Raw genomic sequence first — 57,274 nt, forward strand, 5'->3', positions numbered from 1 at the left:
GATCCTGCACCATGCGTACAGCGCGTTCGCGTACTTCGGGGGAAAAACGATTTGATTTCTTGCTCATGACTCCATCTTCTCAAAGGTTGGAGCCTCCTCAAAATCCGGGGCGATTCACAAAGGTCAGTTTATCAAACTAATAGTGCTATTGTGACAATAATGGTTATCGCAATAGATCTATTTTTACTACGTCTTTTTCCGAACGTTTCAGCGCACCCACGCTCTGCTAGTCAGGCACTGTCGCGGGCAGTGCCAGTTGCTAGTCACACAATATGGCAGCGTGTTGTGGCAGGATGCGCCCTTCCAGGGCGTCACGGTGTGGCGAGGCGTTGGCCGCGGCCGAGTAGTAGTAAACCTCAGACGCGACGTTCGTTCGGTGAAACTAAGTAATTCGATGAAGAATCTCTTCCGAAGCTGAAGGTAACCGTACCCTCAAGAACGCGGACGGTGCACATCAAAACAACTGCTTCGGCAATCCCCGCTTGAGGGCAACGGGACCTTAGTGGCGCAGCGATGACCTGCGAGTGAGCAGCAGAGAATACGATATGCCTGCATATGGCGCCTTCCGAAAGGGCCTTTTGATTGGTCTCTATGCTGAGCATTGAATCCAATAATCCCCCTGGGTACTCCATGAAATTCGGAATTGGTAAGCCATCTCTGAAGAAGATGATTTCCGCTCGCACCTCGCCGGCGCGTTTTGTCCAGAATAGCCTTGGAGTCAAAGCTCCTCGCGGGTGGGGGTGGCTCACCAACCCGAAGCGCGCCGCATACAACCGGGTGTATTCCCGGACCACGGTTAGCATTTGGTCATTGCTGCGGGCGATTTTTGGCGGCAAGCGCTAGCCAAGCGCCCGGTTAGGGTCGCTATACCGGGCAATTCCCTCGATGCAGGGGTCTGATACACTTTTTAACACTATCCAGGGGCACCCATGAGCGAACAAATTTCCTTTGACACCAACGATTTTGCGAGCAATCCAGAACCTCGTTGCCCATGCGTCCTCTTGTTGGACGTATCGGGTTCGATGAACGGCGCTCCGTTGAACGAGCTCAATGCAGGGTTGGCTGTGTTCAAAGATGAATTAGCCGCTGACTCTCTTGCAATGAAGCGCGTGGAAGTTGCCATCGTGACGTTTGGCCCCACAAAGATTGAAATGCCCTTCACAAGTGCATCGACTTTCTATCCGTCAACACTCGTTGCTCAAGGTGACACCCCCATGGGCAGCGCCATCACTCAGGCGTTGGAATTGGTCAAAGACCGCAAGAATGAATATCGGCGAACGGCATTTCCTACTACCGCCCTTGGGTTTTCTTAATCACCGACGGTGGCCCCACCGACTCGTGGCAGGCGGCAGCCGCTGCCGTGCGCGAAGGTGAGGCATCTAAGCAGTTTGCTTTTTTTGCCATTGGCGTGAAAGGTGCAAACATGGACGTTCTCAAGCAAATCAGCTCACGCGAACCGTTGTCGCTGGAAGGACTGCGTTTCAAAGAGCTGTTTAGCTGGCTTTCCAGCTCCCTGCGGTCTGTGTCGCGGTCGACGCCAGGCACGGAAGTCCCCTTGGAGTCGCCCAAAGGCTGGGCAGCCGTTTGAACTGGCGGGTTCTTGGTGCCTCTGAAGTAGGAACCTCACACGTTTCAGTTGGCCGTAACTGCGAAGACAGTTGTTGGGCTCAGGTGGGCTCCACTCCCGCAGGCATGCCCTTCCTGCAGCTGTTCGTAGCAGACGGGGCAGGAAGCGCGACGAATGGCGGGGAAGGTGCAGAACTGGCGATTCAGGCTGCTGCAGACTTCATTGGGGAAAAGCTGAAGTTGTCGGAATTTGGGCTGGGTGACGAATTGGCCACTGAATGCGTAATGGCCGTTCGGGACAAGATATACGCTCGGGCAGACGCGATGGGCCTCAAAGCCCGCGACTTTGCCTGCACGTTCTTGGGGGTTTTGTCTTGCAAACTGGGCACTTTGGTGCTTCAGATTGGAGATGGCGGGATTGTTTTAGATGTGGGGCAAGGGCTAGAGGTACCCGTTGTTCCAATGCTGGGGAGTACGCCAATATGACCCACTTCGTGACGGATGAGGACGCTATCAAAAAAATGGTGACTAAGTCCTACCCGGGTATCTCATTGCGCGTCGCGGTTTTCAGCGACGGGCTGCAGCGCCTGGCCCTGAACATGGCGGACAACACTGCACACGAGCCATTCTTTGCTAATTTTTTCAAGGTGCTAGGAACTTCCACATCTGAACAGGACGAGCAGCTTCATGCAGCGTTGATTCGATTTCTTCAAAGTCCAGCGGTAAATGACCGCACGGATGACGACAAGACTTTGGCATTAGCTGTTCTGTCCCGTTAGCCGCGATGCAAAGACGCTGGTCACCTCGAAGGGGACGCCAATACAGATAGGCCGTGAGCTAGGAAGGGCGGAGAGGGCTCTGTGTTTGAAGTCCAGTCTTTGTCGGACCAGGTAGCCAAGCTGTACCACCAGCTCCCTGACGCAAAGAAGCAGGCCAAGCTAACGTTTATGGCCAGCACAGCTGACCGGCAATTGTTGAGCTACGTGGCTTGGCCTCAGGAAACACTCCATTCGTCAAGAGGTGGGCCAGTCGTCGGGTTTTTGATGCCGAAGGTGGTGGGCAAGGCCCCTGTTCACATGGTTTACAGCCCTGCCCACCGGCGGCAGGACAATCCGAAAGCAGCGGCATTGCTCGATTAGTCGATTCTCAAAACAAAAACCCCAGCAGGGTGCTCTCGCAAGAATTCACCAAGAAGCGGTTTTCTTTGGCCTGTGCCGGCCGGTGTTTGGAAAGACGTAACACTTTTCTGAATTTTCGGTGTGAGGATTCAGAAAAGCGGCCCCCTGTTGGGGAGCCGCATCCAAATCTAAGCCAAAAGCCTAGAGTATTTTTGGGTACAACGAATCACTGTTGCAACCTTATGAGCGAAAGTTGTTGGCTCCACAGCCGCTTGCGCTGTAAAAAAGGCAGCTTATGCCGTCAAAAAGGCAGCTTATGCTGTCACCCACAGTCGGCTAAATTCTGTTCCGGTGCCGTCACCCACAGCTTCCCACATGCCCACATTGGGTACAGTAGTCGCAACCATCTTTGCGGATCACGGCATGGGCGCCGCATTCACCGCATTTTTTGCCCGCCATCACTGGCAGGGGTGCGGTTGCCAGTGCGCTTTCGTGCTGTGGCAGCAGCGCATCGGATTCGGGCTGCACATCGGTGGAACGGCGGTTGTAGTTGCTGGTCTTGGTCCGGTTGCGTTGCGATTGGATGTTCTGGATCGCAAAGGCCATGGCCGCCACTTCGGAGTCGTGCCACATCGGCACCTGGGTGCCATCTTCTTTCTGGTGCGTACCCAGTCGCACGGGGCCGCGGTCCCAGGCCACCTTGCGCATATCACTGAGTGCGCGCTCCAGGAAGCCGCCACGTGCGGCCAGCGACAGCAGGCGCATGCTGGACGTGATCCACTGCTGCGATTCGCCGCTCTGCCCCACGGGCATGAAGAATTCAATCGCGCGGTCTACCATGCCGCCGTTGGGCAGCGGCACGGGCAAAAAGGATACCAGTAGGTACAGCGTCTTGTGGCCCTCTTGCGTCCAGTAATCCACCTTTTCTGCGACGGCGGACAGCGCGCCCTTGGGGCGGCGTTCGATGACCGTACGCATGGGGTCAACCACAGGTGCGGGCGGTGTGGGGGCTACGGGAGCGGCTGCGGTCTCGGTTGGCGTCACGTGTAACACCGAGCCCAGAATCGCATTGGGCCGATACGTTGCCAAACCTTTCAGGCGCGCATTCCAGGCTTGCTGGTACAAATTCTTGAAGTCGTCGTAGGGGTAGTCGGCCGGCACGTTCACCGTCTTGGAGATGGCGGTGTCGACAAAGGGCTGCACCGCTTCCATCATTGCGATATGGTCGGTGGCCGACATCTCCAGTGCGGACACGAAGTAGTCCGGCAGCTGGTTTACATCACCACCCAGCTCGTGGTACAGGCGCCAGGCGTGGTCTTCTACAGAGTACTCGGTGTAGCTGCCATCGCCCTCGCGCTTCTTGCGCTTGTACATCCACGAGAAAGGCGGCTCAATGCCATTGGACGCGTTGTCGGCAAAGGCCAGGCTGACGGTGCCTGTGGGCGCGATCGACAGCAGGTGGCTGTTGCGGATGCCATGCTTGCGGATGGACTGCTGCAAGGCGGCCGGCAAGCGGCTGGCAAAGGTGCCCGCCTCCAAATAGCCGTCCGCGTCGAACTTGGGGAAGGCGCCCTTCTCTTGCGCCAGCGCCACCGAGGCGGTGTAGGCCGCATCGCGCATGCTGGTGGCAATACGGGTCGCCATTGCACGGCCCTCTGCCTTGTCGTAGCGCAGGCACAGCATGGCCAGCGCATTGCCCATGCCGGTAAAGCCCACGCCGATGCGGCGCTTGGCCGACGATTCGTCGCGCTGCTGTTGCAGCGGCCAGAAGGTCACGTCCAGCACGTTGTCCAAAGCGCGGACCTGGATCGCCACAGATTTCTCGAAGGCTTCGAAGTCAAACGCCGGCACACCGGCAAAGCCAAAGGGATGGCGGATGAAGCGCGTCAGGATGATGGGGCCCAGGTCGCAGCAACCATAGGATGGCAACGGCTGCTCGCCGCAGTTGTGAACATACAGGCCATTGGCGTCAAAGGCGTGCACATCCGCCACGGTGACGTCATACACGTCCTCGCTACCGTCTTCTGTCACGGATTCCACGGTGGCGGTAAAACGTTCGGCATTCAGCGCACGGCGGTAACTTGCCAACGACTGCTCCAGGCGCTCGGCCTTGTGCGTATCCGCAAAACCGATGCGGTCTGCATACACCTGCAAGCTGCTGCCGCTGATGAGCAATTCGTGCTGCGCATCGGTTTCATACACCTTCATGCCGCCTTTTCCATCGGGCATGGGCTTGGCTTGGGCCGGGCGGCGATTGGGATAGATGGTGGCCGCAACGCCCAAGCGCAGCAACATGCGCTGCACCGACTGCAGCAGGCCCAAATCGCTCTGCGCCAGGCGCACGCTGACACCCTTGTCCTGCGTGCCTTGCACAGAGCCGTCTGCGTCGAACAGACCGCGCAACAGCCCCGCCGAGAAGTCGGACGAGCTCGCTTCCATGGCCGGCGTAATGGTCTTGTGGCCCGGGCGCATGCCAAAGCCATGGGCCAAATGCCACACTGCGCCCGATACCATGCGTGCCTCGCCACGGCTCGCTATCGGCCGCTGAAAGCCACGAAAATCAGCGCGGTGCGACAGCGTCGACGCCGCTGCTTCTGCCGCGGCAACAATGCCTGCCGCACCCGTGCTGGCATAGGCCACCGTGCCGTTGGCAACCTGCTTAAGCTCTGGCGCCCAGACGGAGATAACAGCCTTGGCGCTCTTCAGCGTGCCATCGCCCACCAGCAGGCCCAGCAAATAACCCTGCTCCTGCGTGCCGACGCCATCCCAGCCGCCCAACGCGCGGTGGTCATGCAACACGATTTCATCACCCTGGCACAGTTGCGCGGCAGGCACCCACTCGGCTTCGAGCACGTAGCGGGTCTTGCGTGCCACGCGGCGCACGCGGTGGTCTGCGGTGAGCCGCAAGGTGTGGCCTTCGCGGGTGCGCAGCGCCAGCACCGGCTTGTGGCCGGTCTTGAAGAACCCTTCGCTCTCGACCTTGTAGGCCTTGCCATCCACTACGGCCGAGAAGTCTTTGCCAATCAGATCCGCCACTTGCGCGGGGCCATCGGTTGTCAACACCCAGGTGTCGGCTGTCACGCAAGGATTGGTCGCAGCAATGGTCTCGCAGTAGCGCAGGTTGTTGTCTTTGTTGATGTGGTCCAAGAACAAAATGCCGGGTTCAGCAAAGTCGTAGGTGGAACGCATCACCGTGTCCCACAACTCGCGCGCCTTCAGCGTCTGGTAGACCCATTTGCCATCCGCGCGCTGAAAAGCGCCCTTTTCCAGCAACGTGGAACCGGGCTTTGCCGGGTGCACAAGCTCCCACGGCTGGTCATTGGCCAATGCTTCCATGAAGGTATCGGTCATGCCCACCGACACATTGAAGTTGTTCCAGCGGCCCGGCGTGCGCTTGGCGGTGATGAACTCCATCACGTCCGGGTGGTCCACGCGCAGCACGCCCATTTGCGCACCGCGGCGCGCGCCCGCGCTCTCCACCGTGGAACACGACTGGTCGAACACATTGATATAGCTGCAAGGGCCCGACGCCATGGACGCTGTGCCCTTGACCGCCGCGCCGCGTGGGCGGATGCGCGAGAAGTCATACCCCACACCGCCTCCGCGGCGCATGGTCTCGGCAGCCTCGCGCAGGGCTTCGTAGATGCCCGGGTAACCATCTTCGTCCATGCCCTGGATGCAATCGCCCACCGGCTGCACAAAGCAGTTGATCAATGTGGCTTGGATATCGGTACCGGCAGCGCTCATGATGCGGCCCGCGCCAATGGCACCGGCGTACAAATTTTCCAGGAAGATGGCCTCGTACTTGGCGCGGTCCTCTTCCTTTTCTACTGACGCCAACGCACGGGCCACGCGGGCAAACAGGTCTTCGATACCGGTTTCGCCGGGTTTGAGGTACTTCTCGGCCAGCACGTCGTGGCTGATGGGTTGGATGACGATCTGGTTTTGGGTGGGGGCAATGGGGTCGCGTTTCATACCGTTATCTCCTGAGAATGGGTGCCGAACGGTGCAGCCCGAGATGGCTGGAACTCCGGTGGGTTCGGCGCTTTGCGCGCGCGAAAGGGGCTGATTCTGGCAGGTGTTTAGCACCGTTTGGGTAGCTTCAGCCGGCGCAGGACGCCCGAAATTTTTCACATCAAGAAAAAAACACACCAGCCCCCGGGGGTGTTGGTGCGGGCGCTATGTTTCCCATAGCTAGTATTTTTTCTTATTTTTTTGCCGGGCGATAGGGTGTCTGTTGCGCGGCGCACTGCTCTTTTTCGCTGCGCTATTGAAAATGGGGCCCGTGGACCCAAGCTACCGCCACAACGCCCTGCCCCATCTCATTTTTTGATCGGGGACATTGAACTTCTTTATTAGCACTCGCTCATAGAGAGTGCTAATATTGACCGCTAGATACAAGGAGTTCAGGTATGTCATACCCATTGGGACACGCAGCCACCGCCGTAACACTGGCCAATCCATGGTCGATGGTGCCGTCGCTGGGCAATTTGGACGCCTATATTTCGGCTGCCAACCGCCTGCCCATGCTGACGCTGGAGGAAGAGCAGGAGTTCTCCCGCAAATTCAAGGCCGACAATGACCTTGAAGCAGCTGGTAAGTTAGTGCTATCTCACTTGCGGCTGGTGGTGTCGGTATCACGCCAATACCTGGGCTATGGCCTGCCGCACGGCGACCTGATCCAGGAAGGCAATGTGGGGCTGATGAAGGCCGTCAAGCGGTTCGACCCCGACCAGGGCGTGCGCCTGGTCAGCTACGCGCTGCACTGGATCAAGGCGGAAATCCATGAATACATTTTGAAGAACTGGCGTATGGTCAAGGTGGCAACCACCAAGGCGCAACGCAAACTGTTTTTCAACCTGCGCTCGATGAAGCAGCGCTTCAAGAGCGAAGATGCAGCGGCCGACTTGGGCACACACCGCGACACGCTGAACCCCGAGCAGATCGACGCGATGGCGCGCGAACTGAAGGTCAAGCCCGAAGAAGTCATTGAGATGGAAACCCGCATGTCGGGTGGCGATGTGTTGTTGGATCCCTCTCCGTCAGATGATGGCGAAGAGGCCTATGGCCCGATCGCCTACCTGACCGATACCAAGCACGAGCCTATCGCCATGATCGAAGCGCATCAGCGCGACGTGCTGGCATCCGAAGGCATTGCCGCAGCGCTGGACGGCCTGGATGCGCGTAGCCGTCGCATCGTTGAAGAGCGTTGGCTCAAGGTCAACGACGACAACTCGGGTGGCATGACACTGCATGAGTTGGCTGCCGAATATGGCGTCAGCGCAGAACGCATTCGCCAGATCGAGGTGGCTGCAATGAAAAAGATGAAGACGGCGCTGGTCGAATACGCCTGATTTCGTACAAGGTGCCATACGACCCTTGCAGGCGCTGCTTGCAGGGGTCTTTTTTTTTCCGGATAAACAATGATCTGGAGCCCTGTAGCATCGTGTCTGTACGACCCAGCACAGAGTGCAAATTCACTTGTAAAACCGCACACTTAACACCACAAGCGTTTGCACAGTGGATACCATGGTCGAGCCATGCAACGCCTCAAAACCTATATTGTCGAAGACAGCCCGGTCATACGCGATAGCTTGATCGCTGCGCTGGAAGAGATGACACCGGTGGATGTGGTCGGCGTTGCGCAAGATGAAGCCAGCGCAGTGCATTGGCTGGCCGAACCTGGGCACTGTGCAGATTTGGTTATCGTCGACATATTCCTTAAACGCGGGTCGGGCTTGGGCGTACTACGCGCAGCTAACTGCACGATACCGTCTCGCAGTCTTGTGGTCCTGAGCAACCACGCAACCACAGAGATACGGCGCCGTTGTACCGAACTGGGCGCTGGCAAGGTGTTTGACAAGTCCAACGAATTGGACGCTTTGATGTTGTACTGCGAACGCCTGGCGGCGGGCGAGGCGGGCCAGACCGGAGCCGGAGAATTGACGTGAGGGGCTTACTGGATCAACCCGTTTTTAAGTGCGTAATAGGTTAAGTCGCTGTTGGATGCCAGATTCAACTTCTCCATGATCCGCGCCCGGTATGTACTGACTGTCTTGATGCTCAGCGACATGTGTTCTGCAATATTGCCAACCGCTTCCCCCGCAGCAAGCCGCAAGAAAACCTGCAGCTCGCGCTGCGACAATTTCTGATGGGGCGGCTTCTCCAGACTGCCGCCGCCCACCAGCGCATCGGCAAGTTGCTCTGCAACGGTGGCACTGATGTATTTGCGGCCACGCGCTACTGTACGGATGGCATCAACGATGTGCTCAGGATCACAATCCTTTCCCAAGTAGCCACTCGCGCCTTGTTGCAGCAGGGCGGTAGCGTAATGGGTCTCGGGCAGCGCGCTCAAGATCAGCACCGCCAGTTCGGGAGCGCGTGCCTTGATCGCGACCAGGGCTTCAACCCCACCCTGCTCACCCATCGAAAGGTCCATTACCATCACGTCAATGCCGCCGGCTCGCACCAGATCCAAGGCCTCGCGGCCATCGGAGGCTTCGGCAACGACCGTAAGATCTGCATGGTCCGAAAAAAACTGCCGCAGCCCCGCCCGCACGATGGCATGGTCGTCAACAATGGCAATTCGGATCATGGTGTTTCGCGCGCTCCCAACTTTGTTTAGCTTGTATTTTAGGCCAGCCCATGCAGACCCCTTTTCCCAATGTCGTGGCACGCAAGCCGGTGGCAATCTTGTTGTTCGTACTTGCGTCATTGGGCATGGTGTACATCACTGAGGATTCCAACCGGCGCGCCGCCATGCTGATCCAGAATCTTAGCGCCATTGCCGAAAACCGGCTGCATTTGTACGATCTGACCAAGGGCGTTCTGGACGCAGAATCCGGACAACGCGGATACCTGTTGACCGGCCAGCAGGAGTACTTGACACCCTACCATACCGCGCTCAAAGACATCAACAGCGCATTTACCCACCTGGACGCCGCCTACAGCCGTGACCCCCACTCGGCCGCACTGCTTAAGAAGTTGCGTGTATTGACGGAAACCAAACTCTCCGAACTAGCCCTCACGGTTGCCCTGCAGGACGAAGGTCGGCGCCAGACCGGTCGGGACATCACACTCAGCGGCATTGGACAAGAATACATGGAGGGCATTCGCGCCACCGGCGCAGAGCTGTTGGAGCTGGAGACCCGCCGCCTCCAAAGCAGCCAGGAGCGGGTGGCAGACATCCTGTTGTACAGCCGATTAGGGGTCGCGTTGCTAAGCGTTATCAGCCTGTTTCTGGTGCTGGTCAATATGCGGCATAACCAATCCTTCAAGGCCCAACAGGCCCAGCACCAGCGGGCTTTGCAGGCCGAGCAGGCGCTCCTGCAAAGTGAAGTGATACGCCGCACGCTGCAACTGGTTGAGCTGAACAACCACTTGCAGACGGCGCGCGAAGACGAACGCCACCGCATCGCACGGGATCTGCATGACGAGTTGGGAGCCCTGTTGACTGCGGCAAAGCTGGATGTGGCCCGTATCAAGTCTCGCCTGGGCACGACCGCACCCGAAGCGCAAGAACGCATCAAGCACTTGGTGGAGACACTGAACGCGGGTATTGCGTTGAAGCGGCGCATCATCGAAGACCTGTGGCCTTCCACGCTGGGAAATCTCGGGCTGGTGGCCACGCTGGAAATTTTGGGCCGGGAATTCTCAAAAAGTGCCGCCATACCGGTGCACTGTGCGCTGCAGCCAGTTCATATGACGGCGAATGCCGAGCTCGTCGTCTACCGCCTGGTACAGGAGGCCACCACCAACATCGCAAAGTACGCGCAGGCGCACAACGTATGGCTAAGCCTGGCATCGGTGGAAGGCCAGATTGAGGTGAGCGTGCGCGATGATGGCGTCGGCTTTGACGCCGAGCAGGCAAACAAAAAGGCCCATGGCCTGTTGGGAATGCGCTTTCGCGTAGAGGCCGAGGGTGGGGTCCTTGAAGTGGTAGCCAACCCCGGTGAGGGAACCTTGGTCCGGGCTCGGCTACCAGAATCTGCACCTACCACGGACGCAGCACACGGCTGACGTCCCGTGCGGCAGGCTTTGCAGTGTTACGCAGTGTTTTTGAGCAGCTGGCGTATGTCGTCTGCCAGCGGCTTGGGGCCGCTGCCATAGCGCGTGAACAGGCGCAGGCGGCCCTTGGTATCGTAGACATAGCTGCCAGCAGAATGGTCCATGCTGTAGCTGGTGGGCGTCTTGCCATCCACCTTTTTGAAGTAGATCTTGTAGTCTTTGGCCAGCGCGGCCAACTTGTCGGGCGTGGTGCGCAGCGCCACAAAGCTGGGATCAAAATTGGCCATGTAGGCCTTCAGCAGCTCAGGCGTATCGCGATCCGGGTCCACGGTAACGAACAGGGCTTGCAGCTTGTCGCCGTCTGATCCCAGGGACTTCTTGACCTCGGCCATCTCCGCCATCGTGGTCGGGCATACATCGGGGCACTGCGTGTAACCGAAGAACAGCACAACCACCTTGCCGGCATAGTCGCTAAGGTGGCGCACCTGGCCGTTGTGATCGGTCAATTCGAATCCCTTGGCGTAGTCGGCACCGGTCACGTCCACCGACGAGAACGCGGCCTGCTGCGGTGAGCATGCGGCAAAAAGAGCTGCAGCCCCCGCCAGGACAGCGTAAGCAGCTATAGATTTGATAGTGATATTTTTCATCGTAGGAGATAGTGGTCCAGCAGCAGCGCCGCAAAGAGCACGCTAAGGTGTATCAGCGAAAAGCGGAAGGTCTTGCGGGCCAGCGCGTCCGAGTAGTCGCGCCACAGCCACCAGGCATACAGGCAAAAGCCAAAGCCCAGCACCACGGCCGCCGCCAGGTAGAGCCAACTGCTCATGCCGTAGATGAAGGGCAGCAGGCAGGCGGCAAACAGCACGAAGGTGTACAGCAGGATCTGCAGCCGCGTGAATTCGCTGCCGTGGGTGACTGGCAGCATGGGAAGGCCGGACTTGCGGTAGTCCTCCACGCGGTACAGCGCCAAGGCCCAGAAATGCGGCGGCGTCCACAGGAAGATGATCAGAAACAGGATCATGGCCTCCGGTCCCACGTCGCCCGTCATCGCAGCCCAGCCCAGCACCGGCGGCATGGCGCCCGATGCACCGCCGATGACGATGTTCTGCGGCGTCAGCGGCTTCAGGATCACGGTGTAGACGACGGCGTAACCCACAAAGGTCGCAAAGGTCAGCCACATGGTGAGCGGGTTGACCCATACGTACAGCAACACCGAACCGGCTGCGCACAGGATGCCGGAGAACAACAGTGTCTGCGTATTGCTCAGTTCACCGCGCGCCGTGGGGCGCCAGGCGGTGCGCTTCATCTTGGCATCTATGCCCTGCTCCACGATGCAGTTGAAGGCGGCAGCGGCTGCAGCCACCAGCCAGATTCCCAGGCAGGCGATGGCGGCCAGGCCGAACTGCGGCCACGTCGGCGCGCCGGGCACGGCCAGTACCATGCCGATCAACGCACAAAACACGATCAGCTGGATGACCCGTGGCTTGGTCAGCGCGTAGAACTGGCGGAACACCGACGGCGGCGGCAAAGAGGTGGTGTCGGAGGTCATGCGCGCAGTCCGGAGGGGGTTGTGGCTGCACCGGCAGGCGAAGCAACGGAAAGTGGAGAAGAAGGAGGGGCTTGTACCACGACCAGCAGGCGCACCAGCACAACAGCCAGCGCGCCCGCGCCACCGGTATGCATCACGGCGGCCAGCAGCGGCCAGCCCAGTACCACATTGCTCAGGCCCGTTGCCAGTTGCAAGGCCAGCAGGCCGGCTAGCCAGCGGCCGTGCTGGCGCAGGGCCGCCACGGCACACAGGCGCCATGCCAGCAGCGACAGCAGGGCGAGCGTGACACATGCCAACAGGCGGTGGGCGAAGTGGATGGCCGTTAGCCCCTGGAAGCTGATGTGTGACCCGTCACGCTGGTAACCCAGCGGGCGCCAGATCTCGAAGCCATGCTCAAAGTCCATCTGTGGCCACCAGCTGCTTTGGCACTGCGGAAATTCGGTACAGGCCAGCACTGCATAGTTGGTGCTGACCCAGGCACCGGATACCGCTTGCACGGTTAGCAGTAGTAGGGCCAGCGCAACCCATATGCGCAAAGAGGTCCATTGCACGGGAATGAAGGGCGCAGGTGCGTTCTGTCGCGCCAGCAACGTTACCTGTACGGTCAGCAGGCCCAGCAAGATGTAGCCACCCAGCAGGTGCAGCGAGACGATGGCCGGAAACAGCTTCATCGTCACCGTCAGCGCGCCAAAACCGCCTTGAATGCAGACCCACACCATGGTTGCAGTGGCCCACCAAGGGCTGATGCCGGCACGCCCATCGCCGGGTTTGCGTTGCGGCCAGGCCAGCGCCGCCAGCGCCACGGTCAACAGGCCGACACCCATGGCCAGGTACCGGTGCACCATCTCTATCCAGGCCTTGCCCTGCGTCACCGGGCCGGTGGGCATGGCTTGCTGGGCGGTGTCAATGTGGTCGCTGGCACCTAGGGGGCTGGCACTGCCATAACAGCCAGGCCAGTCCGGACAGCCCAGGCCGCTGTCGGTCAGGCGTGTAAATGCGCCAAACAGCACCAGGTCAAACGTCAGGAACAGCGTAACCACGGCCAGCGCATGCACGCGCCCCAAGGGGCTGATGCGGCGGGTGCGCAGGTACACCATCAGCAAGGGGCCAGACCCCAGCAGCGCACCTATTACCAGCAGGCGCAGGACGGGCGAGAGATCGTAGAGGGCAGATGGCATGGAACGTATAACTTGCAGAAGGTGTTAGCGCCCGGCCTTGTCCCAGTGCACGGAGGCTCGCATCAGCCGGTCCAGGTCGCGCTTGACCTTGGTCGCGGCTTGGGTGTCCAGCTTGGCCGGGAAACGCATCATCCAGTTGCCCAGCGGGTCCACCAGGTAGAGGTGCTCTTCCAACGCATGGCCCGGCTCAGGCGCCAGCCACTCGGTCAGCCCGGCGGGCGGCACGCGGATGACGGTTGCCTCTTTCAACGCGGGCATCAATTCGGGTGCTACGGGTGCGGCGTCGTTGACCAGCCAGACCCAGTCCAGACGGTCCTTTTCCTTGCCCAGGCCTTCACGCAGCTGACGCTGCAGGTAAAGGTGGCGCGCGCACTGCTCACCGCACGCGGCGGGCGATACGCTGACCAGCAGCCACTGTCCTTTCAGGTCTTGCAGGTTGACGGCTTTGCCGTCCAGCGTGCTGCCCGCCAGGGCCGGTAGCGCGCGCAGAGGCTGGATCAGCTCGCCATAGTTGCGCCGGCCTTCAGGCCGGATCACGTAGAACGTCAGGTAAGACGCGACGACTGGCGCGGCGCAAACCAGCAGCACCGCCAGCATCTTCACGCGACCCATGCGGGTGCGGCTGGCGGAGCGTGCCTCCATGTCCACGGGTTCGGGCAGGGTGTGCACCGTCAGGCCCAGAGGCTGATCGTTGTGGGGGGGTGCGCTAGACATCGGGGCTAAGGTCCTTTGGGCGGCGAATAAAACGTCGAAAAATCTGAAACCACAGGTACAGCAGCGTGAACAGGGCAGCCATGCCAAACCATTGGGCGGCATAGCCATAGTTTTTTTCGACCCCCAGGTTCACGACGGGCCAATCACGCAGCAAGCCTTCAGGGCTGGGACCAGCCTGTTGCAGCGTCAGCGGTAGCAGCGGCAAACCGGTCTCGGCACTGAATTGTGGCAGGGCCAGATTTTGCCGGATTGTGCCGCCGGTTGGCGCCCCAAGGGCATACAGGTCGGACGGCGGCGGGGCCATACGGCCTTCGATTTCCTGCATGCCTAAGGGGGTGTCGATATGGGGCACCCGGGTGCGGTCGTCGAGGCCACGGGGTACCCAGCCACGCTGCACTGCCATCGCCCCCTGTCCGCCCTCCAGAACAAACGGCGTGATGACCACAAAGCCTACGCGGCCAGCCATCGGCCGGTTCTCCAGAAACACCGTAGCCTTGCCCGGCGCCCAGCTGCCGCGCAGCCGGGCACGCTGGTGCAGCAGCGCCATGGGGTCGGCGGCGGCCAGCAGGGCTGCGGTGGTCAACGGCGCCTTGGTGCCCTGCTGATCCATAGCGGCCTGCCGGGCCTGCTTTTGCGCGGCACGCGACAGTTGCCAAAAGCCCAGGCTGGACGTTACCCCCACTGCTATGAGCGTGGCTACTGTAATCAGCACAAACTTCAAACGGGCGTTCACCGGATAATCCTGCCCATGACATACCTTGTAATCATTGCCTTTGTCGCCATTCTTTCCAGCCTGGGTGCCGCCCTGTTCTTCATGCTGCGCGGAGGCGGGAGCGAAGAACCCAAGTCATCCAACAAGATGGCGTGGGCGCTGGCGGCTCGGGTTGGCGTGTCCATTGTGTTATTTGTCTGCGTATTGATTGCCTGGAAACTGGGTTATATCCATCCCACCGGCATTCAGGCGGGGCAGTAAAGAGACAGCAACCGCTGCGCCCAACAACCAAAAAGGCACCGCAAGCGGTGCCTTTTTTTGTGTGCAGTGCTGCGCGATCAGAGCCAGTACACCAGGATGTACAGACCCAACCACACCACGTCAACGAAGTGCCAGTACCAGGCAGCACCTTCGAAACCGAAGTGGCGCTCTGGCGTGAAGTGACCCTTTTGCAGGCGCAGTGTGATGAACAACAGCATCAACATACCCACGAACACGTGAAAGCCGTGGAAACCGGTCAACATGAAGAACGTGGAGCCAAAAACACCGGAGCTGAGCTTCAGGTTGTACAGCGTGTAGGCATGGTAATACTCGTATCCCTGCACGCCCAAAAAGGTCATGCCCAGCAGCACGGTGATCCACATGAAGCCAATGGTCTTGCTACGGTTGCCGGCTACCAGCGCGTGGTGCGCAATCGTCAGCGTCACGCCGGATGTCAGCAGCAGCGCGGTATTGATTGTGGGCAACCAAAACGGACCCATCGTCGTGAAAGGCTCAACAATACCGGCAGGGGATGCAGTGGCACCGGCAGCCAGGCTGGGCCACACGGCCTTGAAGTTGGGCCACAACACCGCGTTATCCAGGCTACCCAACGCAGGCACCGAGTGCGAACGAGCCCACCACAAGGCGGTGAAAAATGCGCCGAAGAACATCACTTCCGAGAAGATGAACCAGGTCATGCTCCAGCGGAAAGAAATGTCGATCTTGTGGCCGTACTGGCCACCCTGGCTTTCAGCAACAGCGTCGCTGAACCACTGGTACAGCACAAACAGCCAGCCGACCAGACCCGCTGCCAAGGACCACTTGCCCCAGTCCGCGCCATTAACCCATTGGCCTGCACCCAAGATGACGAAGAACAGGCCCAAGGCGGCCATCGCGGGGTGGCGCGAAGGGCCAGGGATAAAGTAATACGGTGTTGCGCCGTGTGTTGTCGAACTCATTTCTATCTTCTCCTATTCCACTATTCCAATCAGTTGAAAACAGCACCTGCCGCAGTACGGCGAAGGTCTGTCCCACAAGTTATTTACTTTGCAACGACCCAATTGACAAAACCGATCAAGCCCACAACCAACAGCAGCACACCCACCAGGGCGACCACCATCACGTGCATGGGGCTGACTTTGCTAAGGTCTTCCTGGTAGGCGCTTTTGCTGCGAATACCCAAAAAAGACCAGGCCACCAACTTGACGCTGCGCCATACGGATGGCGCGGCACCTGCATCCACATCAGTTCTGGCCATCACGACCGGCCCCCAGGGCCGGCGCCCGCAGGTGCAACGGCGACGGGCGCCGCAGGAGTCTTGCCACCCACTTCAAAAAACGTATACGACAGCGTGATGGTCTTCACGTCCTTGGACAGTTTGGAGTCCACATAAAAGACCACAGGCCACGACTTCTTCTCACCCGGCTCCAGCGTGTACTGGTTGAAGCAAAAACACTCCAGTTTGTTGAAGTGCGCCGTAGCCTGCTGTGGCGCATAGCTGGGAATAGCCTGCGCCGACATACGCCGGTTCTGCGTGTTCTGGAACTCGTACATCACCGTGGTCAGCTCACCAGGGTGCACCTGCAGCGAACGCTGCGCGGGCTTGAACTCCCATGGGCCGCGGCTGTTGGCGTCAAACTCGACGGTAATCGTACGGCTCAGATCCACCTGGGTATTAGCTGGCAAAGTGGGCTTGGCCCCGGGCACCGCCTGCTCTCCCAGAGCCAAGATGTTGATGCCCGTCATTTCACAAATTGCCTTGTACAGCGGCACCAGCGCGTAGCCGAAGGCAAACATGCAGACGGCAACCACCGCCAGCTTGCGCACCATACGGACATTTTCACGCTGCAGCAGCATGGCTTATTTACCCAGGAACACCATGCGGGCCATGAAGCCTACAAAGAACAGTACAGCAATGGACGCCAGAATCAACCCGGTGCGGACATTGGCTTTCTTTTGTTCGGGCGTCATGTTGTTCAGCCGATGATCTTGGTCGCGGTTGCGTCCAGTTTGGGAGGTGTTTCAAACGTGTGGAAAGGCGCGGGCGATGGAACTTCCCACTCCAGACCTTCTGCCGCTTCCCAGGGTTTCTGGGGCGCTGGCTGGCCCTTGCCGCGCATCGCGGGGATGACAATGGCCACGAAGAAGTACACCTGTGCAAAACCGAAGAAGAAGCCACCGACGGACGCGATCGCGTTGAAATCGGCAAACTGCATCGGGTAGTCTGCATAGCGACGGGGCATGCCGGCCAGACCCAGGAAGTGCATCGGGAAGAAGGTCACGTTGAACGCGATCAGCGACCACCAGAAGTGGATCTTTCCGCGGGTCTCGTTGTACATCACGCCGGTCCACTTGGGCATCCAGTAGTAGGCACCGGAGAACATTGCAAACAGCGAGCCTGCCACCAGCACATAGTGGAAATGGGCGACGATGTAGTAGGTGTCCTGCAACTGGATGTCGATCGGTGCAACAGCCGGGATCAACCCGGTGAAGCCACCCATCGTGAACACGAACAGGAAGCCGACCGCGAACAGCATCGGCGTCTCAAACGTCATCGAACCTTGCCACATGGTGGCGATCCAGTTGAAGATCTTCACAGCGGTCGGCACGGCGATCAGCATCGTCGCGTACATGAAGAACAGCTGGCCTGTGACGGGCATACCGGTGGTGAACATGTGGTGGGCCCACACGATGAAGGACAGGATGGCAATGGAGGAAGTGGCGTACACCATGGAGGCGTAACCGAACAGCTTCTTGCGTGAGAACGCAGGGATCACCTGGCTGACGATGCCGAAGGCCGGCAAGATCATGATGTAGACCTCGGGGTGGCCGAAGAACCAGAAGATGTGCTGGTACATCACGGGGTCACCGCCGCCGGCGGGGTTGAAGAAGCTGGTGCCGAAGTGGCGGTCCGTCAGCGTCATCGTGATGGCGCCGGCCAACACAGGCATCACGGCGATTAGCAGGTAGGCGGTGATCAGCCAAGTCCAGCAGAACATCGGCATCTTCATCAGTGTCATGCCAGGTGCGCGCATGTTCAGGATGGTGACGATGATGTTGATCGAACCCATGATGGAGGACGCGCCCAGGATGTGCATGGCGAAAATACCAGCGTCCATCGAGGGACCCATTTGCAGGGTCAACGGTGCGTACAACGTCCAGCCGGCAGCGGGTGCGCCGCCAGGCATGAAGAAGGAACCCACCAGCATCAAACCTGCAGGGATCATCAGCCAGAAGCTGAAGTTGTTCATCCGGGCAAAGGCCATGTCGCCAGCGCCGATTTGCAACGGGATCATCCAGTTGGCGAAGCCCACAAACGCCGGCATGATGGCGCCAAACACCATGATCAGGCCGTGCATGGTGGTGAGCTGGTTGAAGAACTCGGGTTGCATCAACTGCAAACCGGGTTGGAACAACTCAGCACGGATCATCAATGCCAGCACCCCGCCGACCATCAGCATGGTGAAGGCAAACAACAGGTACAGCGTACCGATGTCCTTGTGGTTGGTGGCGTACACCCAACGTTGCCAGCCCACGGGGGCATGGTGGTCGTGGTGGTCGTCATGGGCATGGTCGTGGTGGTCTAGAACGGCACTCATCCTGGTTTCCTTCTCAATTCTGACTAATTTCGTTCAATGGCTAGGGCTGGCAGCAGCTTATTTGCTGCGCTGGGCCTGCACGTCCGCCGGTTGTACGACCTGCCCGGTCTTGTTGGACCAGTTGTTCTTGGTGTAGCTGATCACAGCCGCGATGTCGGTGTCGCTCAGCGCTTTCCAGGAAGGCATCGCACCATTGTTCTGGCCATTCAGTAGAACCAGAATCTGTTTGTTCTTGTCGCTATCGAGCACGACGGGCGAACCATCCAGCGGCTTGATCGGGCCAGCACCCTTGCCGTTGGGCTGGTGGCAGGCGGCGCAGTTGGCCGTGTAGACCTTTTCACCACGCTTGGTCAGGTCGGCCAATTCCCAAACCTTGGACGGGTCATCTGCCTTGGCGGCCAGCTTCTTCATTTCGCCATCTACCCACTTGGAATAGTCCTCAGCGGACAAGACCTTCACGTGGATGGGCATGTACGCGTGCTCCTTGCCGCACAGTTCCTGGCATTGGCCATGGAAGTCGCCGGTCGTCTCGGCGCGGAACCAGGTGTCACGCACGAAACCGGGGATCGCATCCTGCTTGATACCAAACGAGGGCACGGCAAAAGCATGAATCACGTCGGTAGAGGTCGTAATGATGCGAATTTTTTTGTCAACTGGTACAACCAGCGGGTTGTCAACCTTCAAGAGGTAGTCGTCCGGAGCGACTTCACCCTTCTTGGGGCCGCCGTTACTGGACATGATGCGCTGGGCATTGTCCAGCGTGGAGATGAAACCAATGCCTTCGCCCTCACCCTTCAGGTAGTCATAGCCCCATTTCCACTGCATGCCGGTGGCCTTGATGGTCAGGTCGGCATTGGTGGTGTCTTTCATCGCGACCACGACCTTGGTCGCAGGCAGCGCCATCAGGATCACGATGATGAACGGGATGATGGTCCACACTACTTCCACCAGCACGGATTCGTGGAAGGTGGCGGGCTTGTGGCCTTTGGATTTACGGTGTTTCCAGATGGAATAGAACATCACCGAGAACACAGCGACGAAGATGATGGAGCACACGATCAGCATGAACCAATGCAACCAGGCCTGCTCTTTGGCGATGGCGGTCACGGCGGGGTGAAGGTTCAACTGGTTTACCGCAGGGCCGCCAGGAAGGTCATTGACCGCATGCGCCAGGCTAAATGCCGCAGTACCGGCCCAGGCGCTTGCCGCGAGGAGCAGTGAAGCCAATTTATTGAAAATGCTCTTCATCTTGGTCATTTCTTCGTCGAATCAGATTAAACAGTGCCAACTCCTGCTCCCGCACGCGCAAAGGCAGCGGGCAGACAAGAAGGGCAAGAACGCGGTTTGCCCGCTATTGTAGCCGACCTACCCTCTCAAAATCGGTGGTCTGGGCTCGCAAAAGCCCTCCGCATCAGCCCGAAGTGCCGTTTTTTCGGCCCTCGCGCAAGGTCTCGCGCATTGCATCCAGTGATACCGAGGTTTCATTGGCTACCATCAGCCGCGGCGGGGCCTTGAATGCATGTCCGTAAACGATTTCGAACGTCAACCGTAACTGGCCCTCGCTGTCGGCCACGGCCAGCTGCTCCAGTTGCGCCAACAGTTGCGCATGCCAAGCCCGCCCGCGCAGCGCGGGGAAGCGTTGCGGATGCAGGTTACGCCCCAGTTCGCGCAGCTCTTGCAACAAACGCTCGGGCGTCGAAAAGGTGAGCGTGATGCGCTCCATGTCCATCACCGGTTCCGAGAAGCCTGCATGCACCAGCATGTCGCCCCAGTCGTGCATGTCGGTGAAGGCGTGCGAGGCCGGGGGCCAACCCTGGGCAGCATACAGCGCGCGCAGTTCGCGCAGCGTGTCCGGCCCCAGGCAGGAAAACATCACAAAACCTCTGGGCTGCAGCAGACGCTGCCACTGTGCAATCAGCGCCTGGGGGTCGGCCGCCATGTGCAACGCCATATTGGCCCACAGCATCTGGACGGGCTGCTCGGGCAGACCGAAATGCAGGGCCGGTCCCGTCCACCGGGCCGGGCTCCACCACGCGGGTGCCAACAACTTTTTGGCGGCATGGGTGTGGTCGGCGTGGGCATGGGCCACGTAGCAGCTTGATCGGGGATAGCGCGCCATCAACAGCGCGTGGGCCTGGGTGCTACCCAGCAGCGGCTCCCAGTGCACCCATGTCTCGGGCTGCAGCGTCATCCATTGCAGGCGGGCCTCCATGCGCCGCGCCACCTCTTCGTGCAGCCAGGGCGATGCGGACGGCAACAGTGCTGCCCAGTGCGCGGCCGCCTGGGGGGCAATCGTCGGGGGCAGATCGGGGGATTGGGGCGGCATGTCAGGCAAAGAGAAAAGGCACGGGTCCCGGGGTAGCCGGGCGGCCCGAGTATATTGGTTCGGTGTTGCGCCAATTGCTACAAGGTCTATCCCGACGGCTGCCCAGCCAGTGCGCCGTCTGCCACGCATGGCCCGCGCACAGCGTCTGCGAGGCCTGTGTGGCCGCGTTTGCCCAACCGGTTGCCCGCTGTGCCACCTGCGCGCTGCCGGTGGTCAGCGGCGTGCGCCAATGCGGCGCCTGCATCGTCAAGCCACCGCCGCTGGACGCCTGCCTGGCCGCCCTGCCCTATGCCTACCCGTGGTCCACGCTGGTGGCGGACTTCAAATTCCGCCAGCACCCTGGCTGGGCCAACAGCTTTGCGGCGCTGTTGCGCGCCGCGCCTTGGGTGGAGCCGGCACTGGACGCCGCCGATCTATTGCTGCCAATTCCGCTGTCCAAGGAGCGCCTGCGCCAGCGCGGCTACAACCAGGCCCATGTGCTGGCCGCCGCGCTGGATGCGCCCAAACTCGCGCACGGCGTACTGCTGCGCGTGCTGGATACGCCCCCGCAACGGACGCTGCCGCGCAGCGAGCGGCTGCGGGCAGTGCAGGATGCGTTTGCCATCGACCCGCTGCAGATCCAGCGCATCCAAGGCAAACGTGTGGTGCTGCTAGACGACGTGATGACCAGCGGTGCATCGCTGCACGCCGCGGCGCGCGTGGTGCGGGCCGCAGGCGCCGCGCACATCACCGCGCTGGTGCTGGCCCGGACGGAGTAATCTTCAGGAACGCTATCAATTCGGTAGCTGCTTACGCACGCTGCACGAGGGCTGGAGCCCGATTTGATTCAAAGCGACAATAGAACCCTTATGTTCCATATCGTCCTCGTCGAACCCGAAATCCCGCCCAACACGGGCAACGTCATCCGCCTTGCGGCCAACACCGGCTGCACGCTCCATCTGATTGAGCCGCTGGGTTTCTCGATGGACGACAAGCACATGCGCCGCGCCGGGCTGGATTACCACGAGTACGCGACGCTCAAGGTGCACGGCAGCTGGCAGGCGTTTTTGGATGCCGAGCAGCCCGCAAAGGACCGGCTGTTCGCACTGACCACCAAGGGCACGGGCCAGGTATTTGGCACCGCCTTCCAAGCGGGCGACTGGCTGGTCTTTGGCGCTGAGACGCGGGGCCTGTCGGAAGCCGTGCGCGCCCACTTCGCGCCGCCGCAATGCCTGAAGCTGCCCATGGTGGTGGGCCAGCGCAGCCTCAACCTGTCGAACGCCGTTGCGGTGACGGTGTTCGAGGCCTGGCGGCAAAACGGATTCGAGGCTACTTAAAACCGCGCTAGGGGTAATGCCGCGCGATCGACTCGGCCACGCAGACCGGCTTGTTTGCGCCTTCGCGCTCGGTCGTGACCTCCCAGGTCATATGCATGCCGCCGTTGTCAATCGGGTCGCAGGCCAGCAGCTTCATGCGGGCGCGCAGCCGGCTGCCTACGGGCACCGGTGATACAAAACGCACCTTGTTGAGCCCGTAGTTGACGCCCATGCGCGTCTGGGCGATGTGCAGCGACGACTCAAAAAAGCGCGGCAGCAGCGACAGCGTCAAAAAGCCATGCGCAATCGGCGCACCAAACGGGCCGGCCTTGGCGCGCTCCACATCCACGTGGATCCACTGGTGGTCGCCGGTGGCCTCGGCAAACAGGTTGACCTGTTCCTGGGTGATGGTGATCCAGTCGCTGACGACGACTTCTTGCCCGATCAGGGCGGGCATTTCTGCCAGGGTTTGGATGGTTTTCATGGGCCCACTGTAGGGCCAGCCACAGTCTCTAGCTGTCAAGCCAGCGACAAAGCTGTTGCCACTGCTCCAGGTCCTTGGCCACGCGGCCGGGGGCCACATCAAACAGCGTCAGGCCACGGGCTGCCAGGTGGATGTAGTTCTGCGTGTCGCGCAAATAGCCCAGCACCGGCGCGCCAATCTGGGCCACGAACTCTTGCAGGTGGTCGGCAGAAATCGTGCGCCCATCTACCCGCATGCCGACCAGCGCAATCTGCGTCTTGCTGGCGTGCTTGCTCTGGACGAGCTCATCCAGAAAGGCGCGGGTGGCGAAAATGTCGAAGATGCTGGGCTGCAGCGGCACGACGATGCGGCCGGCCATTTTGACGACATCGTTCAGACGCTTGCCGTGCAGGCCGGCGGGCGTGTCCAGCACCACGTGGGTCGTACCCTTGGGGGGTTTGGCGATGGCGTCGGCGTCGATTTCCCAGCTGGTGATGGGCCGGGCGGCCGGCGGGCGCAGGCCCAGCCAGAGTTTGGATGACAGCTGGCGGTCCACATCCCCCAACATCACCGCATGCCCGCGCGATGCGTAGTAGCCGGCAATATTGGTGGACAGCGTGGACTTGCCGACGCCGCCTTTGGGATTGGCAACAACTACGATGGGCATGCTTTTTCCTCTCCAAGTAATGCTATGTTAGCGCCATGGAACCACATCTACCCTCTTGGCTGATCAACAGCTTCATCTATCTCAGCGCCGCCGTCATCGTCGTGCCCCTCAGCCGGGCCCTGGGCCTGGGCTCCATCATCGGCTACCTGGCAGCCGGCATTGCCATTGGTCCCTGGGGCCTGGGTTTCGTCACCAATGTCCAAGACATTTTGCATTTTGCCGAGTTCGGCGTCGTGCTGATGCTGTTCCTGGTCGGGCTGGAGCTGGAGCCCAAACGCCTGTGGAGCATGCGCCGGCCCATTTTTGGCTGGGGCAGCGCCCAGGTGGCGGGCTGCGCGGCCGCGCTGTTTGCCGTGGCCTATGCCGTGGGCGTCTCCTGGCCCGTGGCGCTGGTGGGTGCACTGGGGCTTGCGCTGTCCAGCACGGCGATTGCGTTGCAGGTCATGGGTGAGCGCAATCTGCTGCCCACCAGCAGCGGCCAGGCCGGGTTTTCGATCTTGCTGTTCCAGGACGTAGCCGCCATTCCCATCTTGGCCCTGCTGCCGCTTCTGGGCGGATCTTTTGAGGCCAATCAGGCTGTAGCCCCCGTGGAGCGCGCGCAAGAAGCTATCAAAATCATAGCGGTGATTGCGGGCATCATTGTTGGCGGACGGCTCGCACTGCGTCCGCTGTTGCGCTGGATCGCGCGCAGCAAGACGCCCGAGATCTTTACCGCCGCCTCGCTGTTGCTGGTAGTGGGCATCGCCGCGCTGATGCAGATCGTCGGCCTGTCCATGGCGCTGGGCGCATTTCTAGCCGGCGTGCTGCTGGCCGAGAGCGAATACCGGCGCGAGTTGGAGACCAATATCGAGCCGTTCAAGGGCCTGCTGCTGGGCTTGTTCTTTATCGCTGTGGGCATGGGCGTAGACCTGGGCGTGTTGCGCGAGGCCCCTTTGAAAATGGCCGCCGTGGTGCTGGGCTTTCTGGCCATCAAGGGCGTGGTCATCTTCACGATTGCCCGCCTGATGAAGCTGCCGTTCCAGGAGCGGCCGGTGTTCACGCTGCTGCTGGCGCAGGGTGGCGAGTTTGCCTTTGTGGTGTTCCAGGCGGCGGCCAGTGCTGATGTGCTGCCGACGCAAACTGCGTCGTTGCTGGTGGGCGCGGTGGCCGTGTCGATGCTGGTCAGCCCGCTGCTGCTGGTCGCCATCGACAAGCTGCTGCTGCCGCGTTATGCCCACTGCGGCGTGCCCCAGCTGGAAGAGATTTCGGAACAGCAGGACGCGCCCATCCTGATTGCCGGCTTCGGCCGCTACGGGCAAATCGTGTCGCGCGTGCTGCTGGCCCAAGGCCACCCCTGCACGGTGCTGGACCACGATGCCGAGATGATCGAGGCGGCCCGCAGCTTTGGCTACCGTGTGTTTTACGGCGATGCCACGCGCCTGGACCTGCTGCGTACTGCCGGCGCGGGATACGCCAAAATTTTGGTCGTTGCCGTGGACGATGTGCAGCAGTCGCTGAAGATTGTTGACCTGGCACGCGAACACTTTCCGCAGTTGCAAATTGTGGCCCGCGCCCGCGACGTAACGCATTGGAACCAGCTGCGCGACCGCGAGGTAATGCTGGTGCAGCGTGAGTTGTTTGAATCCAGCCTGCTCAGCGCGCGCAGTGTGCTGGAGTTACTGGGCCAAGACACCGCAGCCGCTCAAAGCACGGTACAGCGCTTTCGCCAGCACAACCTGGAATTGTTTGAACAGCTACACCCCCACTACAAAGACCGTGCCAAACTGATCTCGGTCGTCAAGCAAGGGCGCTTGCAGCTGGAGGAGCAAATGGCCAAGGAACGCAGCGAGCAGCAGGCCGGCCGGGCCTGATCCCCTTTACCGCTATAACCCCCTTTACTGCGGGGGTGGGGGTGGGGGTGGCGGGTAGTAGGGCTGCGGCGGCGGGTAATACGGCTGCGGTTGCGCCGGCTGCGCGATGATGACCGGCGCCGGTTGCTGCACATACACAACGCGATTTGCCGGGCGCGCATAGTTGTGTTGAGCCGGCTGGTTGTTTTTGGTCACCATGCATTGCTGGTAGGCGATGTCATAGCGCTGCTGGGCACTTTGGCCCTCTTGCGCACTGTTGCCGGCACCAATAGCCGAACCCATCACCAGGCCGGTAGCGGCGCCCGCTGCAGTATTGTTGTAGCGGCGACTGCTCATAGCAGAGCCCACCGCCGCGCCCAGTATCGTGCCCACGACAGCGGCCCCCACGGCCCGCTCATTGGTGGTGTCTGGTCCTATCGACTGTTGGGCGTAACTACGACAATACTGGTCCTCTTGCGCAAACAGGTCCAAAGGCTTGCCCGGCGTCGGCATGACTGCCACGCGCGGGCCCTGTGGCGCTACGGCACAACCAGCCAAACTAGCAATGCATAGAACGGACGCGACCAAGCGGAAACGTGAAGGAAAGGTTTTCATTGGGGAGCTCCGGGCGGTGTTGCCGGTACGGTTTTCCAACCGCTAGGGCAAACAGATACATAGGGATAGTAAGCCCGCGCCGCATCGCAGTAGTACCACAATTGCGGGTTGGGCTGCGCCGCAACGGGTGGCTGGCTTGGCACCACTTGCACCGGGGCGGGCGCAGGAACCTGCACATAAACGGGCTCTTGCTCAACGACAACGACCGGCGGGCGGTATACATCCGGGTAGGGGTAAACAGGTTGCGCGTACGGATACCAGGCTCCGCCACTCACCCACCACCAGCCACTGCGGCCACTATGCCAGCCATGGTGCCAGTCTCCCGAACGCCAGCGGTACGCATCTCGATCGTACGCCCGGAAGTCGCCGCGCCATCCCAGGCTGATGTGCTGCGCAGACGCTGCCACAGGCATGGCAGCTACCACAGCAGTCGCCAAAGCCCAACCAATCAACGATTTCATATAAACACCTCTGAATCGGTCGCCAAAATACAGATTTACGAGCCGCAGGAACCCTCTTAACGCTCTGACCACACAAATGGACTACGGTTCCGCAAATTGAGTGGTGGTTCCCGCAATCTTTACCCGCACTTCACAGACCAGAAACAGTTTTTGCAATGTGGACTTTGATACTGCCCTGCATGCAAATCAAATACTGCCCGATTGCCGGCGGCAACTTCGGTGATGCCCTCAATACCATGGTGTGGGACCGATTATTCCCCGACCTGACCCACCGCAAAGAGGGCATTCTGGTCTACGGCATCGGCACCTTGCTGGACGGGCGCCACGACCGATCTCTGAAGAAAATTGTGCTGGGCTCAGGCTTGGGCGAAGCCAGTGCTGCACTGCCTGACCCCAACTGGGATTTCCGATGGGTCCGTGGCCCGCTGTCGGCGCATGAGTTTGGCCTGTCCAGTGAACTGGCGCTGGGCGACCCGGCCGTGTTGTGGCCCGAGCTGCAGGCGGGCTGCGGCGGCAATCCCAACGGCCCGGTCGGCCTGATCCCGCACTACCGCACCTGGGACAGTTTTGACTGGGTGCAGGTGGCCGCCCACGCCGGTATGGTCGCCATCAACCCGCGCCTGTCACCCGGCGAAGTCATTGCCCAAACCCGCGCCTGCTCGCGCATCATGGCCGAGTCTCTGCATGGCGCCATCTGTGCCGACGCCATGGCCATACCGTGGGCCCCCTGCATACTGGCCCACCGCTTCAACGAGTTCAAGTGGAAAGACTGGCTGGCCACCATCAACCGCCCGTTTGCGCCGATGGTTGCTGACCGCCCGCTGGTGCGCAGCATTGGCAAGCCTAAAGCCCTGGCCAACCGGCTGGCCCGCTGGGCACACTACAAGGCCCATACGCGGCGGCCGTCCCTGCGAGCAGTAGCCGGCGCCACGCCGTGGGATGCGCTGTGTGTGTCCGAGGCCCTGGCGCGCTATGCCCGCAACGACGCCCACTTTGCCTGCAGCCGCCCTGCCGACGTAGAGCGACAACGCCAGCGCATGCTGGCCGCCTGCAACACCTTTGCAGAGGACTACGGTCTGCTCTTCACGCCCTGATCGCAGCCTGATGCGGAGGTTTTGGAGGGCATGGTAACCTTCTGCAATGTTCAGTCCGTCCCAAGCCGATGTCCGCAAGTTTTTTTGCTCCGTCTATGCCAAAGCCCTCGCGGGTGCTCCGTTAGAAGCTATTGAAACCATAGCAAGCCAGTGGATGGATGAGCACCCGGAATACGCTGCCGACTTTGCCGATGTAGACGCCGCACTGGCCAGCATGGGCGAGGTGCAAGAGGGCCGCACCAACCCGTTTCTGCATTTGTCGATGCACCTGTCCATCACCGAGCAGTGCAGCATCGACCAGCCCCGCGGCATCCGTCAGGCGGTGGAATTGTTGACCCATAAACGCGACTCTTTGCACCAAGCCCACCACGAGGCCATGGAGTGCTTGGGCCAGATGCTGTGGGAGAGCCAGCAGGCTGGCCGCCCGCCGCAGGGCGATGCTTACATCGCCTGCGTGCAGCGCCAGGCAACAAGGGACTAGGAGCCAGGGCAGCGGAGCGTTCTGCTCCGTGTCCCCCGCCCTTCGGGCTCCTCCTTTACCTGCGCAGAACGCCCCGCTGCCCTGGCTCCTAGCCGCCGCTCTAGTGCAGCTTGATACGCGGGTTCTTCGCCCAGTCGATCGTCTCGGCCCAGGTCGTCAACCACGTATGGAACAGGCCATTCACGGCGATCTGGTGGTGCTTGTGCAGCCACCAGTACATCCACTTCGCGATGTAGCCTTCGATGAACACCGAACCGCTGGCAATGGCGCCCATCAGACTGCCTATAGTGCTGTAGTCGCCCAGCGAAACCAGTGAGCCGTAGTCTTTGTACGTGAACTCGGGCAAGGATTTTCCTTGCAGCAGCCGGACCAGAGACTTGGCCATCATCGACGCCTGCTGGTGCGCCGATTGCGCGCGCGGCGGCACCAAAGGCTTGCCCTCGCCCTGCGAACAGGCGGCACAGTCCCCCATCGCGAAGATGGCCGGGTCGCGCGTGGTCTGCAGCGTGCGCTGCACCATCAGCTGGTTGCTGCGGTTGGTTTCCAGTCCGTCGATATCCTTCAAAAAATCTGCAGCCTTGATGCCCGCCGCCCACACCACGATGCTGCTGGGGATGAAGGTGCCGCTGGCCATCTTGACGCCTTCTGTCGATATCTCCACCACTTTCTCATTCGTGTGGATTTCAATGTCCAGCTTGCGCAACTCCAGCGCCACGGCGGTCGACAAACGCTCCGGCAGCGCCTGAAGGAGGCGAGGCGAGGCGTCCACGATGACGATCTTCAAATCCTTCTCGGGGTTGAAATTGCGCAGCCCGTACGACGACAAAATCTTGGTCGTCATGTGCAGTTCGGCCGACAATTCCACGCCCGTGGCCCCGCCGCCGATGATGGTCACCGTAAAGCGCCCCTCGCCCGCCGCCTTGCCCTGGGCCTGTGCGCGCAGGCAGGAGTTGATCAGCCGCCGGTGGAAGCGTTCGGCCGCCACCGGTGTGTCCAACATCACGCAGTGTTCACGCGCGCCAGGCGTGCCGAAGTCGTTGGTCTGGCTGCCCAGCGCAATCACCAACTGGTCATAGGCAATAGTCTGGCGGGGTAGCACCTCCACACCCTCTTCATCGACCGAAGCCGCCAGCGTGACGTGCTTCTGCGCACGCGACAGGCCGTCCATGCGGCCCAGGCGGAACTCGAAGTGGTGTTTGCGGGCCAGCGCAAAATACTCCAGCTCATCGGCATGGCTGTCCAGCGTGCCGGCGGCCACCTGGTGTAAGAGCGGCTTCCACACGTGGGTGCTGGCCGCGTCGATCAGCGTGATGCGCGCTTTTTGGGGCTTGCCCAGCTTCTTGCCCAGACGCACGGCCAATTCCAGCCCCCCGGCGCCCCCGCCCACGATCACAATGTTTTGCATAAGAGAAAATTTTTGCGAAAAAAAAGCCGCTAACGTCGTTAGCGGCTTTTAGTATTTTCAGGTTGTTATTTGAACTTGGCTTGCGGAACGGTTTTCAACTCGCCAGGCAAGCTGCCAATGTAGTTGGCCAGCTCTTTGAGTTCCGCATTACTAAACTGTTTCACCATACCGCCCATGATCGCGTTGCCGCGGCCGATCTGGGGATTGTTCTCGGTTTTGTAGGCCTTCAGGGCAACGTACAGGTAATCGCTGTGCTGTCCGGCGATCTTGGGGTAGGACGGGTCCAGCGGCTTGCTGAAATTGTCGCCGTGGCAGGACACGCATCCACCTTTGGTCACCAGCTCCATGGCCTTAGCGGAACCGCCATCCGCCTTGCCGGGTGCCGGTGCACCGGCAACCACGCCGCTGGCTTCGTAGTAGGCTGACAAGTCGGCAATGTCCTGGTCGGTCAGAGAATCTGCAATACCGCGCATCGTGGGGTGCTTGCGCTCGCCCTTTTTATAGGCATTCAAGGCGGAAGCAATGTATTTACCGCCCTGGCCCGAGATCTTGGGCACCTTGTGGATTTCAGGAAAGCTGGCCTGGTAGCCAATGATGCCGTGGCAGCCAATGCACATTGCATTTTTTGTCTCACCTTGCTTGGCATCTCCCTTGATCTCCTGCGCGAACGCAGAAAAAGTGGTCGCGGAAGCGACAATGGCGGCTAAAACGGGCAGCAACAGTTTGTTCATTTTGCAAGGACAATCAGACAATGTTTGATGTAAATCTAAAACTGATTATATCGACCAGCGTCTCACGCCTTGCGCAGCCCCCGCGCGGCATGCCCCCCTTTCACCGTCGCCCAGCGCGCTTTACACCATGAAATTCCACGGAACCAAGAATTACGTCGCCACCCAGGACCTGATGCTGTCGGTTAATGCGGCCATCACGCTGCAGCGCCCACTGCTCGTCAAGGGCGAGCCTGGCACCGGTAAAACCATGCTGGCCGAGGAAGTGGCCCAGGCGCTGGACATGCCGCTGCTCCAATGGCACATCAAATCCACCACCAAGGCCCAGCAGGGCCTGTACGAATACGACGCTGTGAGTCGTCTGCGCGACTCACAGCTGTCTGACATCGACGGTGGCGAGCGCGTCAAGAACATCCACAACTACATCATCAAGGGCGTGCTGTGGCAGGCCTTTACGGCCGACAAGCCGGTTGCGCTGCTGATCGACGAAATCGACAAAGCCGACATCGAATTCCCCAACGACCTGCTGCGCGAAATCGACCGCATGGAGTTTTATTGCTACGAGACCCGCGAGCTGATCAAGGCCAAGCACCGCCCGCTGGTGTTCATCACCTCCAACAACGAGAAAGAGCTGCCCGACGCCTTCTTGCGCCGCTGCTTCTTCCACTACATCAAGTTCCCTGATGCAGCCACCATGCAAAGCATTGTGGACGTGCACTTCCCCGGCATCAAGAAAGAGCTGCTCAATGCGGCGATGAAGACGTTTTATGACGTGCGCAACCTGCCCGGCCTGAAGAAAAAGCCCTCCACCAGCGAACTGCTGGACTGGCTCAAGCTGCTGCTGGCCGAAGACATCCCAGCCGAAGCCCTGCAAAGCAAAGACGACAAGATGGCCGTGCCCCCGTTGGTTGGCGCGCTGCTGAAGAACGAACAGGACACCACCTTGTTCGAAAAATTGATGTTCATGCAACGCAACAACCGCTAACCCGCCATGAAGAACAACCTGTGGCTGGAAGGCCTATCCGACGCCATCGGCTTTGTGGGCGGCGCACTGCTGGGCTTTTGGATCGGGCAATTATTGGGCTGGGACATCTTTGCCAAAGGCTACAGCAATACCAGCATGGGTGGCATCTTGCTGTCCGGCATAGGGGGTGGCTTGGGTTTGCAGCTGGCGCGTGGCTGGCGCGCGCGGCAAAAGAACAAGGACTAAAGGAGCCGCACCATGCTGCTTGATTTTTTCTACACCCTGCGCTCGGCCAAGCTGCCGGTATCGGTCAAGGAATACCTGACGCTGATCGAAGCGCTGCAAAAAGGCGTGGTCGGTCCCAACACATCGCAGCCCGAAGATGACAGCGAGCCCAGCGGCTACAAGATAGACGACTTTTATTACCTGAGCCGCACCACGCTGGTGAAGGACGAAAAGCACTACGACAAGTTCGACCGTGCCTTTGGCGCCTACTTCAAGGGCATTGAGATGGTGGCCGACTTCACCAAAGAAGTGCCGCTGGAGTGGCTGCGCAAGAATCTTGAACTGAACCTCAGCCCCGAAGAGCTGGCCAAGATCCAGAAGCTGGGCTGGGACGAGCTGATGGAGACGCTGAAAAAGCGCTTTGAAGAGCAAAAGGAACGCCACGAAGGCGGCAGCAAGTGGATAGGCACCGGTGGTACATCCCCCTTTGGCGCCTACGGCCAGAACCCCCAAGGCATTCGCATAGGCCAGGACAAAGGCCGCAACAAGAGCGCCGTCAAGGTGTGGGACCAGCGCAGCTACAAAGACTACGACGACACCCAGGAGCTGGGCACGCGCAACATTAAGGTGGCATTACGCCGCCTGCGCAAGTTTGCCCGCGAAGGCCATGAGGACGAGTTGGACTTGGAGACCACCATCAGTAAGACCGCAGCCAACGCCGGCTACCTGGACATTAAGATGCGCCCCGAGCGCCACAACAATGTCAAGGTGCTGCTGCTGATGGACGTGGGCGGCACGATGGACGAGCACATTGCCCGCGTGGAAGAGCTTTTCAGCGCCACTAAGACCGAGTTCAAGCACCTGGAGTTCTATTACTTCCACAACTGCGTGTACGACTTCATGTGGAAGAACAACCGCCGCCGCTTTGCCGAGAAGTTCGACACCTGGGACATCATCCGCAAGTACAACAAAGACTACAAGTTAATCTTTGTTGGCGACGCCACGATGAGCCCCTACGAGATCTTGCAACCCGGCGGCAGCGTGGAATACAACAACCCTGAAGCTGGCGCCGAGTGGCTGCAGCGCCTGCTCCATGCCTTCCCCAAGTTCGCGTGGATCAACCCCGAACCCCAGGGCGTGTGGCAGTACCGCCAGAGCATCAGCGTCATCCAGCAGATCATGCACAACCGCATGTACCCGCTGACCATCAAGGGGCTGGAAGAGGCGATGCGGCACTTGACAAAATAATGTGTTTGCGGGGCAGACCTTCAGCTCTGTCCCCAACTGACTGGGGCTGCTGCGGCACCCTTACAATGCCGCCAGTCTCGCTGTAGTTCAATGGATAGAACGAGTGCCTCCTAAGTGCTAGATACAGGTTCGATTCCTGTCAGCGGGACCATCCCGTCAATTTCACGCCTTTCCTCCCGATTTCCGAGCTTCCCAGCTCCTCAGGCACAGCAATATTTGTGTTGCCGCTTTCAGAAACACCCACTGTGGCGTCGACAGAATTTGTAGTTTAGAGTTCGATGGCAGCGAACGGGTGTTCGTTGCTGTCTTAAACGGACAGGTGTATTGATCAATTGGGAGGAAATAATGAGTTTTTTTGCACGTTTGGCCCTAGTCGGCGCGGCTGCGCTGTCTCAATCTGCCTGGGCTGACACGGGCCCATATTTCGTAAGCTACCCTGGATATTGCAACGTGAAGCGCGTGTACATAGACGCATCGACCAATGTTTACGGCACAGAAATAGGATGCTCATCCTCGCTTGGGGCCCCATTGATCGGGGCTTTCGGGGCGGATGGGACCGTAATCGTGTCTGTTATTACAAATGGTCTTCCCTGCATAAACACCTATTACCCCAGTGGCGCACTGCTCGGGGGATGCTCCAACGGGAGCTCCATTTCCTACTCACCCAGAGGAAACTACAACGTGCGTCAAGACGCTAATGGCGGTGGGGTCCGGAAAGAATTCAATGTCAGCACTGAGATGCCAGACTTGGAAAAGACAAAAAACCTTCCCCCGCGCCCTGAGTGATTGCCGGGCCCACACGCCGCGACCACATGCAAGCGCAAGACTTCGGACCCGAAGGAGGTAGACCTATGCACTTCTCTCTGCTTATCGCCACCTTAGTTGCCGCCGTTGTCTGCGCTCCCGCCCAAGCCCAAACCATCAAATGCACCGCCGCCGACGGCAAGGTCACCTACAGCAATGTCGCGTGCCCGGACAGCACGCAGTCCGTCAAGCCCGTGGACACCACGGGTAATACGGTGGATGGCTCGGCGCTGCGGGAGCAGGCCCAGAAGGACAAGGCCGCCGCCTCGCACGTAGAGACCACACAACGCGAGCAAGCGGCGGCTGAGGCGGGTAGCCGCCAGCGGGCGCAAGCCCAGGCTGCTGCGGCTGCAAAGCAGGAGGCCCAAAAGGCCCAGAGCGACGAGGCCGCCTACTCCAACTGCATGCGCGATGTGGAACGCCAATCCGTCACGGAAGACGCGCGGGCCGAACTGTTTGCAGCGTGCCGCACGGCCGGAGCGAGCCAGCGCCAAACCGGGGTGACCAATGCGGCTCTGCGCGAGTGCGTGCGCAATGTGGAGCGCACGGCAGCCTCACCCAGGGACAAGGCGCGGCAGGTAGCGGTTTGCCACGGGGCAGACGTGAAGCCGGAGCCACCGGTGGTGGTGCTGCGGCCCTCGGTGCGGACTATGGGGCCGCCGCGTATCAGCACGTGCAGCGGCAACCAGTGCACGGACGAAACGGGCCAGCGCTATTTCAAGCAACAGGGTAATTCGCTGCTCCGGGGGGACGGCAAGTTCTGCCAGCTGGCGGTAGGCAATACAGTGCGCTGCCCATAAATGCTCTAATTTCCATAGCGGCTTACGCTATTCCTGCGGGGGCTGCAGCCCTATTCACCCACAATAATCGTGTGCGGCTAGCGCAGACACGCACCGCATTGCGCAACCGCCCAGTGCCCCAACGCGTATGAATGCTCAGCGTGTGCATGCTCAGCCAAACTGGTAAGAGGCCATGGCCACGCTCATCACATGGTCCACGAAAACGCGGTGGCCTACATCGCTGCCCGCCGCACCGGCCACCACCATCAACGGCAGCAGGTGGTCCTCCTGCGGGTGTGCAAGGCGGGCCTGCGGCTCCCGCTCCCAATTGGCCAGCATCGCGTTGCGCTGGGTCGCGTCCGGCTGGCTGATGGCCGTGTGCAGGTAGGCCTCAAATGCCTCCGACACGGGGGTAGACTCACTGCGGCCAAAGCCGCGCATGTTGTGGTACGTGAGCCCGCTGCCCATGATCAGCACACCTTCGTCGCGCAGGCTGCTGATGGCTGCCCCAACGCGGATATGGTCCAGAGCCGAATAGTCGCTGCGCAGCGACAGCAACACCACCGGCACATCGGCATCGGGGTACATCAGGCTCATCGGCACAAAGGTGCCGTGGTCGAACCCGCGCTTTGCATCGCCTGCGCTGTCGAAACCCGCCTGGCCCAGCAGCGTCTGCACGCGGCTGGCCAAGGCGGGCATGCCCGGCGCCGGGTATTGCAGCCGGTAGGTGTGCTCCGGAAAGCCGGAGTAGTCGTAGTCCATAGGCGGGTGCTCGGATGTCGACACCGAGAACTGTGCTGCCTCCCAGTGGCCGGTGATTACCAGCACGGCCATAGGTTTGGCAGGCAGGCGCGATGGCAGCGCCGCAAATTCACGGGCGGTCTTGGCAAACATCTGCTGCATGCCGTCCACCCAGGGCCACGGCCCTCCGCCGTGGGACACAAACAAGACCGGCATGCGCGTGGAAGGGTTCATGGGCGCCATCTTATTTCAGCAGCTCATCCACCGTCCCCGCACCGGCAATGGTGCGTGTCAGCCGGTCCAGATCCACGGGCTTGACCAGATACGCGTCGAACCCGCATTGCCTGGCAAGCGCCATGTCCTTGCGTTGCCCGTAGCCGGACAGCGCCACGATGCGCATGCGGTGGCCGCCACCGGTATCCGCTTCGTGCTGGCGCAGCCGCCCGGCCAGCTCGTAGCCGGTCATCACTGGCAGCCCGATGTCAAGCACGGCCACGTCCACCACCGCGCCGGACGCCATGATGCCCAAGGCCGTGGGTCCGTCCAGCGCCAGCAGCACCTGGTGGCCCATCAGCCGCAACAGCTCGGCCAGCGACTGTGCAGCGTCGGCGTTGTCATCCACCAGCAGTATCCGTACGGCGGCCGCTTTTGCCGGTGCGGCGGCGGTCTGGGGCTGCAGTACCGGTTCCTGCGCTGGCGCACACAAAGGCAGGCGCAGCGTGAATTCGCTGCCCAGGCCTGCGCCCTTGCTGGTCACAGAGATACTGCCGCCGTGCAGCCGCGCCAGGTTGCGCGCAATGGCAAGGCCCAGGCCCAGGCCGCCCTGGGGCCGGTGCAGCTCCTGGCGCCCTTGCACAAAGGACTCGAACACGCGGTCGATCTCATGGGCAGCGAGGCCAATGCCGCTGTCCCGCACAGCGAGCACGGCATCGCCGTCCTCGGTCCAGGCGCGCAGTTTGATGCTGCCCCCGCGGCCAGTGAACTTGGCGGCATTGTTGAGCAGGTTGGACACCACCTGGCACAGCCGTGTGGCATCGCCCAGCACCAGCAATCCGCTGGGCGGAACCTCGACGCGCAGGTATTGCTGCTTGGCTTCGATCAAGGGCTGGCTCGTCTCCAGGGCCTTGCCAACGATGGTGAACAGTTCTACCTCAGACTTGAACAGCTCCAGGTTGCCGCGCGCGATACGCGATACGTCCAGCAGATCGTCCACCAAGCGGCCCATGTGCTTGGCCTGGCGCTCGATGATCGCGCGCTCGCGCTGGGCTACGTCGGGTGCATTGAGCTTCATCAAATGCAGGGCGGTGGTGATGGGTGCCAGCGGGTTGCGCAGCTCGTGACCCAATATGGCAATGAACTCGTCCTTGCTGCGGTTGGCGGCCTCGGCCGCATTGCGCGCAGTGGACAACTCGGTCACGTCTACCGTCACCACTGCAATGCCGGCGTCGCTGTGGTCGTCCGCCGGCAGCGGCTGGTACACAAACTCAAAATAGTGCTGGTCCATTTCTGCGGACTCTGGATTGAGCAACCACACCGGCACCGCATGGCCCAGGTGGGCCTCACCGCTGGTGTAGACCATGTCCAGCAACTCGTAGATGCCCTGGCCATCCAGCTCCGGCAATGCCTCCCGTATCGGCATGCCCACCACCTCGCGGCCACCGATAAAGCGTGAATAGATGGCATTGGCAAACTCAAACACATGCTCTGTGCCGCGCAACACCGCCACACCCACCGGCGCATTGCGGAACACATCGGCCAGGCGCTTGTTGTGCAGCTCTGCAGAGCGGTGCATGCGCGAGCGCATCAGCTGCACCTCGATACGGGCCAACAACTCAGGCGTGGAAAACGGCTTGACCAGGTAATCGTCGGCACCGTCCTGCAGCCCGGCAACGCGGGCCTCATCCCCCGCCTGCGCCGACAGCACGATGACCGGCAGGCGTTGGGTACGCGGGTCGGCACGCAGCTGCTGGATCAGCCCGCGCCCGTCCAGGTGCGGCATCATCATGTCGGTCAAGACCAGGTCAGGCTGTGTGTCCGCAATAGACGCCAGCGCCTCACGGCCGTTGGCGGCGGTGCTGATGCGCCAGTGCGGTAGCAGCAGCCGCTGGATGTAGCCCCGCATGTCGGCGTTATCGTCCACCACCAGGACGTGCGCACGCTGACCGTCTGCCGCGGCCACCGGCGCCCGCTCGGCCTTGCGGAAGCTGGAGTTGCCGGCGCGCAGGGTGTCGTCAATGAAGGCTGCGCCGTCTACCGCAACGGCATCCAGGGCCGGGCGCTCGTCCACACGGTCGGGTGGCAGGTGGGCGCGGCCCAGCGGGATGCACACCGTGATCGTCGTACCCTGCCCCACCGCACTGGTGGCAGACACACTGCCACCGTGCAGCTTCACCAGCTCTTTGACCAGCGCCAGGCCAATGCCCGTGCCTTCTTGGGTGCGCGAGCGTTGGCCGGACACGCGCTCGAAGCGGTCAAATATCTTGGGCAAGGCGTCAGCGGCAATGCCCACGCCGGTGTCACGCACCCGCAGCTCGGCAGTGCGGCCCACGCTGCGCAATATCACGTCCACCCCCCCGTCAAACGTGAACTTGAAGGCGTTGGACAGCAGGTTCAGCACCACCTTTTCCCACATGTCGCGGTCTACATACACAGTGTCGGTCAGCGGCTGCACGTCTACCTTGAGGTACAGGCCGGCCCGCTCCACGGCCGAACGGAACACTGCGGCCAGGTCTGCGGTAAAGGTTTTCAGGTCGGTGGGGCGGAAATGCGTCTCCACCCGGCCGGCTTCTATGCGCGAGAAGTCCAGCAAAGAATTGACCAGCTTGCGCAGCCGCGCACCATTGCGCTGGGCCAGCGCCAGCTCGCCCCGCACATCGGGCGCCAACTCGGTGCGCGCCAGCAGGTTGTCTATCGGGCCTAGCAGCAGCGTGAGCGGAGTGCGCAGCTCGTGGCTGACGTTGCTGAAAAACACATTCTTGGCGCGGTCCAGCTCGGCCAGTACCTGGGCGCGCTTTTCGGCGTCCAGCCGGGCCTGCACATCCGACAGTTGCGATGCAAACTGATCAGCCACCAGCGCCATGAAGTCGCGGTAGCTGGCGTCCAGCGGCAAGCGCGTGCTAGCGCCCAGCACCAGGTGTCCAAAGGGCTCGGCCCGGCGTGCGCCGCGCAGCGGTAGCACCAGCGCCTGGAGCAGCGGGTCGCCCCACGGGCCCTGCACCACCACACCCGGCCAGAATGCCTCCAGCGTCTGCTGCTGGCCCGCTATCGGGCGGCCCGGCGTCGTGGCAAACAAAGCCTCCGGCAGGGCAACACCCAGCACAGGTGGCAACGCACCGGCGGCCGGCACCCGCGTCTGCGCAACCAGCCGGGCCGCACCGCTGCCCTCTTCCATCAGGTACATCGCGGCAAAGGGTATGTCCAGCGGGGCTGCGGCCACGCCTTCCATCATCAGCTGCCCGGCCCGCGCCACAGTGCTGGCCGCGGCCATGGACACGGCAGCCAGATTGCGCAGCATCTGCAGCCTGCGCTCGGCCAGCACGCGCTCGGTCACCTCCACGACCACGCACAGCATGCCGGCTATGCGGTTGGCATCGTCGTACACCGGGCTATAAGAAAAGGTGTGGAAGCTTTCCTCGTCAAAACCCTTGCGGCGCAGGAACAGCTGCAGCGCTTCGTCCCACGTGGCCTCCCCGGTGCTCAGCACATGGTCGATGCGCGGACCGATGTCGCCCCAGATTTCTTCCCACACGCGGTCGGCGCGGGCGCCCAGTACCCAATGGCGCTTGAGGCCCACCGTGGGCAGGTAGGCATCGTTGCAAAAAAATGTACCGTCCCTTCCCCACATCATCCACATCGCAAAGCGGGAATCCAGCATGACGCGCACAACGGTCTTGAGGCTTTGCGGCCAGCCTTGTGGCGCGCCCAGCGGCGTGGTGGACCAATCGTAGGCCCGCATGCGGGAGCCCATCTCGCCGCCGCCGTTCAGAAATTCGGTTGCCGAGCCGATGGCCGGTGGGGTTTCGGCCTCTTCGCGCGCAATGGCACTGCCTGTGACGATGCTCATGGTCCTACTCTGTGTGGTGAATGTCGCAAGGCAGTTTAAGCCAGCCGCATGGTTTCCCCGTGGTCCATAAGATTGCTACGAAATCCATAGCTGCTTACGCTATCCCCACGAGGGCTAGAGCCCCATTTGGCTTAACATCGTGCCTTGGGCCTGGTGTGCATGCATCTGCGCTGTCGGGTGAGTTTCCGTGGCGCTAATATGCAATGTCTGTGTGGTGGCCAACAAAGCGTTGGCAATCTGCGGGCCAATAATCGACCACCGCGTGGGCGGGAGCCGCAGCCACGCATAATTCGCTACCGGGTAGGGCAAAACACCATCGGCAAAGAAAGAAAACTATGCAAGACGATGACACAGCGCCCGACCAGGCGGAGGAAGACAACGCGCCGCTGGATGACAACGTCTTGACCAGTGGGTATACACAAGAGTACGTCGTGGGCCTGGGTGGCTCTGCCGGCGGCATCCAGGCGCTGCAGACCTTCTTTGCCCATGTTCCGGCAGACAGCCAATTGGCCTATGTGGTGGTGCTGCACCTGTCGCCCGAGCACGAAAGCCGGCTGGCAGAGCTGCTGCAGCGCTCCACGACGCTGCCGGTGATACAGATCGATGGTACGACACGCGTCAAGCCCGGCACCGTCTATGTGATACCTCCCGGCAAGCTGCTGCACATAGCCGACGGCCACCTGCGCGTGACCGACCTGCCCCCGCGGCGGCCGCGCCATGTTACGGTGGACATGTTTTTCCGCACACTGGCCGACAACTACGGCCCGCACGCGATAGCGGTGGTGCTGTCGGGCTCAGACGGTGACGGCGCCGTCGGCATCAAGCGCATCAAGGAGCGCGGGGGGCTCACCATTGCCCAGGAGCCGCAAGAGTGCGAGTTTCCCAGCATGCCGCGCACTGCCATCAACACCGGCATGGTGGACTGGGTGCTGCCAGCTTCCGACATGGCAAAACGCATGGAGCAATACTGTCAGGCTGAAGCCCGTTTGCGCCTTCCCTCTGAAGAAGGGCCACAGCCGGCCCTGCCCGCCCCGGCCGCAGATGCGGGTGTGGACGAGCATGCGCTGCGCGAGGTGCTGGCCTTCATGCGCACGCGCACCGGGCGCGACTTCAGCTACTACAAGCGGGCCACGATACTGCGGCGCATCGCACGGCGCATGCAGGTCAACGCCACCGACACACTGCAGCAGTACCTGGAGGCACTTCGGCAGCGCCCGGGCGAAGCAGGCGCATTGCTGCAAGACCTGCTGATCAGCGTGACCAATTTTTTCCGCGATGCCCACAGCTTTGATGCACTGACGCTGCGGCTGCCCACGATCTTCCACGGCAAAGGGCCCGACGACACTGTGCGCATATGGGTGGTGGCCTGCGCCACTGGCGAAGAGGCCTACTCGATGGGCATGCTGCTGAGCGAATATGCACGCACGCTGGACGCGCCTCCGTTGTTGCAGATATTTGCGACCGATCTGGACACCGAGGCGATCCAGGTGGCCCGCGAAGGCCTGTACCCGATGGCCATTTCCGCGGACGTCAGCGAAGAAAGGCTCCGCCGCTATTTCGTCAAAGAGCACAACGGCTACCGGGTGCGCCGCGAATTGCGTGAGATGGTGCTGTTTGCCGCGCATGACGTGATGCGGGATGCGCCGTTCTCGCGGCTGGACCTGGTGAGCTGCCGCAACCTGCTGATCTACCTGACGCGTGTGGCGCAGCAACGTGCCATTGAAACCTTCCATTTCGCGCTGCTGCCCAACGCGCTGATGTTTTTGGGCACGTCGGAGTCGGTAGACGACGCCAGCACGCTGTTCACGACGCTGGACAAAAAGCACCGCATCTACGCCCAAAGCCCCGGCCAACGCGGCGTACTGCCACAGCGGGACCCCGGACCCGGAACGCTGGCGCGCGCGCGGGCGCAGGACCTTGAGCAAGCCCAGGAGGCACAAGCCCGCGCGCGCGACGGCGGGGTGCCGGCCGGAGGATCCGTCGACGCGGGGCAGGCACAGCACCCGCTGCGGGGCCGCCGCCAGGTGGACCCCACCGGGTCCTGGTCCGAGCTGCACCTGAAACTGCTGGAGCAACTGAGCCCGCCGTCGGTGCTGGTGGACAGCGAATACGACATCGTGCACGTGTCGCAGAGCGCCGGGCGGTTCCTGCAATACGGCGCCGGTGAGCACAGCAGCAACCTGCTGCGTGTGGTGCACCTGGCGCTGCGCATAGAGCTGCGGGGTGCCTTGTACCAGTGTGCGCAGAGCGGCGCCAGCGTGACGGTGCCGGCAATCATGCTGGAGGTGAATGGCCGCGAGGAGGTCGTCACCCTGAACGTGACACCGGGCCAGGACCTTCCGGGCAATTTCTATGTAGTGGTGTTTGGCACCAGCCCGGTAGAAAATACGACCGGTCCCACCGCGGCGCCACGCCCGATGCCGGACGCCGCATCGCACCAGCTGGAGCGCGAGCTGGAGCGGCTGCAGAACCACCTGCGCGACAACGTCGAGCAGCACGAGGCCTCCACCGAAGAGCTGAAGGCCAGCAACGAAGAATTGCAGGCCATGAACGAGGAGCTGCGCTCAGCCACCGAAGAGCTGGAAACCGGGCGCGAAGAGTTGCAATCCATCAACGAGGAATTGATCACCGTCAACCAGGAACTCAAGAACAAGGTCGACGAGCTGGGCCACGCCAACAGTGACATGCACAACCTGATGGACGCCACCGCGATTGCCACCATCTTCCTGGACCGTGAGCTGTGCATCACGCGCTACACACCGTCGGCTGTGGGGTTGTTCAACCTGATCCCGTCAGACCTGGGGCGACCGCTGTCAGACCTGTCCAGCCAGCTGGAGTACACCGACCTTAACGACGATGCACGCCGCGTGCTCGAGCGCCTGGTCCCCATTGAACGCGAGGTGTCACAGGGCCACAGCGCCTGGTACCTGTCGCGGGTGCTGCCCTACCGCACCTTGGACGACCGCATCGCCGGGGTGGTGGTGTCCTTTGTCAACATCACGGCGCGCAAGCTGGCTGAGCAGGCCCTGCAATACAGCGAAGAGCGCATGCGCCTGCTGCTGGACAGCGCCCGTGAATATGCCATCATTACCACCAACGCTGCGATGGAGGTGACGGGCTGGAACCCCGGCGCCGAACGCCTGCTGGGCTACAGCGAAGCCGACATGCTGGGCCAGGGCGCAGATGTGGTTTTCACTCCCGAAGACCGCGAGGCGGGTGTGCCGGCGTGGGAGGCAAAGACCGCGCACACGGAAGGGCGTGCCGCCGACGACCGCTTCCATTTGCGCAAGGACGGCAGCCGATTCTGGGCCAGCGGTGTGCTGATGCGCATGCTCGATAGCAGCGGCGCATTGGCCGGCTACGTCAAAATCTTGCGCGACCAGACCGCTGCGCGGGACAGCCGGCTGGCGCAAGAGCGCGTCCAACAGGAACTGGCCGAAGCGCTGGCGCAAACCGAAAGTGCGCGCGAACAGTTGGAAAAGGCCGACGCGGCGAAAGACCGCTTCATTGCCGTGCTGTCGCACGAGCTGCGCAACCCGCTGGCGTCCATTGCCAGTGCGGCGGAGATGATGGCCTCGCCCGCATTGGAGAGCGGACGGCGCGACGAAGCAGTCAAGATTCTGCGCCGCCAGGCACTGAACATGAAACTGCTGATGGACGACCTGATGGACAGCTCGCGCCTGACGCTGGGCCGGTTCATGCTGCATGTAGAGCCGACTCCCCTGGCCCAGGTGCTGCAAAACGCGGTGGACGCCACGCAGCCGCTATTTGACGCAGCCAACCACACGCTGGCGTGGAGCCTTCCAGACGGACAAGTCACCGTCAACGCCGATGCGCTGCGCCTGACCCAGGTGGTGGTCAATCTGCTGAGCAACGCAGCCAAATACACGCCACCCAAAGGGACCATCCGCCTGACCTGTGAGGTCGGCTCGCGCGAGGTAATCATCGGCGTGGCCGACAACGGCAAGGGGATGGCAGAGGAAGACATTGAACGCATGTTCGACATGTTCACCCAGGGCACCAATGCCGGGGATGCCAGAGGCGGGCTGGGTATTGGCCTGGCGTTGGCACGCAGCATCGTCAACATGCATGGCGGACGCATCACTGCCAGCAGCAGGGGCGTCGGGCAGGGCAGCGAGTTCCGCGTGACGCTGCCGCTGGTCGACGCACCGCCGGCAGAGCCACCAGCCCAATCCGGGGAGCGGCGCCAGCACGTGCCGCGCCCGGCCGGCCAGACCATCGTATTGGCGGACGACAACCTGGACGGCGCCTGGACGCTGGCCGAGCTGATCGGCGCTGCCGGACACACTGTGCATGTGGCCTACGACGGCGAGCAGGCCTTTCAACTGATTGAGCAACACCGCCCGTCCGTAGCCGTGCTGGACATCGGCATGCCCATCCTGAACGGCTACGAGGTCGCCAAGCGCGTGCGCGCGCAACCTTGGGGCAACGAGGTCATGATGATCGCCGCCACGGGCTGGGGGCAAGACAGCGACCAGCAGATGGCAGCCCAGGCTGGTTTCTTCGCCCACATGACCAAGCCGGTGGACCTGACGCACCTGCACCGCCTGATCGACAACGTGGGCGTGGGCAAAGCCCAGCGCAGATGAGCAAGACGCCGCACGAAACCGCTACGTAATTCATAGCGGCTTACGCACGCCCCACGAGGGCTACAGCCCGATTGGGCTTAAGAAACTGGCATCAATGCCCGTGCCGGTGGTGGATATCGGGGAAGTGCGCGTGGCTGTGCCGGGTGGGCGCATGGGTGTGAACGTGCACGTGTTCCCCGGTGCCACTCCACTCAAAATCATGGGTGTGCTGGTGGTGCGCATCGTGCGAATGCGGGTGCTCGTGCTGCAGGGGCTCGTGCTCGTGTTCGTGGGCGTGGGTCTCGGTCAGGTGGAGCCAGACGCCAACCCCCATCAGCAGTGCCGCCATCCAGAACTGCGGCCCGGCCGATTCGCCCAACACCAGCAACGACACCAGCGCACCGATGAACGGTGCTGTCGAAAAGTAGGCCCCGGTGCGCGCAGTGCCCAAGCCCCGCAAGGCCAGCACAAACATCACCAGACTGAAGCCATAGCCCAGCAAGCCCACGGTCATGGTTTGCAGCGTGGTGACTGCGGTGGGCAAGTGCGCGCCCAGCACCACCGCCAGCAGGGTATTGGCAACACCGGCCACGATGCCCTTGCTGCCCGCGATGAACAGCGCATCCGATGCCGACACCTTGCGCGTCAAGTTGTTGTCAACGGCCCAGCACAGGCAAGCCACCGACACCCACACCGGGCCCATCCAGTCCGATGAACGGCTGCTATGGCTGGGCCACGACAGCACAACCCCACCGGCCACGATGAATGCCATGCCCAGCACGATGCGCTTGTCGGCGTTTTCTTTAAAGACCAGCCAGGCAATGGCGGCGGTCAGCACCGCCTCCAGGTTCAGCAGCAAGGATGCGCTGGAGCCGCTGGTCGTCATCAGGCCATACATCAGTGCGACCGGGCCAGCGACACCACCAAAGAAGATGGCCCCCAACAGCCACGGCCATTCCGCCCGCGCGAGCCCCGACGCTTGCCACCCGCGGTCACGCACCAAGCGGATGATCGTCAAGCCCAGGCCACTACCCAAGTACAACAACCCCGCCAGCAGCACCGGTGGCATATTGCCAACGAGCAGCTTGGCAAAGGGCGTGCTGGCGCCAAAGCAGGCGGCGGCCAGCAGCGCGAAGAGGATGTTGCGGTTCATGCGTTGATTGTCGGGCAATCACGGCGCGGGGGCTTGCGGGCTTGGCTCAGGCGTGCAGCAGTTAGCCGTGCCCATAGGCTTCACGGCTGGTGGCTGGCCTTAATAGGAGCGCTCGCGGAGGTGATGTCGCAGACCCTGGCGGGGAGTGGCGTACCAGCCATTTTTGCGCCGCTGCTGGTCACCACCTGCACCGGTCGTCAACATCGCGCTGGGCGCGTCACTGCCTACCATGATTCTGACGGAGCCGGGCATCGACCCCCTGGCCTTCTTCGTCGGCGAGCCCCTTTTCACAGCCTTGTCATCGTCTCAAATGGTGATGATGCTCATCACATCGATCCTCGCCATGCGCAGTGTGCACGATGGCGAGACCAACGACATCGAAGGCATGACGCACTCGTGCTCCTCATGACCTTCCGAATGCTGGCTTTCGCTAGGCGTTCAAGGTGCCCATCGGCGGTCGCAGGCCGCTGTGCAGCTCACTGCATCGTGAACCGGACTGTGGCAGTTTTGCCGGCCCCGGTCGCCACGGCCACAGTCACTTTTGCGCCTGAGCTCAGCTTCAGCCCCTTGGCTTCCAGTTTGTTCTCGCCAACCGGCTTGAGATCGGCCTGGGAATTTTGTTTGCCGTTGCGCACCGTCAGCTTGCCCGTCATTCCCTGCGTTTCGACGGGCTTACCGCTGTTCTCTACATAGACTGCGATGCTGTCGTTTTGCCCGACCAGTTCGAATGACAGGTCACCGGCCGTCTGCACCATACCGCCGTTCTTGGTAGTAAGGGCGCCCTGCTTGGACGCAGGGTTGCCGAATTCGGCGTGGTCCCCATGATCGTTGTGCGCTTGCACTTGGGCCACACACAACGCGGCTGCGCTCAGCAGGGCGGCTGTCAAAAACTTGTTCATGGTTTGCTTCTCCGTCAGTTGCGGCGCTGGAGATGGCGGCGCCGCGGTCGCCTGACTGTGACGGGTCATTTGCCCGGCCGAAACAGCCTCGTCTGGAATCCGCTCACGCTGACCTGAACGGTAACCGGCTCTTTGCTCTTGTTACGCCAGTACCAGCCATGCTGACCCGCAAACTTGGCAGTAAAGGTCCCACTACCCTGGCGCTGCGCGCCTTCGACCCAGTAGCTGGTGTATTCGTCCTTTGCGCCCGGTGCTTCACCATGCATGTCCACGGCCACATTCGCGCTGGCGCTCCAGTGGAAGACGATGCCCGCACCGGCTTCTAACTCAGCCTTGACTTCGGCGCCTTTGCCTGGGGCCAGCGTCACCGACATCGTGTCCGTGCTCACTGCGCCGGAGCTGTGCACCACGGCATGCGCGTCGAAACTCTGCCCTGGTTGCTTGCCAAACACGGCTGCGGCCTCGGCTGCCATCGCAGCAGTACCTGCAGCTGCCGGCGCTGCAGGTGTGACACTCGCTCCATCAGGCGCAGCAGAGTCAGTGGCTGCGGGCGCGGGACGGGCCAGCGCGAGTAAGCCCAGCTTGTTACCCGCACCAGTCGGGTCTAAGCCGTACTCAGCCGGCAACACTACGGTCACCAGAAGGAGCGTGGCGACCGCAGCAGCGACCGCCGTAGCCTGCAGCAAGCGGGCCGTGGATGGGAGCGGATTGGGTGTGTGTGTGTTGCTCATCTTTGAAGGTAATTGGAACTCTGGCTCATGCAATGAAGTAGCCGGTCAGCTGGTAGCCGATCAGCACGAAACCGGCAGTCATCAGCAAGGCGTTGGCGGCAAACGATTGGCGGGCAAAGGCCGCGCTGCGGCGCCAGAAACCCATAGCTACCAAAATGGCACTGAGCGCCAGCAACTGCCCCAGCTCGACCCCGACGTTGAAGGCAATGATGTTGGGTACCAAGCCGTCGTGCGAGAGCTTTAAGTCCTGCAGCTTTGCTGCCAGACCGAAGCCGTGGAAAAAGCCAAACACCAGTACCGCGAACTTGGTGTTCGGTTGCACCCCGAACCAACGCTGATAGGCGCCCAGATTGTCCAGCGCCTTGTATAGCACCGACAGGCCGATGATGGCGTCGACCAGATACGCATTTACGTGCAGGCCACCCAGCACGCCGAGCAGCAGCGTGGCGCTGTGGCCAACAGCGAACAGCGTGACGTAGATACCAACCTCGCGCAGCCTGTACAGGAAGAACACCACACCAAACAGAAACAGCAAGTGGTCGTAGCCGGTAACCATGTGTTTGGCGCCAAGATAGATGAACAGGATCAGTTGGCGCCCGACGTTTTGCTGCAGAAAAGCCTGGTCGGAGCCGGTGACGCCATGGGCCAGAGCCACGCAGCCAAACAAGGCAAGAGCCAAGGCAAGAAGCCCGTGCCGTAAGGCGGGCTGAAATTTGAAGCTGGACATGAGAGAAGTGAACGAAGTATAGGAAGAACAAGCTCAGGGGAGATTCAGGCGCCCGATTCCACGTGCAGGCTACCTACCAGGTCCTTAAATAAACAAATTTTTCTTGACTCTAGCTTATCCTGGGGGATAGGATAAGGATATGACCCAAGCCGATCTCCACACTGCGCACCCCGACGTCATCAAGCGCCTCAAGCGCGCCAGCGGGCACCTGCAGAATGTGATTGCGATGATTGAAGGGCAGCGCGCCTGCGCAGACATCGCCCAGCAGCTCCACGCAGTTGAAAAAGCCATCAGCGCCGCCAAGAAGCTGGTGATACACGATCACCTGGACCATTGCCTGGAAAATTTTGTAGGGAATGGACTGAAGGATATGCGCTCGTCTATCGCAGAGTTCAAGGATATTACAAAGTACTTGTAGACATTGCCCGTCGGCTCCATTTACACAAAAGTCCTGGCACCAAAAAATCCTATCCTCTAGGACAGGTTATAAAGATACAAGCTATTGACAATACACCCGGTCGTTTGAACCGGCGATAAGGAGTAATCATGGAAGCAATTCAAGAACCGGTCGCGGGTTCGAGCACTGCGGGTACTAACATGACCGGACTCATGACCCGCGAGCGGTGGATCGAGGTCATCCGCATTGTGGTGACCGGGCTCATCGCGCTGCTGTATTGGCAGGCGCTGGTTCCCATCCACTTGCTGTGGGCAGCCATTGCCGTGGGGTTGTATCCGCTGGTCAAGACAGGGTTGCAAGACCTCGTCCATGAGCGCAAGGTGGGTACCGAGATCTTTGTCACCATTGCCACGCTGGTGGCCATGTTCGGTGGCGAGACGGTGGCTGGAGCGGTGCTCATGGTCATCATCTTGATTGCTGAATTTATAGCCGAGCTAAATACGGACAGGGCGCGTGCATCTATCAAGGCCCTGATTGGCTCGGTTCCACAGGTTGCACTGTTGCGCACCAGCGCTGGCGAGCGGACTGTACAAGTCACAGCGCTCAAGATTGGGGACACTGTCCTAGTGCGCACCGGAGAAAAAATTCCAGTCGATGGCACGGTCGTCGGTGGGCAGGGTTCGGTCAACGAAGCGTCGATCACCGGAGAGAGCGTGCCGAAGGACAAATCGGTGGAATCCACGGTATTCGCAGGCACGATCGTCGAATCTGGTGCGCTGGAGGTGCGAACGGACAAGTTGGGCGCTGACACGACCTTCGCCCGCATCATTGCGCTGGTGGAGGGAGCAGAAGCAGAGCAGGCACCAGTCCAGAAGCTGGCCGATAAAGTTGCCAGTTGGCTGATTCCATTGGTGTTTGTATTTCTCATCGTCGTCTACCTCATCACGCGCGATGTGCGCACGGTCGTCACCCTGATGATTTTTACGTCACCGGCCGAGCTTGCACTGGCAACACCGCTGGTAATGATCGCCGCGATTGCAAGGGCTGCCCGCACAGGTATTCTCATCAAGGGCGGCATCTACCTGGAGACTCTGGCCAAGGTCGATGTCGTCGTGTTTGATAAGACCGGTACCCTCACCGCTAACAAGCCCGAAGTTGTGGATATCGAGCCGTCAGCCACCGGCCCTGATGCACAAACACTGCTGCGTTTCGCGGCTGCAGCCGACCGCCGCTCTGCCCACCCACTTGCAAAGGCAGTGGTCGAGGGAGCAACGCAACGGGGTATTTCCGTACCCGAACCGGAGAGCTTTGAGCAACTGCCGGGCCGTGGCGTCAAGGCCAGAGTAGAAGGACGCACGGTGGTCGTGGGGAACGGGGCGTTGCTGCGAGAAAGCGGCATTGTGCTGCCGGCTGATATGGACGGTGGCGGAAGGACCCCGGTGCACATTGCCATTGACGGTACATTTGCCGGCGTTATTTACATTGCAGACAAGCTACGCCCCGGTGCCCGGGCGGCTTTGACTGAGCTCCGCGCCAGTGGTGTCAAGCGGCTGGTCATGTTGACCGGCGACAACCAGTCCACCGCAGACGCCATCTCGAAGGAGCTGGGCATGGACGAAGTGCGTGCGAATCTGATGCCTGAGGACAAAGTGAAGGCGATTGCGGAGTTGCAAAGAAAGGGGCACCGCGTAGCGATGGTAGGCGACGGCGTCAACGATGCGCCTGCGCTGGCCCAGGCTGATGTCGGAGTTGCCATGGGGGGTGGCGGCACCCAGGCGGCGCTAGAGGCAGCGGACATTGCCTTGATGACCGATGACTTGGCCAAGATAGCAGCCGCGCGTGCGATCGCGCGGCGCGCATACCGCACTATTCAGGAAAACCTATACGTGGGTGTCGGAGTCGTACACGTGTTGGGTATCACTGCCGCCCTACTCGGGTGGATAGGACCCATCCAAGCGGCCATCATTCACTTGGGGCCTGACGTTCTCGTATTCGTAAATTCCGTGAAGTTGCTCAGGGTTCGTATCAAGGGCGCGTAAACCCCGGCATCGGCGTCATCGAGACGCCCTGTTACTCATGGTCCAACCCCCAGATCAAGTGGGCATCGACCAGCAACCGGTAGCGTGCGCGCAATGCATCGACGCGGGCTTGGGTTTCACCCACCGCTGCATCCACCGCTTGGCGGCGCGCTAGGAACAAGGTCTGCAGATCCGCCTCGCCCAGGCTGTAGGCGCGCTGGGTCAGCTGCGTGTTCTCGCGTCCTGCCGCCAGTGCCTGTTCGGCAAAGCGCCAGCGCTCCAGGCTACCTGCCGCATCGGCCATGTTGGCAGCGATCTCGCCCTCCAGGTCGCGCTGCTTGCCCTCCACCGCCGCGCGGGCGGCATCAACCTGCTGCGCTGCCGCGCGCTCGTTCGCGCCGCGCGCCGCGCCACCCAGGGGCAAGCTGATGCTAAAGCCCATGATACGCTCGGCACCGGAACGTTCGGACGTGGTGTGTATGCCCACGGTTGGGTCGGGAATGCGGTCCGCCCGAGAGCGCTCGGCCACCAGTTCCGCCTGACGCAGCTCTTCCTTGGTGACTCGCAGCTCATCGCTTTCTCCAAGTATGTGTTCGCGCCATGCAGCCGGGTCGCCCGAGAGCGCCTGCGGCTCGCTTAGAGCCGAAGCCTGTAGCGGCAGACTTGGAAAGTGGGCGCGCAACTTTGCACGCACTTTGGCTTCGTCATTGGCCGCCGTGCTGAGTTGACGCTGCACTTCGGCCAGGTCGGCTTGCGCAGCATTCTGTTCGAGTTTGGATGCGTCGCCGGCCTTGCGTCGGGTCGTTGCAGCCTTCAGATTGTCTTGGGCGAACGCGAGTTGTTCGGCCCAGAGATGGCGCGTGCGGCCAGCGCTAAGCCAGTCCAGCCACAGGGCTAGCAGTTCGCGTGCCGCCTCGTGACGCGCCTCGCCGTATTTGGCCTCAGCAAGGCGCTCATGGACTTCGCCCAGCTGCTTGTCCAGGCCGGCCTTGCCGCCGATGCGGATGGCACGCTCCAGCCCAACGGACCACTCGTTGAATTCGGTTCCGGTTGCTGTCTCGCGGCGGCGCTGCGCCATCGTGCGGGCCGTCCATTCCTGGTTACCAGCCGATAGCGCCGCCGCACGGTGCCGCGCCGCCTCCAGCGCATGGTGCGCCTGTACGACGCTGGGATCGCCGGTGATCAAGGGTTCGGCTATGGCGTTGGGGGGCAGGTCCGCCGGTGCGCTCTGCTGCACCGGTTGGGCGGTGCAAACTGACGCCAACAGCACACCGGTACACAAAATTCCTAGCGCGCGCATCATTCAATTTCTCCTTTTATCGCAACGGCACTGGCCCAATACCGCAGGCCCGTGCCGGGCAACTCGACACGCAAACGTAACAGCAGGTCCTGCAACACCGACTCGGTGACGATGATCTGAACCTGTGCAGCAGTGCTGCGGCCCATGACCTGTTCGACATTGCTGAGGTTTGCATGGCCCAGGCCATGGCTGAAGGCCGGCGCGCTGGTAAATATTTCGCCGCCCACAGCGTCAAGCAGCAGGTCCAGCAATTTCTCTTCAACGGACGGGGGACTCAACAGAGTGAGGCAATACTTAGTTTCCATGCGGGGTCACCTCCTGGGCGCCGGTGGGCTTTGCGTGGGCAAAGCGCAGGTAAAGAATGGGCAAGAGAATCAGTGTCAGGGCCGTGGCCGTGACGAGACCTCCAATGACGACAATAGCCAAAGGGCGCTGGATTTCCGAGCCGGGGCCGGTGGCAAACAGCAGCGGGATCAGCCCGAAGGCGGTAATGGAGGCAGTCATCAGCACCGGGCGCAAACGCCGCCGGGCGCCCTGTATCACGCAGTCCACCAACGGCAGGCCCTCAGCCTGCAACTGGTTGAAGTAGCTGACCAGCACCACGCCGTTCAGCACCGCGATGCCCAAGAGCGCGATAAAGCCCACCGAGGCTGGCACCGACAGGTACTCGCCCGTGATCCACAGCGCCACTATGCCGCCAACCAACGCAAACGGGATGTTGGACAGCACCAGTAGGGCTTGGCGCACCGAACCAAAGGTGGAAAACAGCACCAGGAAAATAACGCCCAGTGCCAACGGAATCACCAGGCTCAGCCGCTCGGCCGCACGTTGCTGGTTCTCGAACTGGCCGCCCCAGCTGATGCGGTAGCCGATGGGCAGCTTGACCACCTGCGCCACTTTGGCCTTGGCCTCTTCGACGAAGCCCACCAAGTCGCGCCCGGTGACGTTGGCGATGACCACGCTGTAACGGCTACCCATTTCGCGGTCAATCTTGACCGGCCCGCTGTCGCGCTCCAGCCGGGCCAGCTCTTGCAGCGGCACGGCCACGCCGTCAGCGCTCGTGATGGTCAACGCGGCGAACTCGGCAGGAGAGATTTTTACGCTATCCGGCCCGCGCAAGACAATGGGAACACGGCGGTTGCCGTCGATGACGGTTCCCACACGCTGCCCCTCGATCTGCACGCGCAACGCGTCCTGCACATCCTCCACCGACAGCCCGTAGCGTCCTATCGCCAGCCGGTCCACAACCACGCGCAGGTACTGCACGCCGTCGTTCTCGACTGTGTAGACATCCTGGTTGCCGGGCACCTGTTTCATCAGCGTCTCGATCTCTCCGGCCAGTTCATTGAGTTTGCTCAATTCGGGGCCGAAGACCTTGATGGCCACATCACCCCGGACGCCGATGATCATCTCGGACACGCGCATGTCGATGGGTTGCGTGAAGCTGTAGCTGATGCCCGGCAATTCGTCGAGCACCTTGCGGATCTTCGCGATCAGCGCTTCCTTGTTCTCGAACTTCCACTCCGCGCGCGGCTTGAGCACCAGAAAGGTGTCGGTCTGGTTCAGCCCCATCGGGTCCAGGCCGATCTCGTCCGAGCCGGCACGCGCTACAACGCCGGTGATTTCCGGTATGTTACGCATCAGGGCCTGGTGAATCTTCAGGTCCAGCGCGGCGGTTTCCTCCAGGCTTACCGAGGGCAGTTTCTCGATGCCGACAATGATGTCGCCCTCGTCCATTTGCGGCATGAAGGTTTTTCCCACCTGCGTATAGACGCCTGCCGCGACAACCAGCATCAGACCAGCAACTATGTAGACAACCTTTTGGCGGCGCAGCGCGAAGTTCAGCATGGGCTCGTAGGCTTTGAGTAGCTTGCGCGGCAACCATGGATCCTCGTGCGGCACCTTCTTCAGCAGATATGACGACAACACCGGAATGATGGTCAGGGACAGCACCAAGGAGCTGGCCAGCGCGAACACGATGGTCATGGCTACCGGCACAAAGAACTTGCCCTCCAGATCCTGCAGCGTCAGCAGCGGTAGGAACACCAGCAGGATGATGAGAATGCCCGCCGCCACGGGTGCGGCAACCTCGCGCACGGCGCGGAACACCACGTGCAGCTTGGGCAGCTTGCTACCGGCCTTGTCGTGGCCCATATGCTGGACGATATTTTCGACCACCACCACCGCTGCGTCGACCAGCATGCCCAGCGCAATCGCCAGACCGCCCAGGCTCATCAGGTTGGCCGACATGCCGGCATAGCGCATCAGCAAAAAAGTCGCCAGGGCCGACAGCGGCAGCACCAGGGCCACGACCACCGCGGCGCGCACATTGCCCAGGAAAGCGCCCAGCAACACGAGCACCAGCACTGTGGCTTCCAACAGCGCCGTGGACACCGTCCCGACAGCCTTCTTGACCAAGTCAGCGCGGTTGTAGAACACCTTCAGCGTCACGCCTTGCGGCAGTGCAGGCTTGATCTCTTCAAGCTTGCGGGTGACGCCCTCCACCACTTTCTGCGCGTTGGCGCCGGCCAGGCCCAGCACCAAACCTTCGACGGCCTCGGCCTTGCCGTCCTGGGTCACCACGCCATAACGTGTGACGCTGCCGTTTCGCACTTCTGCAACCTCTCCCAGGCGCACTGTCATGCCTTTGCCCCGTTTGACGACCACCGCGCGCAGATCATCCTGCGTGCGGATACTGCCCTCGCTGCGCACCAGCAACACCTCCCCACCTTCGCCTAGGCGCCCGGCACCGTCGTTCCGGTTATTGGCCTCGATGGCAGTCTTTATCTGCGCGGTGGACAGTCCCAGCGCAGCCAGCTTTACCGGGTCCGCCACGACTTCGAAGCTATGCACCTTGCCGCCCAGTGCATTGACATCGGCCACACCGGGTACGGAACGCAGCGCCGGACGTATGACCCAATCCAACAGGCTGCGGCGCTCTTCCAGCGTCATGCCCGGCGCTTCAACCGTGAACATGAACATCTCGCCCAGGGGTGTTGTTACCGGCGCCATGCCGCCGCTGATTCCGGTGGGCAGGTCGGCGCTGATGCCCGACAAGCGCTCGGCCACCTGCTGGCGCGCCCAGTAGATGTCAGTCCCGTCCTGGAAATCGATAGTCACGTCGACCAACCCGTATTTAGAAACCGAACGCAGGATGCGCTGGTTGGGAATGCCCAGCATCTCGACCTCAATAGGCACGGCGATGCGGCTCTCGATCTCCTCGGGCGTCATGCCCGGGGCTTTCATAATGATCTTGACCTGGGTGCTGGATACATCGGGGAAGGCATCGATGGGCAAGCTTTTGAATGCCAGCCAACCGGCACCGGCCAACAAAGCGCCAGCCAGCAACATAAATAGGCGCTGCGCTAGCGCAAATTGGATAAGGCGGGTGAGCATCACTTGCCCCCACTCTTGCCCTGCCAGGCGGCCTTCAGGGCGATCACCGAGCTAACTGCTATCTGCTGACCGGCCTGGAGTTCACCACTGACGCGCAGTGTTTGGCCACCACTGGCCAGGATAGAGACCGGCTTGGCAGTAAAGCCTTGGGCCGAGCGCACGAACACATACGCTTTGTCACCCTGACGGGCCACCGCTTGTTGCGACACGGCAAAGCCTTCGCCCCCCGTCGGTGCTGCCGCGAACGGCAGGCGCACCTGCACAAACTCACCGGCGCGCAGCAGCTGGGCGCCTTGGTTGACCTCGGCGCGCAGAGTCAGGGTCTGACCATCGCTAGCGGTTGCCCCAATGCTGAGTACCGCGGCGCTGATGCCATCGCGCCCGACAACACTGAGCTTGGCACCCCTGGCTGTCGCCAACTCGGCCTGCCGACTCAGCGGCACCTGTACATCCAGCCAGAGCCGGCGGCCGTCGGCGATGTGCAGCAGCGCATCGGACTGTTGCACACGCTGACCCGGTTTGGCCGTCAACTCTGCCACCAGACCGGGTGCGCGGGCGCGTAGCGTCAGCGTGCTGTCTACCGCTCCGCCCGTAGCCACACGGCGAATCGCAGTTTCATCCAGTCCGGCAAGGCGCAAAGCGGCCTCGGACTGGCGCAGGCGGGCCTGGCTCTCGGCGGCAACGGTTTCGGCCTCTTGCACCCGGCGCTCGGGGATGATGCCCTCCGCCAGCAAGGCGCGTTCGCGCTGCAGCGTCTTGGCGGCCAAGGCGTTGCGGGCACCAGCCTCCATCAGTTTGAGTTGTAACTCACCGAGTTCGGGGCTTTGCAGGCGTAAGAGCGGCTGGCCCTGCTTGACGGCATCGTTCTCCGCCACCAGCAACTGGTCGATCACGCCGGCGAGCGGTGCGCTCAGCACCTGCTGTTGGCGAGGTGGCAGCACCACGCGAGCTGGGTAGCTCAGGCCTGTTACCTCACTGGTGGCCTCCAGCTTTTGCAACTGCACGCCCAGCGACTGCATTTGCTCGGCGGAGATCGCAAAATCATCCGCAGCGTAGGCCGGCAGAGCCACGAAAAAGGGAAGAACAACACAAGCAGCACCACAGACAAGTGAGCGCCGCGCGCGCGTGGAAAAGGCATCAAACATGGGGAACTCCACAAAAAAGAGCGGCGCGCAATAACGACGGACGCACTCGCGAAAGCAGTCGACCCAGGATCAATTGATCACTCAGGTCGGCAGAGCGGCTTTCAGGCGAGAACGGGTGGAGCGCGGCCTGCGGGTGGCAGGCTTCTATGGGAGTGAATAGGCGGAGATCGCCAAGCAGGCGGTCTCAAGGTCCGCGTGGTCTCTTCGGGCGCCAGCAGCAGCCGTACCGTCAGAGCAGTTGGGAGCACCAGCGCGATCGTTGAGTGGTCGACCGCATGTACCTGTGCCACCTCACGGCCCGCCGGTCTGAGGGCCAGCGTCGCGTGGGTAAACTGGTCGCCGTGGTCCGCGTCCTCGACATGGGTGGCAGAGTCCTCATGCACATCCGCATGCGGTAGCGCCGATACCGAGGACCAACTGCCATCAACGCCCGAGTCGTGGTGGTGCTGGTGCAACGGTGCACCGACTTGGTCGGCTATTAGTAGCAGGACCAACACCCACCGTGCCATCCACGCGAACCATGCGCCAGCGCTGCGTTGCGGCAGCACGGCAGGCAGGCGAAGCGGATGGGCAAGCATGGCAAGAAAAATTCAGTAAGGTGTCAAAAACAGCAGCGCCGTATGTGGGACGGTCCATCTGTTGGCACACAGGTACTGCACGCCGTGGATGGGCTAAACAACAAAAATTATGTTAGCACGGGGACACAGACCCTCACCCTTGGACACAAAATTGACCTTCCGTGTACGCGACCTGTTGCGGGTCGGGGTAGTGACGCCCTCCCTTGTGCTACATATTTGATAGCTGCTTACGCTAGCTCCACGAGGGCTACAGCCCGATTTGTCTTACGACTTGGTCGCCCCTGGCGTTGCGCAGGCGCTCAGCTCCCCGCCCGGCTTGCGCGGCAGTGCGGCTACACCGTTGGATGCGGCCAACTCCTTTTGCCCATCCACCGTCAGCCACCAGGCTGAGCCGGCGTGCGGGTTGCTGGCCAGCAACGGCTCGCCCATGCAGGGCGTGGTGATGGCCACACCCTTGGCCTTGGCCAGCGCGGTGATGCGGTCAAAGGGCTCGTGCCAGGTGTGCATGGCCAAATCGAACGTGCCGTTGTGTATGGGCAGCAGCCAGTTGCCGCGCAAGTCTAAATGGGCCTGCAGCGTCTCTTCGGGCTGCATGTGCACATAGGGCCATTGCTTGTCGTAGGCGCCGGTTTCCATCAGCGTCAAATCAAACGGGCCCAGCTTGTCACCAATGGCCTTGAAGCCGTCGAAGTAGCCGCTGTCGCCGCTGAAGAAGATGCGCAGGCCTCCACCTTTGGCCTTGTCGCCGGTGTACATCACCCACGATGCCCACAGCGTCTGGTTGCGGTCGCGCAGGCCCCGGCCCGAGAAGTGTTGTGCGGGTGTGGCGACAAACTCCACGCCGCCCACCTTGGTGGATTGCCACCAGTCCAGCTGCTGCACCTTGGCCGCATCTACGCCCCAGGCGATCATGCGGTCGCCCACGCCCAGCGGTGTCAAGAAGTGTTCGGTCTTGGCGGCCAGGCGGCGGATGGCGTCTTCGTCCAGGTGGTCGTAATGGTCGTGCGACATGATCACGGCCTTGATAGGCGGCAGGTCTTCGATGCTGATCGGAGGCTGGTGGAAGCGCTTGGGGCCCAGCCACTGGAACGGCGAGGCTCGGTCCGAGAAGACAGGGTCCGTCAGCCAGAAGGCGCCATTCAATTTGAGCAACACCGTGGAGTGGCCCATGCGGAACACGGTGCCGTCTGGCGCGGCCAGCAGCTGCGCGCGGGTGATGGGCTGGACGGGGATGTCGCCTTCAGGCACGGTGTGCTTGGGCTTGTCGAACGCGAACTTCCAGGCGATTTGCAGTGATTTCATCAGGCCCACCGCGTCTTGCGGCTCGGGCTTCACATTGCGGTAGGTGCTGCCGTTGGCTTGTGGCGACGTGGCTTGGGGCACGGTGGGCGATGACCCGATCAGGGCGCAGGATGACATGGTGATTGCTCCGGTCAGTAAAACAGCAAGGGT

Annotated in this window: 50 protein-coding genes, 1 tRNA gene and 1 pseudogene; 20 read left to right on the top strand and 32 right to left on the bottom strand. The window is 61.4% G+C overall.

Annotation, left to right across the window (positions count from 1 at the left end; all coding sequences use genetic code 11):
• Nucleotides 1-929: 929 nt before the first annotated feature.
• Both AC097P_RS21650 and AC097P_RS21655 read left to right on the top strand, forming a co-directional pair.
• Nucleotides 930-1,313 carry a vWA domain-containing protein gene (locus tag AC097P_RS21650; RefSeq protein WP_479612519.1) on the top strand — a complete coding sequence of 128 codons (384 nt, stop codon included), beginning with the start codon at nt 930-932 and terminating at the stop codon, nt 1,311-1,313.
• 358 nt (nt 1,314-1,671) lie between these two features.
• Nucleotides 1,672-2,345 (top strand): annotated as a pseudogene (locus AC097P_RS21655) (PP2C family serine/threonine-protein phosphatase).
• Between the two features lie 696 nt (nt 2,346-3,041).
• On the opposite strand, the gene AC097P_RS21660 reads toward AC097P_RS21655, so the two are convergent.
• Nucleotides 3,042-6,659, bottom strand: coding sequence for an LAGLIDADG family homing endonuclease (locus tag AC097P_RS21660; RefSeq protein ID WP_479612520.1), 3,618 nt, complete (start codon nt 6,657-6,659; stop codon nt 3,042-3,044).
• A 437-nt stretch (nt 6,660-7,096) separates the two neighbouring features.
• Here AC097P_RS21660 and rpoH point away from each other — a divergent pair, with 437 nt between their 5' ends.
• The gene (rpoH, locus tag AC097P_RS21665) at nt 7,097-8,038 is read left to right on the top strand and encodes an RNA polymerase sigma factor RpoH (RefSeq protein WP_479612521.1); all 942 of its coding nucleotides are present in this window, start codon (nt 7,097-7,099) and stop codon (nt 8,036-8,038) included.
• Nucleotides 8,039-8,224: 186 nt separating this feature from the next.
• Nucleotides 8,225-8,635, top strand: a complete 411-nt coding sequence (locus tag AC097P_RS21670; protein WP_479612522.1) for a response regulator transcription factor — start codon at nt 8,225-8,227, stop codon at nt 8,633-8,635.
• Between the two features lie 5 nt (nt 8,636-8,640).
• Here AC097P_RS21670 and AC097P_RS21675 read toward each other — a convergent pair whose 3' ends face one another.
• Nucleotides 8,641-9,279, bottom strand: a complete 639-nt coding sequence (locus AC097P_RS21675) for a response regulator (RefSeq protein ID WP_479612523.1) — start codon at nt 9,277-9,279, stop codon at nt 8,641-8,643.
• Between the two features lie 50 nt (nt 9,280-9,329).
• On the opposite strand from AC097P_RS21675, the gene AC097P_RS21680 reads away from it, so the two are divergent.
• On the top strand, nt 9,330-10,703 hold the full coding sequence (locus AC097P_RS21680) for a CHASE3 domain-containing protein (protein ID WP_479612524.1): 1,374 nt from the start codon (nt 9,330-9,332) through the stop codon (nt 10,701-10,703).
• 26 nt (nt 10,704-10,729) lie between these two features.
• Here AC097P_RS21680 and AC097P_RS21685 read toward each other — a convergent pair whose 3' ends face one another.
• Genes AC097P_RS21685 through AC097P_RS21705 form a run of 5 tightly spaced genes read right to left on the bottom strand, consistent with a single transcriptional unit; the run spans nt 10,730 to nt 14,862 of the window.
• On the bottom strand, nt 10,730-11,338 hold the full coding sequence (locus tag AC097P_RS21685; RefSeq protein ID WP_479612525.1) for an SCO family protein: 609 nt from the start codon (nt 11,336-11,338) through the stop codon (nt 10,730-10,732).
• Complete coding sequence (gene cyoE, locus AC097P_RS21690) at nt 11,335-12,237, bottom strand: heme o synthase (protein ID WP_479612526.1); 903 nt, start codon at nt 12,235-12,237, stop codon at nt 11,335-11,337. The genes AC097P_RS21685 and cyoE overlap by 4 nt, the downstream gene beginning before the upstream one ends.
• Nucleotides 12,234-13,415: a COX15/CtaA family protein gene (locus tag AC097P_RS21695; RefSeq protein ID WP_479612527.1), complete on the bottom strand. Its 1,182-nt coding sequence runs from the start codon at nt 13,413-13,415 to the stop codon at nt 12,234-12,236. The genes cyoE and AC097P_RS21695 overlap by 4 nt, the downstream gene beginning before the upstream one ends.
• A 24-nt stretch (nt 13,416-13,439) precedes the next feature.
• On the bottom strand, nt 13,440-14,129 hold the full coding sequence (locus AC097P_RS21700) for a hypothetical protein (protein WP_479612528.1): 690 nt from the start codon (nt 14,127-14,129) through the stop codon (nt 13,440-13,442).
• A complete protein-coding gene (locus tag AC097P_RS21705; protein ID WP_479612529.1) occupies nt 14,122-14,862 on the bottom strand; it encodes an SURF1 family protein in 741 nt (246 codons plus the stop codon). Before AC097P_RS21705 ends, AC097P_RS21700 begins: the two co-directional genes overlap by 8 nt.
• Before the next feature lie 15 nt (nt 14,863-14,877).
• Between AC097P_RS21705 and AC097P_RS21710 the strand changes: the two genes are divergently transcribed.
• A complete protein-coding gene (locus tag AC097P_RS21710; RefSeq protein ID WP_479612530.1) occupies nt 14,878-15,102 on the top strand; it encodes a twin transmembrane helix small protein in 225 nt (74 codons plus the stop codon).
• 77 nt (nt 15,103-15,179) lie between these two features.
• Here AC097P_RS21710 and AC097P_RS21715 read toward each other — a convergent pair whose 3' ends face one another.
• The 7 genes from AC097P_RS21715 to AC097P_RS21745 all read right to left on the bottom strand — a co-directional run bounded on the left by AC097P_RS21715 (nt 15,180) and on the right by AC097P_RS21745 (nt 21,027).
• A complete protein-coding gene (locus AC097P_RS21715) occupies nt 15,180-16,061 on the bottom strand; it encodes a cytochrome c oxidase subunit 3 (RefSeq protein WP_479612531.1) in 882 nt (293 codons plus the stop codon).
• Nucleotides 16,062-16,144: 83 nt separating this feature from the next.
• Nucleotides 16,145-16,360 (bottom strand): DUF2970 domain-containing protein, encoded by a 216-nt coding sequence (locus AC097P_RS21720; RefSeq protein WP_479612532.1) that lies wholly within the window; start codon nt 16,358-16,360, stop codon nt 16,145-16,147.
• Nucleotides 16,360-16,959: a cytochrome c oxidase assembly protein gene (locus AC097P_RS21725; protein ID WP_479612533.1), complete on the bottom strand. Its 600-nt coding sequence runs from the start codon at nt 16,957-16,959 to the stop codon at nt 16,360-16,362. Before AC097P_RS21725 ends, AC097P_RS21720 begins: the two co-directional genes overlap by 1 nt.
• 3 nt (nt 16,960-16,962) lie before the next feature.
• A complete protein-coding gene (locus AC097P_RS21730) occupies nt 16,963-17,073 on the bottom strand; it encodes a cytochrome oxidase small assembly protein (protein WP_479612534.1) in 111 nt (36 codons plus the stop codon).
• 5 nt (nt 17,074-17,078) lie between these two features.
• A complete protein-coding gene (ctaD, locus tag AC097P_RS21735) occupies nt 17,079-18,701 on the bottom strand; it encodes a cytochrome c oxidase subunit I (protein ID WP_479612535.1) in 1,623 nt (540 codons plus the stop codon).
• 57 nt (nt 18,702-18,758) lie between these two features.
• Entirely contained in the window at nt 18,759-19,949 is a 1,191-nt protein-coding gene (coxB, locus tag AC097P_RS21740) for a cytochrome c oxidase subunit II (protein ID WP_479612536.1), read from the bottom strand.
• A gap of 163 nt (nt 19,950-20,112) precedes the next feature.
• Entirely contained in the window at nt 20,113-21,027 is a 915-nt protein-coding gene (locus AC097P_RS21745) for a methyltransferase domain-containing protein (protein ID WP_479612537.1), read from the bottom strand.
• Nucleotides 21,028-21,089: 62 nt separating this feature from the next.
• Here AC097P_RS21745 and AC097P_RS21750 point away from each other — a divergent pair, with 62 nt between their 5' ends.
• Entirely contained in the window at nt 21,090-21,785 is a 696-nt protein-coding gene (locus AC097P_RS21750; RefSeq protein ID WP_479612538.1) for a ComF family protein, read from the top strand.
• Between the two features lie 90 nt (nt 21,786-21,875).
• Nucleotides 21,876-22,343 (top strand): tRNA (uridine(34)/cytosine(34)/5-carboxymethylaminomethyluridine(34)-2'-O)-methyltransferase TrmL, encoded by a 468-nt coding sequence (gene trmL / locus AC097P_RS21755; RefSeq protein ID WP_479612539.1) that lies wholly within the window; start codon nt 21,876-21,878, stop codon nt 22,341-22,343.
• A gap of 7 nt (nt 22,344-22,350) precedes the next feature.
• Here the strand turns inward: trmL and AC097P_RS21760 are convergent, their stop codons facing one another.
• The gene (locus AC097P_RS21760; protein WP_479612540.1) at nt 22,351-22,806 is read right to left on the bottom strand and encodes a MaoC family dehydratase; all 456 of its coding nucleotides are present in this window, start codon (nt 22,804-22,806) and stop codon (nt 22,351-22,353) included.
• A 28-nt stretch (nt 22,807-22,834) separates the two neighbouring features.
• On the bottom strand, nt 22,835-23,452 hold the full coding sequence (locus AC097P_RS21765; protein ID WP_479612541.1) for a nucleotide-binding protein: 618 nt from the start codon (nt 23,450-23,452) through the stop codon (nt 22,835-22,837).
• Between the two features lie 35 nt (nt 23,453-23,487).
• Here AC097P_RS21765 and kefC point away from each other — a divergent pair, with 35 nt between their 5' ends.
• Nucleotides 23,488-25,302, top strand: a complete 1,815-nt coding sequence (gene kefC / locus AC097P_RS21770) for a glutathione-regulated potassium-efflux system protein KefC (protein ID WP_479612542.1) — start codon at nt 23,488-23,490, stop codon at nt 25,300-25,302.
• A 24-nt stretch (nt 25,303-25,326) separates the two neighbouring features.
• Here kefC and AC097P_RS21775 read toward each other — a convergent pair whose 3' ends face one another.
• Both AC097P_RS21775 and AC097P_RS21780 read right to left on the bottom strand, forming a co-directional pair.
• Complete coding sequence (locus AC097P_RS21775) at nt 25,327-25,896, bottom strand: hypothetical protein (RefSeq protein ID WP_479612543.1); 570 nt, start codon at nt 25,894-25,896, stop codon at nt 25,327-25,329.
• A complete protein-coding gene (locus AC097P_RS21780; RefSeq protein ID WP_479612544.1) occupies nt 25,893-26,357 on the bottom strand; it encodes a hypothetical protein in 465 nt (154 codons plus the stop codon). Before AC097P_RS21780 ends, AC097P_RS21775 begins: the two co-directional genes overlap by 4 nt.
• A gap of 179 nt (nt 26,358-26,536) precedes the next feature.
• Between AC097P_RS21780 and AC097P_RS21785 the strand changes: the two genes are divergently transcribed.
• Nucleotides 26,537-27,451, top strand: a complete 915-nt coding sequence (locus AC097P_RS21785; protein ID WP_479612545.1) for a glycosyltransferase family protein — start codon at nt 26,537-26,539, stop codon at nt 27,449-27,451.
• A gap of 46 nt (nt 27,452-27,497) precedes the next feature.
• Entirely contained in the window at nt 27,498-27,932 is a 435-nt protein-coding gene (locus AC097P_RS21790; RefSeq protein ID WP_479612546.1) for a DUF1841 family protein, read from the top strand.
• Between the two features lie 100 nt (nt 27,933-28,032).
• Here the strand turns inward: AC097P_RS21790 and AC097P_RS21795 are convergent, their stop codons facing one another.
• Together AC097P_RS21795 and AC097P_RS21800 are read right to left on the bottom strand one after the other, a co-directional pair.
• The gene (locus AC097P_RS21795; RefSeq protein WP_479612547.1) at nt 28,033-29,337 is read right to left on the bottom strand and encodes an NAD(P)/FAD-dependent oxidoreductase; all 1,305 of its coding nucleotides are present in this window, start codon (nt 29,335-29,337) and stop codon (nt 28,033-28,035) included.
• A gap of 65 nt (nt 29,338-29,402) precedes the next feature.
• Nucleotides 29,403-30,068 carry a c-type cytochrome gene (locus AC097P_RS21800; protein ID WP_479612548.1) on the bottom strand — a complete coding sequence of 222 codons (666 nt, stop codon included), beginning with the start codon at nt 30,066-30,068 and terminating at the stop codon, nt 29,403-29,405.
• A gap of 127 nt (nt 30,069-30,195) precedes the next feature.
• Between AC097P_RS21800 and AC097P_RS21805 the strand changes: the two genes are divergently transcribed.
• From AC097P_RS21805 to AC097P_RS21825, 5 genes are all read left to right on the top strand, one after another.
• Nucleotides 30,196-31,050, top strand: coding sequence for an AAA family ATPase (locus AC097P_RS21805; protein WP_479612549.1), 855 nt, complete (start codon nt 30,196-30,198; stop codon nt 31,048-31,050).
• Nucleotides 31,051-31,056: 6 nt separating this feature from the next.
• Nucleotides 31,057-31,275, top strand: a complete 219-nt coding sequence (locus tag AC097P_RS21810) for a hypothetical protein (protein ID WP_479612550.1) — start codon at nt 31,057-31,059, stop codon at nt 31,273-31,275.
• Between the two features lie 12 nt (nt 31,276-31,287).
• Nucleotides 31,288-32,502: a vWA domain-containing protein gene (locus AC097P_RS21815; protein WP_479612551.1), complete on the top strand. Its 1,215-nt coding sequence runs from the start codon at nt 31,288-31,290 to the stop codon at nt 32,500-32,502.
• A 76-nt stretch (nt 32,503-32,578) separates the two neighbouring features.
• Nucleotides 32,579-32,653: transfer RNA gene (locus AC097P_RS21820), tRNA-Arg, on the top strand.
• A gap of 700 nt (nt 32,654-33,353) precedes the next feature.
• A complete protein-coding gene (locus AC097P_RS21825) occupies nt 33,354-34,106 on the top strand; it encodes a DUF4124 domain-containing protein (RefSeq protein ID WP_479612552.1) in 753 nt (250 codons plus the stop codon).
• 150 nt (nt 34,107-34,256) lie between these two features.
• Here the strand turns inward: AC097P_RS21825 and AC097P_RS21830 are convergent, their stop codons facing one another.
• Complete coding sequence (locus AC097P_RS21830) at nt 34,257-35,060, bottom strand: DODA-type extradiol aromatic ring-opening family dioxygenase (protein WP_479612553.1); 804 nt, start codon at nt 35,058-35,060, stop codon at nt 34,257-34,259.
• Between the two features lie 10 nt (nt 35,061-35,070).
• A complete protein-coding gene (locus tag AC097P_RS21835) occupies nt 35,071-38,889 on the bottom strand; it encodes an ATP-binding protein (protein ID WP_479612554.1) in 3,819 nt (1,272 codons plus the stop codon).
• Between the two features lie 335 nt (nt 38,890-39,224).
• Here AC097P_RS21835 and AC097P_RS21840 point away from each other — a divergent pair, with 335 nt between their 5' ends.
• Nucleotides 39,225-43,499 (top strand): chemotaxis protein CheB, encoded by a 4,275-nt coding sequence (locus AC097P_RS21840; RefSeq protein WP_479612555.1) that lies wholly within the window; start codon nt 39,225-39,227, stop codon nt 43,497-43,499.
• A 91-nt stretch (nt 43,500-43,590) separates the two neighbouring features.
• On the opposite strand, the gene AC097P_RS21845 is transcribed toward AC097P_RS21840, so the two are convergent.
• Nucleotides 43,591-44,631, bottom strand: a complete 1,041-nt coding sequence (locus tag AC097P_RS21845) for a DMT family transporter (RefSeq protein WP_479612556.1) — start codon at nt 44,629-44,631, stop codon at nt 43,591-43,593.
• A gap of 145 nt (nt 44,632-44,776) precedes the next feature.
• Here AC097P_RS21845 and AC097P_RS21850 point away from each other — a divergent pair, with 145 nt between their 5' ends.
• Nucleotides 44,777-45,040, top strand: a complete 264-nt coding sequence (locus tag AC097P_RS21850; protein ID WP_479612557.1) for a hypothetical protein — start codon at nt 44,777-44,779, stop codon at nt 45,038-45,040.
• 67 nt (nt 45,041-45,107) lie between these two features.
• Here AC097P_RS21850 and AC097P_RS21855 read toward each other — a convergent pair whose 3' ends face one another.
• The 3 genes from AC097P_RS21855 to AC097P_RS21865 form a co-directional block, all read right to left on the bottom strand.
• Entirely contained in the window at nt 45,108-45,530 is a 423-nt protein-coding gene (locus AC097P_RS21855; RefSeq protein WP_479612558.1) for a hypothetical protein, read from the bottom strand.
• Nucleotides 45,531-45,595: 65 nt separating this feature from the next.
• The gene (locus AC097P_RS21860; protein WP_479612559.1) at nt 45,596-46,261 is read right to left on the bottom strand and encodes a transmembrane anchor protein; all 666 of its coding nucleotides are present in this window, start codon (nt 46,259-46,261) and stop codon (nt 45,596-45,598) included.
• A gap of 25 nt (nt 46,262-46,286) precedes the next feature.
• Complete coding sequence (locus AC097P_RS21865; protein WP_479612560.1) at nt 46,287-46,988, bottom strand: HupE/UreJ family protein; 702 nt, start codon at nt 46,986-46,988, stop codon at nt 46,287-46,289.
• 139 nt (nt 46,989-47,127) lie between these two features.
• Here AC097P_RS21865 and AC097P_RS21870 point away from each other — a divergent pair, with 139 nt between their 5' ends.
• Together AC097P_RS21870 and AC097P_RS21875 are read left to right on the top strand one after the other, a co-directional pair.
• Entirely contained in the window at nt 47,128-47,406 is a 279-nt protein-coding gene (locus AC097P_RS21870; protein WP_479612561.1) for a metal-sensing transcriptional repressor, read from the top strand.
• 128 nt (nt 47,407-47,534) lie between these two features.
• Nucleotides 47,535-49,424 (top strand): heavy metal translocating P-type ATPase, encoded by a 1,890-nt coding sequence (locus AC097P_RS21875; protein ID WP_479612562.1) that lies wholly within the window; start codon nt 47,535-47,537, stop codon nt 49,422-49,424.
• Nucleotides 49,425-49,455: 31 nt separating this feature from the next.
• Here the strand turns inward: AC097P_RS21875 and AC097P_RS21880 are convergent, their stop codons facing one another.
• The 6 genes from AC097P_RS21880 to AC097P_RS21905 all read right to left on the bottom strand — a co-directional run bounded on the left by AC097P_RS21880 (nt 49,456) and on the right by AC097P_RS21905 (nt 57,241).
• Nucleotides 49,456-50,706 carry a TolC family protein gene (locus AC097P_RS21880; RefSeq protein ID WP_479612563.1) on the bottom strand — a complete coding sequence of 417 codons (1,251 nt, stop codon included), beginning with the start codon at nt 50,704-50,706 and terminating at the stop codon, nt 49,456-49,458.
• On the bottom strand, nt 50,703-51,008 hold the full coding sequence (locus AC097P_RS21885) for a DUF3240 family protein (RefSeq protein ID WP_479612564.1): 306 nt from the start codon (nt 51,006-51,008) through the stop codon (nt 50,703-50,705). Before AC097P_RS21885 ends, AC097P_RS21880 begins: the two co-directional genes overlap by 4 nt.
• Nucleotides 50,998-54,099: an efflux RND transporter permease subunit gene (locus AC097P_RS21890; RefSeq protein ID WP_479612565.1), complete on the bottom strand. Its 3,102-nt coding sequence runs from the start codon at nt 54,097-54,099 to the stop codon at nt 50,998-51,000. Before AC097P_RS21890 ends, AC097P_RS21885 begins: the two co-directional genes overlap by 11 nt.
• Entirely contained in the window at nt 54,099-55,244 is a 1,146-nt protein-coding gene (locus tag AC097P_RS21895; RefSeq protein ID WP_479612566.1) for an efflux RND transporter periplasmic adaptor subunit, read from the bottom strand. Before AC097P_RS21895 ends, AC097P_RS21890 begins: the two co-directional genes overlap by 1 nt.
• A 101-nt stretch (nt 55,245-55,345) precedes the next feature.
• Entirely contained in the window at nt 55,346-55,822 is a 477-nt protein-coding gene (locus tag AC097P_RS21900) for a hypothetical protein (protein ID WP_479612567.1), read from the bottom strand.
• A gap of 264 nt (nt 55,823-56,086) precedes the next feature.
• A complete protein-coding gene (locus AC097P_RS21905; RefSeq protein ID WP_479612568.1) occupies nt 56,087-57,241 on the bottom strand; it encodes an MBL fold metallo-hydrolase in 1,155 nt (384 codons plus the stop codon).
• Between the last annotated feature and the right edge of the window lie 33 nt (nt 57,242-57,274).

The sequence above is a fragment of the Rhodoferax sp. ZS1R8 genome, assembly GCF_056521325.1.

Bases quoted from the DNA above. Each gene is read 5' to 3' on its own strand.
- AC097P_RS21870 (WP_479612561.1), top strand. From the start codon at position 47,128: ATGACCCAAGCCGATCTCCACACTGCGCACCCCGACGTCATCAAGCGC.
- AC097P_RS21720 (WP_479612532.1), bottom strand. From the start codon at position 16,360: ATGGCCAGAACTGATGTGGATGCAGGTGCCGCGCCATCCGTATGGCGC.
- AC097P_RS21830 (WP_479612553.1), bottom strand. From the start codon at position 35,060: ATGAACCCTTCCACGCGCATGCCGGTCTTGTTTGTGTCCCACGGCGGA.
- AC097P_RS21725 (WP_479612533.1), bottom strand. From the start codon at position 16,959: ATGCTGCTGCAGCGTGAAAATGTCCGTATGGTGCGCAAGCTGGCGGTG.
- AC097P_RS21685 (WP_479612525.1), bottom strand. From the start codon at position 11,338: ATGAAAAATATCACTATCAAATCTATAGCTGCTTACGCTGTCCTGGCG.
- AC097P_RS21875 (WP_479612562.1), top strand. From the start codon at position 47,535: ATGGAAGCAATTCAAGAACCGGTCGCGGGTTCGAGCACTGCGGGTACT.
- AC097P_RS21890 (WP_479612565.1), bottom strand. From the start codon at position 54,099: ATGCTCACCCGCCTTATCCAATTTGCGCTAGCGCAGCGCCTATTTATG.
- AC097P_RS21700 (WP_479612528.1), bottom strand. From the start codon at position 14,129: ATGTCTAGCGCACCCCCCCACAACGATCAGCCTCTGGGCCTGACGGTG.
- AC097P_RS21695 (WP_479612527.1), bottom strand. From the start codon at position 13,415: ATGCCATCTGCCCTCTACGATCTCTCGCCCGTCCTGCGCCTGCTGGTA.
- AC097P_RS21800 (WP_479612548.1), bottom strand. From the start codon at position 30,068: ATGAACAAACTGTTGCTGCCCGTTTTAGCCGCCATTGTCGCTTCCGCG.
- AC097P_RS21860 (WP_479612559.1), bottom strand. From the start codon at position 46,261: ATGAGCAACACACACACACCCAATCCGCTCCCATCCACGGCCCGCTTG.
- AC097P_RS21715 (WP_479612531.1), bottom strand. From the start codon at position 16,061: ATGAGTTCGACAACACACGGCGCAACACCGTATTACTTTATCCCTGGC.
- AC097P_RS21730 (WP_479612534.1), bottom strand. From the start codon at position 17,073: ATGACGCCCGAACAAAAGAAAGCCAATGTCCGCACCGGGTTGATTCTG.
- AC097P_RS21840 (WP_479612555.1), top strand. From the start codon at position 39,225: ATGCAAGACGATGACACAGCGCCCGACCAGGCGGAGGAAGACAACGCG.
- AC097P_RS21815 (WP_479612551.1), top strand. From the start codon at position 31,288: ATGCTGCTTGATTTTTTCTACACCCTGCGCTCGGCCAAGCTGCCGGTA.
- AC097P_RS21745 (WP_479612537.1), bottom strand. From the start codon at position 21,027: ATGCCGCCCCAATCCCCCGATCTGCCCCCGACGATTGCCCCCCAGGCG.
- AC097P_RS21905 (WP_479612568.1), bottom strand. From the start codon at position 57,241: ATGTCATCCTGCGCCCTGATCGGGTCATCGCCCACCGTGCCCCAAGCC.
- AC097P_RS21650 (WP_479612519.1), top strand. From the start codon at position 930: ATGAGCGAACAAATTTCCTTTGACACCAACGATTTTGCGAGCAATCCA.
- rpoH (WP_479612521.1), top strand. From the start codon at position 7,097: ATGTCATACCCATTGGGACACGCAGCCACCGCCGTAACACTGGCCAAT.
- AC097P_RS21760 (WP_479612540.1), bottom strand. From the start codon at position 22,806: ATGAAAACCATCCAAACCCTGGCAGAAATGCCCGCCCTGATCGGGCAA.
- AC097P_RS21855 (WP_479612558.1), bottom strand. From the start codon at position 45,530: ATGAACAAGTTTTTGACAGCCGCCCTGCTGAGCGCAGCCGCGTTGTGT.
- kefC (WP_479612542.1), top strand. From the start codon at position 23,488: ATGGAACCACATCTACCCTCTTGGCTGATCAACAGCTTCATCTATCTC.
- trmL (WP_479612539.1), top strand. From the start codon at position 21,876: ATGTTCCATATCGTCCTCGTCGAACCCGAAATCCCGCCCAACACGGGC.
- ctaD (WP_479612535.1), bottom strand. From the start codon at position 18,701: ATGAGTGCCGTTCTAGACCACCACGACCATGCCCATGACGACCACCAC.
- AC097P_RS21900 (WP_479612567.1), bottom strand. From the start codon at position 55,822: ATGCTTGCCCATCCGCTTCGCCTGCCTGCCGTGCTGCCGCAACGCAGC.
- AC097P_RS21880 (WP_479612563.1), bottom strand. From the start codon at position 50,706: ATGATGCGCGCGCTAGGAATTTTGTGTACCGGTGTGCTGTTGGCGTCA.
- AC097P_RS21825 (WP_479612552.1), top strand. From the start codon at position 33,354: ATGCACTTCTCTCTGCTTATCGCCACCTTAGTTGCCGCCGTTGTCTGC.
- AC097P_RS21845 (WP_479612556.1), bottom strand. From the start codon at position 44,631: ATGAACCGCAACATCCTCTTCGCGCTGCTGGCCGCCGCCTGCTTTGGC.
- cyoE (WP_479612526.1), bottom strand. From the start codon at position 12,237: ATGACCTCCGACACCACCTCTTTGCCGCCGCCGTCGGTGTTCCGCCAG.
- AC097P_RS21885 (WP_479612564.1), bottom strand. From the start codon at position 51,008: ATGGAAACTAAGTATTGCCTCACTCTGTTGAGTCCCCCGTCCGTTGAA.
- AC097P_RS21660 (WP_479612520.1), bottom strand. From the start codon at position 6,659: ATGAAACGCGACCCCATTGCCCCCACCCAAAACCAGATCGTCATCCAA.
- AC097P_RS21805 (WP_479612549.1), top strand. From the start codon at position 30,196: ATGAAATTCCACGGAACCAAGAATTACGTCGCCACCCAGGACCTGATG.
- AC097P_RS21680 (WP_479612524.1), top strand. From the start codon at position 9,330: ATGCAGACCCCTTTTCCCAATGTCGTGGCACGCAAGCCGGTGGCAATC.
- AC097P_RS21795 (WP_479612547.1), bottom strand. From the start codon at position 29,337: ATGCAAAACATTGTGATCGTGGGCGGGGGCGCCGGGGGGCTGGAATTG.
- AC097P_RS21790 (WP_479612546.1), top strand. From the start codon at position 27,498: ATGTTCAGTCCGTCCCAAGCCGATGTCCGCAAGTTTTTTTGCTCCGTC.
- AC097P_RS21780 (WP_479612544.1), bottom strand. From the start codon at position 26,357: ATGAAATCGTTGATTGGTTGGGCTTTGGCGACTGCTGTGGTAGCTGCC.
- coxB (WP_479612536.1), bottom strand. From the start codon at position 19,949: ATGAAGAGCATTTTCAATAAATTGGCTTCACTGCTCCTCGCGGCAAGC.
- AC097P_RS21710 (WP_479612530.1), top strand. From the start codon at position 14,878: ATGACATACCTTGTAATCATTGCCTTTGTCGCCATTCTTTCCAGCCTG.
- AC097P_RS21775 (WP_479612543.1), bottom strand. From the start codon at position 25,896: ATGAAAACCTTTCCTTCACGTTTCCGCTTGGTCGCGTCCGTTCTATGC.
- AC097P_RS21810 (WP_479612550.1), top strand. From the start codon at position 31,057: ATGAAGAACAACCTGTGGCTGGAAGGCCTATCCGACGCCATCGGCTTT.
- AC097P_RS21765 (WP_479612541.1), bottom strand. From the start codon at position 23,452: ATGCCCATCGTAGTTGTTGCCAATCCCAAAGGCGGCGTCGGCAAGTCC.
- AC097P_RS21895 (WP_479612566.1), bottom strand. From the start codon at position 55,244: ATGTTTGATGCCTTTTCCACGCGCGCGCGGCGCTCACTTGTCTGTGGT.
- AC097P_RS21670 (WP_479612522.1), top strand. From the start codon at position 8,225: ATGCAACGCCTCAAAACCTATATTGTCGAAGACAGCCCGGTCATACGC.
- AC097P_RS21835 (WP_479612554.1), bottom strand. From the start codon at position 38,889: ATGAGCATCGTCACAGGCAGTGCCATTGCGCGCGAAGAGGCCGAAACC.
- AC097P_RS21785 (WP_479612545.1), top strand. From the start codon at position 26,537: ATGCAAATCAAATACTGCCCGATTGCCGGCGGCAACTTCGGTGATGCC.
- AC097P_RS21865 (WP_479612560.1), bottom strand. From the start codon at position 46,988: ATGTCCAGCTTCAAATTTCAGCCCGCCTTACGGCACGGGCTTCTTGCC.
- AC097P_RS21675 (WP_479612523.1), bottom strand. From the start codon at position 9,279: ATGATCCGAATTGCCATTGTTGACGACCATGCCATCGTGCGGGCGGGG.